51 protein-coding genes, 1 tRNA gene and 1 pseudogene are annotated in these 57,417 nt (G+C 65.3%); 27 read left to right on the top strand and 26 right to left on the bottom strand.

Translation table 11 applies throughout. The annotated features are described in order from the left end of the window. Positions 1-687, top strand: a complete 687-nt coding sequence (locus ABB28_RS00425; protein ID WP_057506727.1) for a hypothetical protein — start codon at positions 1-3, stop codon at positions 685-687. Between the two features lie 22 nt (positions 688-709). Here ABB28_RS00425 and ABB28_RS00420 read toward each other — a convergent pair. Then, positions 710-786, bottom strand: a tRNA-Arg gene (locus ABB28_RS00420). A gap of 125 nt (positions 787-911) precedes the next feature. Between ABB28_RS00420 and ABB28_RS00415 the strand changes: the two genes are divergently transcribed. From ABB28_RS00415 to ABB28_RS00390, 6 genes are all read left to right on the top strand, one after another. Further along, the gene (locus ABB28_RS00415; RefSeq protein WP_083491845.1) at positions 912-1,544 is read left to right on the top strand and encodes a phosphatase PAP2 family protein; all 633 of its coding nucleotides are present in this window, start codon (positions 912-914) and stop codon (positions 1,542-1,544) included. 94 nt (positions 1,545-1,638) lie between these two features. After that, entirely contained in the window at positions 1,639-1,980 is a 342-nt protein-coding gene (locus tag ABB28_RS17855) for a hypothetical protein (RefSeq protein WP_057506725.1), read from the top strand. An 82-nt stretch (positions 1,981-2,062) separates the two neighbouring features. Beyond that, entirely contained in the window at positions 2,063-3,172 is a 1,110-nt protein-coding gene (locus ABB28_RS00405) for a polysaccharide biosynthesis/export family protein (protein ID WP_057506724.1), read from the top strand. Between the two features lies 1 nt (position 3,173). Then, entirely contained in the window at positions 3,174-3,863 is a 690-nt protein-coding gene (locus ABB28_RS00400; protein WP_083491844.1) for a YjbF family lipoprotein, read from the top strand. A gap of 111 nt (positions 3,864-3,974) precedes the next feature. Next, the gene (locus ABB28_RS00395; protein WP_161809837.1) at positions 3,975-4,637 is read left to right on the top strand and encodes a capsule biosynthesis GfcC family protein; all 663 of its coding nucleotides are present in this window, start codon (positions 3,975-3,977) and stop codon (positions 4,635-4,637) included. 56 nt (positions 4,638-4,693) lie between these two features. Continuing rightward, positions 4,694-6,847, top strand: coding sequence for a YjbH domain-containing protein (locus ABB28_RS00390; RefSeq protein WP_245625231.1), 2,154 nt, complete (start codon positions 4,694-4,696; stop codon positions 6,845-6,847). A gap of 45 nt (positions 6,848-6,892) precedes the next feature. Here the strand turns inward: ABB28_RS00390 and ABB28_RS00385 are convergent, their stop codons facing one another. Together ABB28_RS00385 and ABB28_RS00380 are read right to left on the bottom strand one after the other, a co-directional pair. After that, on the bottom strand, positions 6,893-7,327 hold the full coding sequence (locus ABB28_RS00385) for a low molecular weight protein-tyrosine-phosphatase (RefSeq protein WP_057506721.1): 435 nt from the start codon (positions 7,325-7,327) through the stop codon (positions 6,893-6,895). 56 nt (positions 7,328-7,383) lie between these two features. Continuing rightward, positions 7,384-8,916, bottom strand: a complete 1,533-nt coding sequence (locus tag ABB28_RS00380) for an undecaprenyl-phosphate glucose phosphotransferase (protein ID WP_245625229.1) — start codon at positions 8,914-8,916, stop codon at positions 7,384-7,386. A gap of 253 nt (positions 8,917-9,169) precedes the next feature. Here ABB28_RS00380 and galE point away from each other — a divergent pair, with 253 nt between their 5' ends. The 8 genes from galE to ABB28_RS00340 all read left to right on the top strand — a co-directional run bounded on the left by galE (position 9,170) and on the right by ABB28_RS00340 (position 16,862). After that, positions 9,170-10,165 (top strand): UDP-glucose 4-epimerase GalE, encoded by a 996-nt coding sequence (gene galE, locus ABB28_RS00375; RefSeq protein ID WP_057506720.1) that lies wholly within the window; start codon positions 9,170-9,172, stop codon positions 10,163-10,165. A 247-nt stretch (positions 10,166-10,412) separates the two neighbouring features. After that, complete coding sequence (gene amaB, locus ABB28_RS00370) at positions 10,413-11,945, top strand: L-piperidine-6-carboxylate dehydrogenase (RefSeq protein ID WP_057506719.1); 1,533 nt, start codon at positions 10,413-10,415, stop codon at positions 11,943-11,945. After that, positions 11,945-12,727, top strand: coding sequence for an SDR family NAD(P)-dependent oxidoreductase (locus tag ABB28_RS00365; RefSeq protein WP_057506718.1), 783 nt, complete (start codon positions 11,945-11,947; stop codon positions 12,725-12,727). The genes amaB and ABB28_RS00365 overlap by 1 nt, the downstream gene beginning before the upstream one ends. A 46-nt stretch (positions 12,728-12,773) precedes the next feature. Then, complete coding sequence (locus ABB28_RS00360; RefSeq protein ID WP_057506717.1) at positions 12,774-13,058, top strand: DUF4190 domain-containing protein; 285 nt, start codon at positions 12,774-12,776, stop codon at positions 13,056-13,058. A 7-nt stretch (positions 13,059-13,065) separates the two neighbouring features. After that, complete coding sequence (locus ABB28_RS00355) at positions 13,066-13,836, top strand: class I SAM-dependent methyltransferase (RefSeq protein ID WP_057506716.1); 771 nt, start codon at positions 13,066-13,068, stop codon at positions 13,834-13,836. A gap of 7 nt (positions 13,837-13,843) precedes the next feature. Further along, positions 13,844-14,899: a quinone-dependent dihydroorotate dehydrogenase gene (locus ABB28_RS00350; protein WP_057506715.1), complete on the top strand. Its 1,056-nt coding sequence runs from the start codon at positions 13,844-13,846 to the stop codon at positions 14,897-14,899. Next, entirely contained in the window at positions 14,899-15,942 is a 1,044-nt protein-coding gene (gene murB, locus ABB28_RS00345) for a UDP-N-acetylmuramate dehydrogenase (RefSeq protein ID WP_057506714.1), read from the top strand. Before ABB28_RS00350 ends, murB begins: the two co-directional genes overlap by 1 nt. A gap of 50 nt (positions 15,943-15,992) precedes the next feature. Next, entirely contained in the window at positions 15,993-16,862 is an 870-nt protein-coding gene (locus ABB28_RS00340) for a DMT family transporter (RefSeq protein ID WP_057506713.1), read from the top strand. An 18-nt stretch (positions 16,863-16,880) separates the two neighbouring features. Here ABB28_RS00340 and ABB28_RS17850 read toward each other — a convergent pair whose 3' ends face one another. Then, complete coding sequence (locus ABB28_RS17850; protein WP_148049501.1) at positions 16,881-17,630, bottom strand: hypothetical protein; 750 nt, start codon at positions 17,628-17,630, stop codon at positions 16,881-16,883. 492 nt (positions 17,631-18,122) lie between these two features. Here ABB28_RS17850 and ABB28_RS00330 point away from each other — a divergent pair, with 492 nt between their 5' ends. The 4 genes from ABB28_RS00330 (at position 18,123) to ABB28_RS00315 (ending at position 24,127) form a co-directional block, all read left to right on the top strand. Further along, positions 18,123-21,245, top strand: a complete 3,123-nt coding sequence (locus ABB28_RS00330) for a discoidin domain-containing protein (protein WP_057506711.1) — start codon at positions 18,123-18,125, stop codon at positions 21,243-21,245. Between the two features lie 192 nt (positions 21,246-21,437). Beyond that, positions 21,438-22,895, top strand: coding sequence for a tyrosinase family protein (locus ABB28_RS00325; RefSeq protein ID WP_152983333.1), 1,458 nt, complete (start codon positions 21,438-21,440; stop codon positions 22,893-22,895). Between the two features lie 528 nt (positions 22,896-23,423). Then, positions 23,424-23,822 carry a hypothetical protein gene (locus ABB28_RS00320; RefSeq protein ID WP_057506709.1) on the top strand — a complete coding sequence of 133 codons (399 nt, stop codon included), beginning with the start codon at positions 23,424-23,426 and terminating at the stop codon, positions 23,820-23,822. Next, positions 23,819-24,127 carry a helix-turn-helix domain-containing protein gene (locus ABB28_RS00315; RefSeq protein WP_057506708.1) on the top strand — a complete coding sequence of 103 codons (309 nt, stop codon included), beginning with the start codon at positions 23,819-23,821 and terminating at the stop codon, positions 24,125-24,127. The genes ABB28_RS00320 and ABB28_RS00315 overlap by 4 nt, the downstream gene beginning before the upstream one ends. 70 nt (positions 24,128-24,197) lie before the next feature. On the opposite strand, the gene ABB28_RS00310 is transcribed toward ABB28_RS00315, so the two are convergent. After that, positions 24,198-24,980, bottom strand: coding sequence for a 3-hydroxybutyrate dehydrogenase (locus tag ABB28_RS00310; RefSeq protein ID WP_057506707.1), 783 nt, complete (start codon positions 24,978-24,980; stop codon positions 24,198-24,200). A 428-nt stretch (positions 24,981-25,408) separates the two neighbouring features. Here ABB28_RS00310 and ABB28_RS18420 point away from each other — a divergent pair, with 428 nt between their 5' ends. After that, positions 25,409-25,537, top strand: coding sequence for a hypothetical protein (locus ABB28_RS18420; protein WP_275452884.1), 129 nt, complete (start codon positions 25,409-25,411; stop codon positions 25,535-25,537). A gap of 55 nt (positions 25,538-25,592) precedes the next feature. After that, a pseudogene (locus ABB28_RS18505) lies at positions 25,593-26,389 on the top strand (zeta toxin family protein). 68 nt (positions 26,390-26,457) lie between these two features. Here ABB28_RS18505 and ABB28_RS00305 read toward each other — a convergent pair. The 13 genes from ABB28_RS00305 to ndk form a co-directional block, all read right to left on the bottom strand. Further along, a complete protein-coding gene (locus tag ABB28_RS00305) occupies positions 26,458-27,405 on the bottom strand; it encodes a hypothetical protein (RefSeq protein WP_057506706.1) in 948 nt (315 codons plus the stop codon). 278 nt (positions 27,406-27,683) lie between these two features. Further along, entirely contained in the window at positions 27,684-29,249 is a 1,566-nt protein-coding gene (gene guaA, locus ABB28_RS00300) for a glutamine-hydrolyzing GMP synthase (protein WP_057506705.1), read from the bottom strand. Between the two features lie 109 nt (positions 29,250-29,358). Beyond that, positions 29,359-30,813, bottom strand: a complete 1,455-nt coding sequence (guaB, locus tag ABB28_RS00295; RefSeq protein ID WP_057506798.1) for an IMP dehydrogenase — start codon at positions 30,811-30,813, stop codon at positions 29,359-29,361. A 167-nt stretch (positions 30,814-30,980) separates the two neighbouring features. Continuing rightward, entirely contained in the window at positions 30,981-31,862 is an 882-nt protein-coding gene (gene folD, locus ABB28_RS00290; protein WP_057506704.1) for a bifunctional methylenetetrahydrofolate dehydrogenase/methenyltetrahydrofolate cyclohydrolase FolD, read from the bottom strand. Positions 31,863-32,029: 167 nt separating this feature from the next. Continuing rightward, positions 32,030-33,862, bottom strand: coding sequence for a monovalent cation:proton antiporter-2 (CPA2) family protein (locus ABB28_RS00285; RefSeq protein WP_057506703.1), 1,833 nt, complete (start codon positions 33,860-33,862; stop codon positions 32,030-32,032). A gap of 119 nt (positions 33,863-33,981) precedes the next feature. Then, a complete protein-coding gene (gene moeB / locus ABB28_RS00280) occupies positions 33,982-35,142 on the bottom strand; it encodes a molybdopterin-synthase adenylyltransferase MoeB (RefSeq protein ID WP_275452883.1) in 1,161 nt (386 codons plus the stop codon). Between the two features lie 111 nt (positions 35,143-35,253). Continuing rightward, positions 35,254-36,651: a ribosome biogenesis GTPase Der gene (der, locus tag ABB28_RS00275; protein WP_057506702.1), complete on the bottom strand. Its 1,398-nt coding sequence runs from the start codon at positions 36,649-36,651 to the stop codon at positions 35,254-35,256. A gap of 16 nt (positions 36,652-36,667) precedes the next feature. Continuing rightward, positions 36,668-37,873 (bottom strand): outer membrane protein assembly factor BamB, encoded by a 1,206-nt coding sequence (gene bamB / locus ABB28_RS00270; protein WP_057506701.1) that lies wholly within the window; start codon positions 37,871-37,873, stop codon positions 36,668-36,670. Beyond that, positions 37,873-38,511: a YfgM family protein gene (locus ABB28_RS00265; protein WP_057506700.1), complete on the bottom strand. Its 639-nt coding sequence runs from the start codon at positions 38,509-38,511 to the stop codon at positions 37,873-37,875. The genes bamB and ABB28_RS00265 overlap by 1 nt, the downstream gene beginning before the upstream one ends. 80 nt (positions 38,512-38,591) lie before the next feature. Further along, complete coding sequence (locus tag ABB28_RS00260; protein ID WP_057506699.1) at positions 38,592-39,464, bottom strand: RodZ domain-containing protein; 873 nt, start codon at positions 39,462-39,464, stop codon at positions 38,592-38,594. 6 nt (positions 39,465-39,470) lie between these two features. Then, entirely contained in the window at positions 39,471-40,280 is an 810-nt protein-coding gene (locus ABB28_RS00255; protein ID WP_057506698.1) for a tetratricopeptide repeat protein, read from the bottom strand. Continuing rightward, complete coding sequence (gene rlmN, locus ABB28_RS00250) at positions 40,267-41,484, bottom strand: dual-specificity RNA methyltransferase RlmN (protein WP_057506697.1); 1,218 nt, start codon at positions 41,482-41,484, stop codon at positions 40,267-40,269. Before rlmN ends, ABB28_RS00255 begins: the two co-directional genes overlap by 14 nt. A 9-nt stretch (positions 41,485-41,493) precedes the next feature. Beyond that, the gene (gene ndk / locus ABB28_RS00245; RefSeq protein WP_042615376.1) at positions 41,494-41,919 is read right to left on the bottom strand and encodes a nucleoside-diphosphate kinase; all 426 of its coding nucleotides are present in this window, start codon (positions 41,917-41,919) and stop codon (positions 41,494-41,496) included. A 248-nt stretch (positions 41,920-42,167) separates the two neighbouring features. Between ndk and ABB28_RS00240 the strand changes: the two genes are divergently transcribed. From ABB28_RS00240 to ABB28_RS00230, 3 genes are all read left to right on the top strand, one after another. After that, the gene (locus ABB28_RS00240; RefSeq protein WP_057506696.1) at positions 42,168-42,848 is read left to right on the top strand and encodes a TetR/AcrR family transcriptional regulator; all 681 of its coding nucleotides are present in this window, start codon (positions 42,168-42,170) and stop codon (positions 42,846-42,848) included. Positions 42,849-42,877: 29 nt separating this feature from the next. Then, positions 42,878-45,250, top strand: a complete 2,373-nt coding sequence (locus tag ABB28_RS00235; RefSeq protein WP_057506695.1) for a 3-hydroxyacyl-CoA dehydrogenase/enoyl-CoA hydratase family protein — start codon at positions 42,878-42,880, stop codon at positions 45,248-45,250. A gap of 69 nt (positions 45,251-45,319) precedes the next feature. Beyond that, on the top strand, positions 45,320-46,528 hold the full coding sequence (locus tag ABB28_RS00230; RefSeq protein ID WP_057506694.1) for an acetyl-CoA C-acyltransferase: 1,209 nt from the start codon (positions 45,320-45,322) through the stop codon (positions 46,526-46,528). A gap of 566 nt (positions 46,529-47,094) precedes the next feature. Here the strand turns inward: ABB28_RS00230 and galU are convergent. From galU to cmk, 8 genes are all read right to left on the bottom strand, one after another. Continuing rightward, entirely contained in the window at positions 47,095-47,979 is an 885-nt protein-coding gene (gene galU / locus ABB28_RS00225) for a UTP--glucose-1-phosphate uridylyltransferase GalU (protein WP_057506693.1), read from the bottom strand. A gap of 3 nt (positions 47,980-47,982) precedes the next feature. Further along, entirely contained in the window at positions 47,983-49,887 is a 1,905-nt protein-coding gene (locus ABB28_RS00220) for a polysaccharide biosynthesis protein (protein WP_057506692.1), read from the bottom strand. Between the two features lie 15 nt (positions 49,888-49,902). Then, positions 49,903-50,883, bottom strand: a complete 981-nt coding sequence (locus ABB28_RS00215) for an MraY family glycosyltransferase (RefSeq protein WP_057506691.1) — start codon at positions 50,881-50,883, stop codon at positions 49,903-49,905. A gap of 3 nt (positions 50,884-50,886) precedes the next feature. Then, positions 50,887-52,065: a lipopolysaccharide assembly protein LapB gene (gene lapB / locus ABB28_RS00210; protein ID WP_057506690.1), complete on the bottom strand. Its 1,179-nt coding sequence runs from the start codon at positions 52,063-52,065 to the stop codon at positions 50,887-50,889. A gap of 6 nt (positions 52,066-52,071) precedes the next feature. Next, positions 52,072-52,353: a lipopolysaccharide assembly protein LapA domain-containing protein gene (locus ABB28_RS00205; RefSeq protein WP_057506689.1), complete on the bottom strand. Its 282-nt coding sequence runs from the start codon at positions 52,351-52,353 to the stop codon at positions 52,072-52,074. 75 nt (positions 52,354-52,428) lie between these two features. Continuing rightward, entirely contained in the window at positions 52,429-52,734 is a 306-nt protein-coding gene (locus ABB28_RS00200; RefSeq protein WP_042615402.1) for an integration host factor subunit beta, read from the bottom strand. Between the two features lie 88 nt (positions 52,735-52,822). Beyond that, a complete protein-coding gene (gene rpsA, locus ABB28_RS00195) occupies positions 52,823-54,508 on the bottom strand; it encodes a 30S ribosomal protein S1 (protein ID WP_057506688.1) in 1,686 nt (561 codons plus the stop codon). A 212-nt stretch (positions 54,509-54,720) separates the two neighbouring features. Beyond that, a complete protein-coding gene (gene cmk / locus ABB28_RS00190) occupies positions 54,721-55,398 on the bottom strand; it encodes a (d)CMP kinase (RefSeq protein ID WP_057506687.1) in 678 nt (225 codons plus the stop codon). A 208-nt stretch (positions 55,399-55,606) separates the two neighbouring features. Between cmk and ykgO the strand changes: the two genes are divergently transcribed. From ykgO to ABB28_RS00175, 3 genes are all read left to right on the top strand, one after another. Next, the gene (gene ykgO, locus ABB28_RS00185) at positions 55,607-55,732 is read left to right on the top strand and encodes a type B 50S ribosomal protein L36 (RefSeq protein ID WP_005409283.1); all 126 of its coding nucleotides are present in this window, start codon (positions 55,607-55,609) and stop codon (positions 55,730-55,732) included. Positions 55,733-55,861: 129 nt separating this feature from the next. Continuing rightward, complete coding sequence (locus tag ABB28_RS00180) at positions 55,862-56,191, top strand: hypothetical protein (RefSeq protein WP_057506686.1); 330 nt, start codon at positions 55,862-55,864, stop codon at positions 56,189-56,191. A gap of 42 nt (positions 56,192-56,233) precedes the next feature. Further along, positions 56,234-57,274, top strand: a complete 1,041-nt coding sequence (locus tag ABB28_RS00175; RefSeq protein ID WP_057506685.1) for an agmatine deiminase family protein — start codon at positions 56,234-56,236, stop codon at positions 57,272-57,274. The last annotated feature ends 143 nt before the right edge of the window (positions 57,275-57,417 follow it).

Below are 57,417 nucleotides of genomic sequence, written 5' to 3'. Positions count from 1 at the left end.
ATGGATTTCCTGAAGATCCTGAAATCGCTTGAAGAACTGGTGTTCGAAGCCCTGAGCTGGATCGTGCTGTTGCCGCGTTCGCTGCTGCGGATCCTCCACTCCCCGGTGGTGATGGCCGAATACGCTGCAAGCCAGCTGCGTTCGGAAAGCGAGACCCGCTTCAGTGCGGCGATCAGTCCACCGCTGCTGTTGATCCTGTGCGTGCTGATCGCCCATGGCGTTGACATGGCGGTCCGGTCTTCCGCGCCGGATCTGGGCGGCTCGCTGGCGGCCGTGGTGCTGGCCTCGGAGCAGAACCTGCTGCTGTACCGGACCATCGCGTTCGGGATCTGGGCATTGGCCGGATCGCTGTACTACCTGCTGCGTACCCTTCGGCCGGTGGACCGGGAGACCCTGCGGCTGCCCTTCTACGAGCAGTGCTACCTGGTTTCGCCATTCGCGCTGCTGATCTCCATCGGCCTGAGCCTGATGTCGATGGGGCAGGAAGGAGCGGTGCTGGCGGGCGTGGTGCTGTCATTGCTGGCAGCGGGCTGGTTCTGGGTTGCGCAGGTGGCCTGGTTACGGCAACGGACCGCGCTGCGGCTGTGGCGCTGCGCGGTGGCGGCGACGGTGATCTGCATTGCCGGATCGGCCGCCAACAGCGTGGTGGTGTATGTGCTGGTCAGTGTGCATGGGCCGGCCAGCTGACTTCACTGGCGCCCTGGAATTCTGGTGACCCCGGCCCGATTCGAACGGGCGACCTTCCCCTTAGGAGGGGGACGCTCTATCCAGCTGAGCTACGGGGCCAGATCGAGGATGTGAAGGATACAGGGTGGCGGCCTGCAGGACTACCTCGGACGGGTCGCGGTCAGCTGCGCAGGCGATCCACCCCGTATGCTGGCGCACCCTTCCCTGCGTGACGCCGCAACCGCATGCCTTCTACGTGGCACCTGCTTTCGATGCTGGGCGACAGTCGTTTGCTGCTGCCAGCCGCCGTGGTCCTCATCGCCTTCGGTGCGTTCCAGCGAAGTCGCTGGTCTCTGCGATGGGCAGGCTCGCTGTGCGTCATCGGAACGCTGGTGCTCAGCTCGAAACTGGCCTTCCTGGGATGGGGCATCGGATTGGCACGGGTCGATTTCACCGGATTCAGCGGTCACGCCACCCTGTCCGCGCTGATCTGGCCGGTGCTGCTTGCCATCGGACTGACCGCACGCAGACCGCACTGGGGCGCAGCGGCCGGCCTGATGCTGGCAGCGGCCATCGCCTATTCGCGGCTGCCGTTGAACGCGCATTCGTGGTCGGAGGTCGTGAGCGGCTGGCTGCTCGGCGCGAGTGGCGCGGTATGGACACTACGGCGGCTGGACGCGAGCCCCACGGCGCGGCCCGGATGGCTCGCCACGGCGCTCGTCATCGGCGCCTTGATACCACTGGCGTTTCCTCAGGCAACGACACATGAGGCCGTGGTCCGTCTCGCCACGACGCTGTCCGGGGCAAAAGATCCGCATGCGCGAAGCACGCTACATGAGAAGTCCATCACATTGGAAGCTAAAATACTGACGGATTAGGCCTTTATGACGTGATCGCCTTGACACCTATAGCTCATTACCGCGACCATAGGGGCGTTCAAATCCCCCCAGACGGAGTAGGAGACCCCGTTTTATGAAGAAGATCTTTGCGGTACTGGCCCTTGTTGGCCTGTCTTCCCCCGTCCTGGCTCAGGATGCACAGGTTGAGCAGACCTCGACCGATGGCGCCACCAGCGCGGAAATCGCTGGCGCGGAAGCGACCGGCTACTCCACCGTGGCAATTGCCAGCACTGCCGTTGCGGCCGTGGCAACCGCCGCCGTTCTTTACAGCGTAGGCGGCGACAGCTCCAGCGGTGAAAACGATGCAGGCGGCGGTGGCGGCGGTGGTGGCGGCGACGGCGGTGGTGGCACCGGCGGCACCGGCGGTACGGGTGGTACTGGCGGCACCGGCGGTACCGGTGGCACCGGCGGCTGAGATCCAGCCCGCTTGAATCCCAGCCCTCGCCGGGCAATGCTTGGCGAGGGTTTTTTTTGCCTGCTGGAAACTACATCGATCCATGAAGACCAAGCTCTCCTGCCTTGCTGTCGCCGTCCTGGCGTCCGTCACCCTTTCCGGCTGCCTGCTCGCGCCCGGCCAGCATCTGCGGCAGGGCGATGTTTCGCGCTCGCAGCAAAGCGACGATGGTCGCTTGGAGATGGTCACGATCACGCCGAAGTTGATTGCGATGGACCGTGCAACGCAGGCCGAGCAGGTGCTGCCGGCAGAGCTTTTCGACTACCAGCCACAGGAATACCAGGTCGGCATCGGTGATGTCCTGTACGTGACCGTCTGGGACCACCCCGAGTTGACGGTGCCTGCCGGTTCACAGCAGCAGGGCAACCTGGCGGGTCGCCTGGTGCAGAGTGATGGCTCGATGTTCTACCCGTACATCGGCAAAATCACTGCCCAGGGCAGGACGCCGGTGCAGCTGCGGGAAGAAATCACCCAGCGGCTTGCCAAGTACATCGAATCGCCGCAGGTTGACGTATCAGTACTGACCTATGGCAGCCAGCGCGTCTGGATCACCGGTGCAGCCGAGCGGTCGACGCCGCTGTCGCTGGGCACCTCGCCATTGACGCTGTCCGATGCGATCAGCCAAGGCGGCTTGAACGCCAGCCAGGCGGACCTGTCCGGCGTGCGGCTCAGCCGCGCCGGCGTGACCTATACGATCAACCTGGAGACGTTAGCCAACCAGTACGGCGGGCGTCAGCTCTACCTGAAAGACGGCGATTCGATCTTCGTTCCTTACCTGGACCGCAAGGAAATCTTCGTCGTAGGCGAAGTGAACCTGCCGGGCGCCTATAGCTTCCGTACCGGCGATGTGTCGCTCAACCAGGCACTGGGTCGCGCCCGCGGCATCACCCAGGCCACCGCGAGCGGCAACTCCGTGTACGTAATCCGCGGCTCGCACGACCTGCTTGCCGAGCCGTCGATGGTCTACCAGCTCGAAGCGCGTTCGCCGACCGCCTTCGCTGTCGCCAGCCAGTTCATGCTGCAGCCCGGTGACGTCGTCTTCGTCGGTGCCGCGGGCGTGACGCGCTGGAACCGCTTCGTCAACCAGCTGCTGCCGTTCACCAGCATCCTGTACAACGCAGCACGTACCGAAAGCGAGATCGGAAACAACTGACATGGCGCACGCTGAGGTATCCCGCGCTGCCCCTCTGGTCGGCTGGCGCAGCCTGGGACTGCGCGCGATCGCGTCGCTGCTGGTGCTGGGCCTGGCCGCCTGCACGTCCGCCAGTCGCTCCACCAGCGACTCGTTCCGGTTGCTGTTCAATCGGCAGGTAGAAGCCACGCCTGCCCAGGTAGCGGCAAATCGCTATCCGCAGATCCAGCTGCGCGCACCGGACATGAGCGCGGTGATGGTGCTGGGCTACGTCGATGACGGGCAACAGTCGTGGTACGCAGGGAAGGAAGCGGTATTCCAGCTTGACCGCGACGGGCTGGTGACCGGCACCTCCGGTAACGGCCGGCAGTTCAGCATGCGGATCCTCGGCGACTCGCCTTTCGATCACCTCGCCGCAGTCACCACAGCAGTGCAGGTGCAGCGCCAGTACGACGCCACTCCGCCGTATGCGGTGTCGGTGCCGGTCAGCGGCACGCTTACGCGCCGCGGCACCGACAAGGTTGAAATCCTTGGCAGGCCCATGCAGCTTGTGCGCTTCGAGGAACGTCTGGAGGGAGGCGGCATGAGTGCCACCAACCTGTACTGGGCCGATGCAACGACCGGTTTCGTCTGGAAGAGCCGCCAGCACCTGGCACCAGGTTACGCGGTTGAACTCACACAGCTCAAACCCTATCGCCCGGCGCAGGACTGAACGATGATGTTTCGCAGTGCGGCAGCGCTTGTTTTCCTTGTATCCGGCTTGCCCGTCAAGGCGGAGCCACCGCTTCCGGCCGGCATCTCCGAGGTCGCCGTCGTGGGAGCTGTGCAGTCGCCTGGTGTAGTGCAGGTAAAGCAGGGTGGACGCATCTCCGATGTGCTCAACGCCGTGCGTCCGGACGCAGCGGCCTACCTGCTCGGCGGAAGCCTGCAGCGCGAGCACGAACGGCAGGACCAGGTGCGCCAGCGTGCCGGCCTGCTGCACACGCTGGGACAGCTGCCGCAGCATGAAGACCTCGATGTGCGGGCGGCAGGCGACCTGCTGCACGACTGGCTCGATGCCCATCCCGCAACCGGTCGCGTGCGCCTGGTGCTCGATCGCCGCCTGATGCAGGTCCAGCCGCTCAATAATCCCATCGCCAGGCAGGGGGACAGCATCATCATCCCGCTGCGCCCGCAGACCGTGCACGTCATCGGCGCCGTGACCCAGCCCTGCGAGCTGCCGCACCAACCGCTGCAGGACGCGAAGACTTACCTGGCGCACTGCCCCACTTCCGGCGCCGCCGATCCGGACACGCTGTACGTGGTGCAGCCCGATGGGCTCGTTCAGGCCCTCGGTGTCGCCGCGTGGAACCGCGCCGATCCACAGGCCGTGGCTGCCGGCGGCACGATCTACGTGCCGATCCGCGAATCCGCGCTGAAGCGCATTGATGCCTCCTTCAACGAAGATTTCGCTTCGTTCGTCGCCACGCAACCTGTCGATCCTTGATGACCGTTTCCGCAAAACCCCTGGCCGCCCGACGCCGTGTCACGCTCACCGTGAGCATGCTTGCAATGTGCCTGTCCACGGCGCTGCATGCGCAGCAGGCACCGCCGGTGACGGCCAGCGAATGGGGCGGCAGCGGGCTGCTGCAGACCCCGACCGCGCGCATGAACACAGCGGGCGACATCGCGTTTACCGCGTCACACAATTCCCCTTACAGCCGCTACAACGTCACGTTGCAGCCGTTCACCTGGTTCGAAGGCACGTTCCGCTACATCAACGTGTCCAACATCCGCTACGGACCGAACATCGCCGGCGACCAGAACTACAAAGATAAATCAATCGATTTCAAGCTGCGCCTGTGGCAGGAATCGCGCTGGCTGCCAGACGTATCGTTCGGTGTGCGCGACATCGGCGGCACCGGCTTTTTCTCCAGTGAATACCTGGTGGCCAGCAAGAACTTCGGCCCCGTGGATGCGTCGCTGGGCCTGGCCACTGGCTATCTTGGCAACCGCGGTGACTTTTCCAACCCGCTGGGCGTCATCGATGACCGGTTCAAGGATCGTCGGCCGATCGCCACCAGCGCGATCGCTCAGGCCGGCAAGTTCGGCGTGAGCAACATGTTCCGCGGGCCGGTCGGCATTTTCGGTGGCCTGACGTACCAGACGCCGTGGGATGCACTGCTGGTCAAGGTGGAATACGACGGCAATGACTACAAGCGCGAACCGCGCGGCAACAACCTGACCCAGCGCACGCCGGTAAACGTGGGCCTGGTCTATGTGCCCAATGCCAATATAGAACTTACGGCGGCATGGGAGCGTGGCGACGCAGCGATGTTCTCGCTGACCCTGCGCGGCTATCCCGGCGGCGCCTCGACGGCACCTAAACCTTTCGATCCACCGCCCGTCAACCCGGCCGCCGTCGCCGCCCAGGACACCCCGGCCTTGGACCACACGGCCTCCTCGCTCGCGCGTCCTACGACGGTGGATACTGGTTCCATGGATGAAGCGGAGCCCGACTGGGCGACCATCGCCTCCCAGCTCCGCAACAATGCCGGTTTCCGCGTAGACCAGATCTCGCGCCGCGGCGACGAGCTTTTCGTCGATGGTTACCAGGTGCGTTACTTCAGCCCCGCCAAGGGCCTGGAACGCGCGGGCCGCATCCTGTCCAGCACGACTGGAGACGATTACGACTGGTACACCCTGCGCACCACGCGCCTGGGCATGCCGATCGTGGACATGTCGGTCAAGCGCGATGCCCTGCTCGGCAACCTTGACGGCACGGTCAGTGACGATGTCCTTCGTCGCAGCACCGATCTGCAGGCTCCCGCCGAAGTCGCACGCGAGGTGCTTTACCGTGCGCCGAACCAACCATTTGGCGGCGGCTTCAGCTTGGGTTACCGACAGAACCTCGGCGGTCCGGACGGGTTCATCCTGTACCAGGTCGCGGCCAACTACTCCGGCAGCCTCTTCTTCCGGCCCGACCTGTGGTTGACCGGCACGGTCAGCGCCGACCTGCTCAACAACTACGACAAGTTCAAATACAACGCGCCCAGCCGTCTGCCGCGCGTGCGCACCGACCTGCGCCGCTACATGGTCGACAATGATGTCACCCTGCCCAACCTTCAGCTCAACGTTGCCCATCGCTTCGGACGTGATGTCTACGGCATGGCCTACGCCGGCTACCTGGAATGGATGTACGCCGGCGTGGGTGGCGAACTGCTGTACCGACCGATGGACCAGCCATGGGCCGTCAGTGCGAACATCAACCGCGTGCAGCAGCGCGACTACGACCAGCACTGGGGCTTGCGCGACTACCGCATGACCACCGGCCATGCCACGCTGTACTACGCCTTCGATGCACGCGAACGCATCGTCGGCTCGATGTCGGTGGGACGCTATCTGGCCGGCGACTACGGCGCCACGGTCAACATCGCCCGTGTGTTCGACAATGGCGTGACCATGGGGGCCTATGCGACCAAGACCGATGTATCGGCCGCGGACTTCGGCGAAGGCAGCTTCGACAAGGGCTTGTATTTCAGCATCCCGTTCGACAACATCCTGCCGCGCTCCACCCGCGCCCGGGCGGCGATCAACTGGAATCCGCTGATCCGCGATGGCGGCGCGATGCTGCAGCGCAAGTACTCGCTGTACAACGTCACCGGCGAGCGCGATGAGCGCTTCTTCTATGACAACCTGAAGTCGATCACCGACTGAGCGCTGCGGTGCCGACCCGCTCGGCACCGGCACGTCGCACCGGGCTTACAGGTATTTGACCCAGCTCTGCACGCCTTCAGCCATCAGGCCGTATACGTGCTCGAAGGCCGCGCGCTGCTGACGGTAAGGATCCGGAATCTCTCGATCCTGCTGCCACTTGCCCAACAGGAACGTCTTGCCAGACGCTTCCGGTGCGATCTCGGTGATGCGCCGCACGTGCTTGCGTTCCATGGTCAGCACCAGGTCGGCCTGGCCGAGGATGCCGCCACTGATCTGCCGCCCAAGATGGCTGCTGCCATCCAGCCCATGCTCAAGCAGCAGTGCCTGCGCGGTGGGGTCCACACCGTGGTCCACCAGCGCACCCAGCCCCGCCGAAGACACCTGGATGCCTTTACCGGCAACCAGTTCGCGCAGCATGAACTCCGCGGAGGGGCTGCGGCAGATGTTTCCCACGCATACGAAAAGAATATTCTTGAACACAACCCGTTCCTGTCGCCATCAGCGCACAGGGTAGCGCAGCGAGCATCCGTGCTGCATCAGTAAGCCGACTTCTGCCCCAACACCTTGAACGCCGTCAGCGCGATGATCCGTACATCCAGCGTCGGGCTCCAACGCCGGATGTAGTCGATATCGTACTGAACGCGCTTTTTCATCGATCGCAGCTCCGGCGTCTCGCCACGCAATCCATGCACCTGCGCCCATCCGGTAATGCCGGGCTTGACGTAGTGCCGATGCATGTAGCGCTCGATCAGCTTTTCATAGTGGTTGTTGTGCTGGATCGCATGCGGTCGTGGACCCACCACCGACATGCTGCCGCCCAGCACGTTCAGGAACTGCGGCAACTCATCCAGACTGGACCGGCGCAGGAATGCGCCAAACCGGGTGATCCGGGGATCGTTGCGGGTCGCCTGGGTGATCTTGTCCGGCGTCTCGGCATGCACCCGCATGGAACGGAATTTGAGCATCGAGAATTCTTTACCACCCAGGCCGTGGCGGCGCTGCCTGAAGAAGACCGGCCCCGGCGAACTGATCTTGACGCCCGCGGCCAACACGGCCAACAGCGGCGCCAGCAGCACCAAGGCCATGCTTGCAACAATCAAGTCCTCGATGCGCTTCACCAACCTGAAATGCTGGTCCGGCAAGCCTTGCCGCACCCCGATCATCGGCACGTTGCCGACCAGATGCACGCCCGGATTGAGCGTGCCGTAGCCACTGATGTCCGGGATGATGCGGACCGGCACCGGATAGCGCTCGATGCGCTTCAACATCTGCTTGATCTGCGGGCCGCTACCCATCTGCAGCGACACCCACAGCTGGTCGAATTCGCCGCGGTGCAGGTCCATGTACTGCGGAAGGTCATCAATGGTGCCAAGGCAGCGCGGACCGTCCTCGCGGCGTGGTCGCGCGATGTCGCCGGGACTGGAGAAATATCCGATCACTGCCTTGCCCAGTTCCGGCTTGCCGCGCAGCAGGCGATGCAGCTTAAGCGAGGGCGCGCGCAGGCCCACCAGGATCACGCGCTGGCAATCCAGTCCCTTTGAGCGCAGGCGATGCAGCTGCACGCGCAGGCTGACCCGCGTTGCCGTCATGCCCATCAGTCCCAGGGCATACCAGCCGACCAGCCAGAACGTTGGCACGGCATCGGCCATGTCCACCAGCACCGCATAGGTGGAGAACAGGCCGAACGAGGCCGTCCAGGCGAGCAGCACCACCCACAGATCGGCCAGCAGGCCACGTGCGCGCCAGTTGCGATACACCGGGGCGATACCGAAGCAGATCACCGTGCTGAGCAGCAGTGCGCCGAATACGATCCGCTGCGGCTGCGACGGGGCCATGACGCCGTTGCGAACCAGATGACTCACGATTGCGGCAGCGGGTATGACCAGCAGGTCAGCGAGCCGGAGCCCCAACTCCAGCGCGGCGCGCGCTTCAACACGACGACCACGGCCTGCTGCCTGCGTTTCTGGAAGGCCGTCTACAGATCCCTGTAGCACCTCAACTTCTCCTGGATTACGCATCTTCCGGCACCTTCTCGCTCGTGCACTGACCTCCCCTGGCAGCGCAACCATAAAAACTACAATGGAAGAAACGTATTGATTTATGACGCAAATGTACCAGAGATTGACCCCGCCCCAGTACTGCTAAAACGTGAACTGCTTCACAGCCCACCCTATTTCGGGCCAAAAGTGCCAATAATTTGACGTACGCGAATCCACTATCCTTCACTGGGTTCGCATATTGAAGATCGCCTCCAGCGTTCCCCACACAGGGCGCTGGTGCCAGCGGAAAAATCTGAAAACTCCCCACGCCTTACGAGATTCCATGAAGAAGATCCTCATCTGCGGCGGCGCCGGCTACATCGGCAGCCACATGTCGCATTGGCTGCATGATCAGGGCCATCGGGTCACCGTGCTGGACAACCTCTCCACCGGTCATCGCGGCGCAGTGCGCTGGGGCGACTTCATCCACGCCGATCTGCTGGACCCGGCGTCGCTGGACCGGGCCTTGGCAGGTGGACACTTCGACGCCGTAATGCACTTCTGTGCGCGTTCGCTGGTGGGGGAGTCTGTCACCCAGCCCTACGCGTACTACCTGAACAACGTGGCCGGTACGCTCAACCTGCTTGAAGCGATGCGTCGTCATGACGTGGGCCGCATCGTGTTTTCTTCCACGGCAGCGGTGTTCGGCAACCCGGTGGCAGACCTCATCGACGAAGAACACCCCAAGGCCCCGATCAACCCCTACGGCGCCAGCAAGCTGATGGCCGAGCGCATCCTGGCCGACGCCGCCCACGCCTACGGCCTGCGTTCGGTGACGCTGCGCTACTTCAACGCTGCAGGTGCCCTGCCCGATCAGGGTATCGGCGAGGCCCACCTGTGCGAGACCCACCTGATACCGAATGTACTGAAGGCCGCGCTGGGCGACGGTCCGGCGCTGAAAGTGTTCGGCGACGATTACCCGACACCGGATGGCACCTGCGTACGGGACTACGTGCATGTGCAGGACCTTGCCCAGGCACACGCGCTTGCGCTTGATTTCATGGAAGCCAGTGCCGGCGCGCATGCGTTCAACCTGGGTAACGGCCAAGGCTTCTCGGTGCGGGAGGTCATAGCGACCGCGGCCGAGGTGTCCGGCAAGCCGGTGCCGTTCGAGGTGGCACCGCGCCGGGACGGCGACCCGGCAAGCCTGGTGGCATCCAGCGCGAAGGCGCGGGCGCAACTGGGCTGGGTACCGCGCTGGACCGAACTGGGGCCGATCATTGAAAGCGCGTGGCGCTGGCACCGGGATCAGCCGGACTGGTCCAGGCAAGGAGCGTGACGACCTAAGGTCGTCCGCCACCACGAGCAAAAGCAGACGGCCAGCGGCCGTCACTACCGGGGCGGGGGCCGTCACGCCTCTGCTTCCCACCGCCCCCGCCGAGCACGACTCGGCGCTACCGATAACGTCCGCCCCACCGCACCGCACCATGGCCCCGCCGGGCCCTCTGCTACCATCTCCGGCTCAGTGCGCCGCTGCCCCCAGGGCCTGCGGCTGCCCCAATACAACGCGAAAAGAGGGAGTCTGCATGTCTGCCAAGCTGCTCAAGGCCTTGGGCCTGGATGCGATCAACGCCGGTACCTATCTGGGCAATGGCGAGTGGTCCACCGCCACCGGCGGCGAGCTGATCACCCCGGTCAACCCGACCACCGGTGAAGCCATCGCCCAGGTCCGCGCCACCACCGCCGACGAATACGAAACCGTGATCGCGCGGGCGCAGGAAGCCTTCAAGATCTGGCGCACCACCCCGGCCCCGCGCCGTGGCGAAGCGGTGCGCCTGTGTGGCGAAGCCCTGCGCGCCAACAAGGATGCGCTGGGTTCGCTGGTTGCCCTCGAAATGGGCAAGAGCAAGCCGGAAGGCGACGGTGAAGTGCAGGAGATGATCGACATCGCCGACTTCGCGGTGGGCCAGAGCCGCATGCTGTACGGCTACACCATGCATTCCGAGCGCCCCGGCCACCGCATGTACGAGCAGTACCAGCCGCTGGGCCTGGTCGGCATCATCAGCGCGTTCAACTTCCCGGTCGCGGTGTGGGCGTGGAATGCGTTCCTGGCCACCGTCTGCGGCGACATCTGCCTGTGGAAGCCGTCGAACAAGACCCCGCTGACCGCGATCGCCTCCATGCGCATCTGCAATGAAGCGCTGCGCGATGCCGGCTTCCCGGACCTGTTCTTCCTGATCAACGATGCCGGCACTGCGCTGTCGGAAACGATGGTGGCCGACAAGCGCGTGCCGCTGATCAGCTTCACCGGTTCGACCCAGGTCGGCCGCACCGTCGCCGAGAAGGTCGCCCATCGCCTGGGCCGCTGCCTGCTGGAACTGGGCGGCAACAACGCAATCATCCTCGACGAGACCGCGGACCTGAAGCTGGCGATCCCGGGCATCGTATTCGGCGCGGTCGGCACCGCCGGCCAGCGCTGCACCACCACCCGCCGGCTGATCGTGCACGAATCCATCCATGACGACGTGCTGGCCACGCTGGTCAAGGCGTACAAGCAGGTGGAAGGCAAGATCGGCGATCCGACCGACCCGGCCAACCTGATGGGCCCGCTCAACAGCGACGGCGCCGTGCAGCAGTTCCTGGCCTCCATTGAAAAGGCCAAGGCCAGCGGCGGCACCGTGCAGACCGGCGGTACCCGCATCGATCGTGCCGGCAATTTCGTGCTGCCGGCCATCGTCACCGGGCTGAAGAACAGCGATGAAGTGGTGCAGCACGAGACCTTCGCGCCGATCCTGTACGTGATGAAGTACAGCACGCTGGACGAAGCCATCGACATGCAGAACGGCGTGCCGCAGGGCCTGTCTTCGTCGATCTTCACCACCAACCTGAAGACCGCCGAGCGCTTCCTGTCGGCGGCCGGTTCGGACTGCGGCATCGCCAACGTCAACATCGGCACGTCCGGTGCGGAGATCGGCGGCGCCTTCGGTGGTGAGAAGGACACCGGCGGCGGCCGCGAATCCGGCTCCGATGCCTGGAAGGTCTACATGCGCCGGCAGACCAACACCATCAACTATTCGGATTCGCTGCCGCTGGCCCAGGGCATCAAGTTCGACCTGTGATGGACACGGGCCGCACTGCCGCCGGGCATGGCGCGACGCTGGCTGGCCGCCGGGTCGCCATCGCCGGTGGCAGCAAGGGCATCGGGCGCTGCATCGCGCTGGCCTTCGCCGGCGCAGGCGCGTCGGTGTCGGTCTGCGCGCGCGGCCAGCAGGGCCTCGCCGCCCTGGCACGTGATGCCCAGGACCAGGGCACCCCGCTGCATACCCACGCCGCCGATCTCTCCGGTCTGGAGCAGATCGGCGGATGGCTGGAAAACGCTGCCGAAGCGCTGGGCGGCATCGATGTGCTGGTCAACAATGCGACCGGCTACGGCATGGCCGACGACGAAGACGGCTGGGCCGCCAGCCTGCAGGTCGACCTGATGGCAGCGGTGCGCGCTTCGCGGCTGGCCCTGCCCTGGCTGCGTGCATCCACCGATGCCTGCATCCTCAACCTGTCCTCCATCGCCGCCCAGCAACCGCGTCCGGGCGCTGCGCCCTACGCCGCGGCCAAGGCCGCGCTGTCCCACTACACCACCAGCCAGGCGCTGGCCCTGGCGCAGTACCGGATCCGGGTCAACGCGATCGCGCCGGGCTCGATCGAATTCGAAGACGGCCTGTGGGACCGCCGCCGCGTGGACGATCCGGCGCTGTACCACGGCACGCTGGCGAAGATTCCCTTCGGCCGCTTCGGCCGGCCCGAAGAGATCGCCCATGCCGCCCTGTTCCTGTGCTCGCCGCTGGCCGGATGGATTACCGGGCACGTGCTCAATGTGGACGGTGGTCAGGTATTGATGGGCTAATCGAGGCACAACCTCTATCATGGCCGGGTCTTTAGGGAGGACCCGCATGAGCGTGCCTAACCGTCATACCAGTGGACTGGCCGTCGCCAGCCTGGTCCTGGGGATCTGCAGCTGGACCGTGCTGCCCTTCATCGCCAGCATCGGGGCGATCATCACCGGGCACATGGCCCGCGCCGAAATCCGCCGCCGCCCGCACGAGCTCGACGGCGACGGGCTGGCCATCGGGGGCCTGGTCCTCGGCTGGCTGATGGTGCTGGGCGCGGTGCTGGCCATCGGCGCCTTCCTTGCCTTCTTCGGTGGCCTGGCCTGGCTGGCCCACGTTTCATCATGAGGTGGGCATGAGCACTCCTGAATCGGCATCCCGTTTTTCCAACCGCGTCGAAGACTACGTGCGCTTCCGCCCGGGTTATCCGCCGGCCCTGCTGCGCTGGCTGCATGACGAACAAGGCGTGCCGCGCGAGGCGCTGGTTGCCGACATCGGGGCCGGCACCGGCATTTCCAGCCAGATCCTGCTGGCCGCCGGCCATCCGCTTATCGCAGTGGAACCCAATGCAGCCATGCGCGCGGCAGCCGAGCACTGGCTGGGTACGGAGTACCCCCGCTTCCGCGCCGCCGATGGCACCGCCGAGGCGACCGGCCTGGCCGATGCCAGCATCGGATTGGTCAGCGCCGCGCAGGCCTTCCACTGGTTCGACACGCACGCCGTGCGCCGCGAGTGGAAACGCATCCTGGCCCCGGGCGGACGGGTGCTGGTGTTCTGGAACTCGCGCCTGCTGGATGCGTCCCCGTTCCTGCGCGGCTACGAACAGCTGCTGCTGGAGTTCGGCACCGACTACAGCGCGGTGGCCGAGCGTTACCAGACCGACGAGCAGATGCGTGACTGGTTCGCCGGCGGCCTGCAGGCCATCGGCTATTTCCCCAACGTGCAGATGCTGGACTTCGATGCCCTGCAGGGTCGCCTGCTCTCTTCGTCCTACGCCCCCACTGCCGGCCAGCCGAATCACGAATCGATGCTTGCCGCGCTGCGCACCTTGTTCGACCAGCATGCCGTCGACGGCAAGGTCGCTTTTGAATACCAAACCCGTGCCTTCCTCGGCACGCTGGACTGATCTGCCCATGTACTCGCTTGCACGCCCCTTCCTGTTCTCCCTCGATGCCGAGCGCGCCCACGGCCTGGGCCTGGCCGCGCTGGACACCGCCTACCGCTTCGGCACCACGCCGCTGGTGGCGCCGCGCATCGCGCCGTTGCCCACGCCCGCCTTCGGCCTGACCTTCCCCAACCCGGTCGGCCTGGCTGCGGGGCTGGACAAGAACGGGGCGCACATCGACGCCCTGTTCGCGCTGGGGTTCGGGTCGGTGGAGATCGGCACCATCACCCCGCGCCCGCAGGCGGGCAACCCCAGGCCGCGGCTGTTCCGGCTGCCGGACCACGGCGCCATCATCAACCGGATGGGCTTCAACAACGCCGGCGTGGACGCACTGGTGCGCAACGTGGAAGCCGCACGCGACCGCCGCGGGCTGCTGGGCATCAACATCGGCAAGAACAAGGACACCCCCAACGAGCAGGCGCTGGACGATTACATCGCCTGCCTGGACAAGGTGTACCCGCTGGCGGACTACATCACCGTCAACATCTCCTCGCCCAACACCGCCGGCCTGCGCGAACTGCAGGAAGAAAACGCCCTGCGCCAGCTGGTTGCCGGCCTGCGCGAACGCCAGGAACAGCTGGCCGGCGTGCACGGCAAGCGCGTGCCGATGCTGGTCAAGGTGGCACCGGATCTCAATGAGCGCGATATCGATGCCGCAGCGCGCGTGCTGGCCGAACTGCAGGTGGACGGGGTGATCGCCACCAATACCACCATCGATCGCAGCCGCATCGCCGGCGATGCGCGCGCCAACGAGGCCGGCGGCCTGTCCGGTGCGCCGCTGCTGGACCAGTCCACGCTGGTGCTGCGCCGCCTGCGCGCGCGGCTGCCGGAAAGCATGCCGCTGGTCGGCGTGGGCGGAATCAGCTCCGGTGCCGATGCCGTGGCCAAGATGGCCGCCGGTGCCGCGCTGGTGCAACTCTACAGCGGGCTGGTGTTCCGCGGCCCGGCGCTGGTTTCCGAATGCGTCGAAGCGATCCGTCGCCGCCGCGAAGCACCCAGTCGCGGTGCGGTGGGAGGCCTGTGATGGCAACCAGCGGCTGGACCCTCACCGAAAACGCCTCCCTGCTGGCGCTCAACACCTTCCATGTGCAGGCGCAGGCCGCGCAGCTGCTGGAAATCCAGGACTCCGCCACCCTGCCCGATGCCCTGGCCCTGCCAAGCGTGGCCGAAGGCCCCTTGCTGGTGCTGGGCAGTGGCAGCAACGTGCTGCTGGCCGGTGACGTGCAGGGCACCGTGCTGGTGTTCGCCAATCAGGGCATCGACATCCTGGAACACCGCGCCGACTACACCGTGGTGCGCGCCGCGGCCGGGGTGAACTGGCACAAGCTGGTGCTCTGGTCGCTGCAGCACGGGCTGTCCGGACTGGAAAACCTGGCGCTGATTCCCGGCACCGTGGGCGCATCGCCGATCCAGAACATCGGCGCCTACGGCGTCCAGGTCGGTGAGTTCATCCAGACCGTCGAAGCCTGGGACCGCGATGCAGGCCAATGGGTGCGGCTGGACACCGAACAGTGTGCCTTCGGCTACCGCGACAGCGTGTTCAAGCAGCAGCCGGAGCGCTACCTGATCACCGCCGTGGAGCTGCGCTTGCCGCTGCTGCACGCACTGCGCATGGACTACGCCGGCATCGCCGAAGAACTGCAGGCGCAGGGCATCGATACGCCCAGTGCGGTGGACGTGGCCAACGCGGTGATCGCGATCCGCCGCCGCAAGCTGCCGGACCCGGACGTACTGGGCAATGCGGGCAGCTTCTTCAAGAATCCGATCCTTGGCGTGGACCAGGTGGAGGTGCTGCTGCAGTCCTTCCCGGAACTGCCGGTGTATCCGGCAGAACGCGAGGACCAGCGCAAGGTATCGGCCGCCTGGATGATCGAGCACTGCGGCTGGAAGGGATTCCGCGAAGGCGATGCCGGGGTGGCGCCCAGCCATGCGCTGGTGCTGGTCAACCATGGCAACGCCAGCGGCGCCGAGTTGCTGGCCCTGGCCAGGCGCATCTCCGCTTCGGTGCTGGAAACCTTCTCGGTCGCCATTGAACCGGAACCGAGGCTGATCGGCGCGCAGTGGTGACCCCCTCCCTTTCGAGTACCCGCGCGCCGCCGATACGCGCGGCCTGGTTGATGCTGGGCAGTACGTTGTCGTTCGGCTTCATGGCGCTGGCCATCCGCTATGCCACCGCCTACGTGCCGACCCAGGAAGTGGCCTTCTTCCGCAACGCGTTCGGCCTGCTGGCGCTGCTGCCGATGCTGCTTCGCCCCGGCCGCGCCCCGCTGAAAACCCAGCAGCTTCCGCGCTACTTCATGCGCAGTGCGATCGGCCTGGCCTCGATGCTGTGCGCTTTCTGGGCGCTGGGTCATCTGCCGATGGCGCAGGCCGTATCGCTGTCCTACTCCACGCCATTGTTCGTCACCATCGCCGCGGTGCTGTGGCTGGGCGAGACGGTGCGCGTGCGGCGCTGGGCCGCGGTGATCATCGGCTTCATCGGTGTGCTGGTGATCGTGCGGCCGGGCACCGGCAGCTTCAGCGCGGGCAGCCTGGTGGCGGTGGCCGCGGCCGTGCTGAGCTCGGTGGTCGCCATCCAGATCAAGCAGCTCACCCGCGTGGACAGCGCCGATACCGTGGTGTTTTACACCTATGTGTTCTGGGTGCCGCTGTCGTTGATACCGGCGCTGTTCGTCTGGCAATGGCCCAGCGGCATCGCTTGGCTGTGGCTGGCGCTCACGGGGGTGCTGGGCACGCTTGGCCAGCTGCTGTGGACCCGCGCCCTGCGCCTGGGGGAGGTGTCCGCATTGACCCCGATCAGCTTCATGCAGTTGCCCCTGGTCAGCGTCATGGCCTGGCTGTTGTTCGATGAGGTGCTGGATCGCTGGACCGTGATCGGCGCGTTGATCATCCTCGGTTCCAATGCCTACATCGCACACCGCGAAGCGGTGCTGGCACGCCGGGCGAAGAGCGAAGCCGCCAGCGCGGCCGCCAAGCCGGGCGAATAGACGGCGACCGCGGGGGGATCAGCCCGCTCCGGCCCACCATAACGTATCGCCCTGTACGCTCCGGGTCCGCTCGGTTTCCAGCAGGGCGTTCAGGCGCCGCAGCGCGTCGCGACGCACCGCAACCGGATGCCCCGCCGCCTGCGGGCCCAGCAGCAACTGCTGGGTTTCCACCAGATGCCGCAGCACGCGCTGGTGGCGATAGGCTTCGTTGCATACCGGCGATGCAGCACCGCCCGCCGGGGCTTGTTCCAATGCCGAAACATGCCGGGCCAATGCATCGTGAAGCGCTTCGGCACGCGCGTGCATGGTCGCGATGTGCTGGCGGTTGCCGAGCCACATATCGACGAACGCCTGTCCCATGATGTCCGTTGCCGTGGGCAGGCCAGCCGGCTGTGCGAGCCAGCTGCCCACCCGCTCCAGCGCGCGCCCGTCGGCGCACTCCCAGGCATCGGGTATGCAGGGCGGTGCCGGTTCGACCAGAAGCGGTTGCGGCGGCATTGCATCGCCCGGTCCGTCCTGCGCGGCGAGTACTTCCCTCAGCACCCAATGCCGGCCCCAGCGGGTCGCGCCAGGGGGCCGCGCGTGGTGGCCAGCCTGACGGCGCATGGGCGCTGCCTCCAGCCGCCACTGTTGGCCAGCGTCATCGACGACGTCGAACCTCGCCGTCACGCCGTCATTCTCACTGGACTGCCGTCGTACGCTCGCTGCGACAACGCCGAACGCGCGGGCCAACATCTCCGTTGCGTGGACGATCGGCACCTGGTTCATGAGGAATCCGCCATAGGACTGGTCTGAATCCGAACTATCCCAGAACCGGGAAAAGCGGATGTAGAAACAGCCTCACGGCGACATCGCAGGTCGCTCCCGGCCCGATGGACCGGCTCACCGACAAGCCATTTACGCCACACAAGGCTCAGGATCGTCGAGAGGTGCGGGCTATGGCCCGACTTCAACCGCAAGATGGACGACCGAGCCCGGGCAGGATGCGGTGTCAGCGGAATGCGGGCTACCAGGAATCGCTTGCACGCCCGCGTGGGAATCTGGCGCAATCTGGCGCGTTCAGCCAGCGATCTGCGCAATCGCCTTTCCTCGTCCTTGCGACGCCGTTCCCGCGGACCCCCAAGCCATCCCGGCCTCAGGCCCGGTCAGGCCTGGAGCGGCGCCGGCGGCCTACCGCAGCGCGTCGTGTAAGCGCTTCCAGTGCCTGTTAGCGTCTGCTCACCCCAGCGTGGGGTTACCAATGCGTAGAGGAGTGGAGAGATGGTGCTGCAAGCCGGTAACGGGAAACCGATCCGCGGCGCGACGGCGGGCATGGCGCGCCTGCTGTTGCTGCCGACCCTTGCCTGGGCCGGGATCTGCAGCGCGCAGGAACTGGCGCCACGCAGCCAGTGGCAGGCCAGCAGTTCATCGCAGCAGGTAGCGGCGATGGCCATCGGCCACCTGATCGACAACGATCCGGCAACGGTGACCGGTGGCGCCTTCAGCTCCGGCCACTGGTTCCAGGTCGATGTCGGCCAGCCGGCGCTGCTCGGCGGCGTTCGCATCACCTGGGACGTCTCCAATCCGGAGGGCTACACCCTGCAGACCTCGCTGGATGGCAAGCAGTGGGACCTGGCCTACACCATGGGCGATTCGTTGGGCGGCGTCGAAACCCTGTTCTTCGCCCCGCGCCAGGCCCGCTACCTGCGCGTGGCAAGCCCCGAACGTACCTCGGACTGGGGCGTGTCGATCCTTGAAATGGAACCGCTTGATACGCGCAGCAGCGCGCGCCTGGCCCAGCTGGGCGCCGAGCCGGCCGCCGCGCTGTGGCAGGGCGGCCGCGCGGTAGGGGTTCCCGCTGCAGCCGATGGCACGCATGTGCTGGATGTCGCCCTGCCCCGCGCCCTGGCCACGACCGGCCTGGTGGTGGACTGGGCCGAAGGCGCACATGGCGCTGCGCAGCTTGAGGTGCAGGACGCGAACGGCAGATGGACCATGCTGGCGCGTGACCGTCAGGCAGGCAGCCGCCCGCAGAGTTGGCTGGCCGGCACTGCCGCCGTCAGCGCACATGGCCTGCGCCTGCGGGTGGAGGGTAGCGCGCCGTCGATCCGGCGGATCCGCCTGCTGGGACCTGCCGCGGTAATGACCCCGATGAAGCGCTACCAGGTTGCCGCCAGTGGCGCGCAGCGTGCGTTGGCGCCGGCATCGCTGCAGATGCAGCAGACCTACTGGACCGCCGTGGGCGTACATGCCGGCGTGCAGAAATCGATCTTCGACGAATACGGCAACATCGAAGCCTTCAAGGGCGCCCCGCTGGTGCAACCGATCTGGCGCAGTGCCGACGGCCACGCCGCAGGCGCCGCCGGGCACCCGCTGCGGCATGCACTGCGCGATGGCTGGAAGCCGATGCCATCGGCAGCGTGGTCACCGCAGCCAGGGCTGGACCTGCACAGCGAGGCGTTCGCCATTGAACTGGGCGGGCAACCGGTGACGCTGCTGCGTCATCGCCTGCACAACACCGGCACGACCCCGATCAACGGCACGCTGACACTGGCCGTGCGCCCGATGCAGATGAACCCGCCGTGGCAGAACGGCGGCCTGTCGCCGATCCGCGAGGTGGCCATCGAGGGCCGCACGATCAGCGTCAATGGTCGCCGCCTGCTGCAGTCGCTGACCCCGGTGGACGCCGCGGGCGCCGCACCGTTCGGCATGGAGGGCAGCAGTGAAATCAGCGCCGCCATTGCCAGCGGCCAGCTGCCCCACGCGCAGCGTGCGGAGGATGCCGACGGACTGGCCGCGGCCGCCCTCGCCTACCGCATGGCGCTGCAGCCGGGTGAATCCCGCGCCGTCGTGGTCGCCTTCCCGCTGGGCACTGCGCCAGCGGCGGCCGATGGCAGCCTGCCGCAGGCGCCGCCACTGGTGCTGCCCGACGCCCCTGCTGACGCCGACGCGCAATTCGATGCACTGGCCGCACGCGCCTCCGCCGACTGGCAGGCGCGGCTGGGCCAGGTCGGCCTGCGGCTGCCGGACAACTCGCTGGTGGACATGCTGCGCGCGCAGGCCGCCTACATGCTGATCAACCAGACCGGCCCGGCGATGCAGCCCGGCCCGCGCAACTACAACCGTTCCTTCATCCGCGATGGCATGGCCACCTCGGCCGTGCTGCTGCGCATGGGCGAAGCGGCGGTGGCGCGCGACTGCCTGGCCTGGTACAGCGCGCACGGCGTGCATGCCAACGGCCTGGTCTCGCCGATCCTCAACAACGACGGCAGCGTCAACACCGGCTTCGGTTCGGACATCGAGTACGACAGCCAGGGCCAGTACATCAGCCTGGTCGCCGACGTGGCACGGCTGGATGGTGGCCCGGAATCAGTGCGGGCTTACCTGCCCAAGGTGAAGGCCGCGATGCGTTTCCTGCAGGAACTGCGCGAGCGCACGCTGGTGCCAGGCTACATGGCCAGCCACCCCGCACCGGAGCGTTTCGCCGGCATCCTGGCGCCTTCGATCAGCCACGAAGGCTATCCCGCACCCACCCACAGCTACTGGGATGACTACTGGGGCATCAAGGGCTGGCACGACGGCGCATGGCTGGCCGACGCACTGGGCGATCGCGAAACCGCCCTCTGGGCGCGCGAGCAGGGCCGCCTGCTGCATGACGCCGTCGCCGATTCGATCCGCGCCACCATGGCCTGGAAAGGCATCGATTTCATTCCGTCTTCGGCCGACCTGGGCGATGGCGATCCGACCGGCGTTTCGATCGCGCTGGACCCGACCGGCGCGCAGGACGTGCTGCCCGACGCGGCCCTGCGCACCACGTTCGCGCGTTACCTGGACGATGTACGCAAGCGCACACAGCCGGGCGCGCTGTATGCGTACACGCCGTACGAAATCCGCAATGTGCTCAGCTACGTGCACCTTGGCCAACCGGAGGCGGCCAACGAACTGCTGCGCGGCCTGCTGCATGACCGTCGCCCGCTGGAATGGCAGGTGCTGGCCGAAGTGGTGCATTCGCGACTGCGCTTCCCGCGCTACCTCGGCGACATGCCGCACACGTGGATCGGCGCGGAATATGGCCGCACCTTGTTCGGCATGCTGATGCGCGAGGACGATGACGCGCTGTCCCTGCTGCCGGGCACGCCAGCGTCTTGGCTTGTGGGCGACGGCCTGGCAGTGGAACGCCTGCCGACGGCCTACGGCACATTGAAGCTGGACGCACGGCAGCGTGACGGCGTGCTGAGCGTGACGCTGGGCGAAGGCCTGCGCGAAGGAACCGCCGTGCGGGTGTGGTGGCCGAGCCGCACGCGACCGCATTCGGTACGCGTGGACGGACGCCGCGTGGATGCATTCGATGCCGACGGCGTGTTGCTGCCACGCGCGTTCAAGCACCTTGAAGCGCGCTGGTAAAACAGGCGGCCGTCGATGGACATGACGTTAACCGGCCTGCAGAGTGTCGCCTGCAGGCAGCGACTGGAGGCCCGTCCTGTTCCCATGCGCTGCGGTGCAGGGCTCGACGCATATCCCGGCTTGATGCCACCGCCGCCGTCACCTTGAATCGACCTTGCAGGGCCATCACGGCCCTCCAAGGAGACCAATGTGTTGAACCGAAGATCAATGATGGTGGGAAGCGCTTCCGCGCTGATCCTGGCAAGCGGACTGGCAGGCTCGAAACGTGCATCGGCACAACAGACCCTCCGAGTGCGCCGCAATATCGCGAACATGTCGCTGGACGACCCGGACCTCGTTGCGTTCAGGACGTTTGTCGGGGAGATGCGCGCTCGCGACCAGTCCAATGCGCCGAGCTGGATCAAATTCGCGGACATCCATGGCGGCTCCTTCAACTTCAAATACTGCCAGCACGGCAATTGGTATTTCCTGCCTTGGCACCGGGCTTATCTGGACATGTACGAGCAGGCCGTCATCGAGCTGACCGGACATACCCGGTTCGCCCTGCCCTACTGGGACTGGTCGACCCAGCAGGCATACCCGGCTGCATTCACCGATCCGATGTACCAAGGCAAGCCCAATCCCCTGTTTTCGCCTTTTGCTGGCGATGATCTGCGCCAGGAGAGGAAGCCGGTTCCCAGCCTGCCGGCCGCCGAAACAGGACTGGGGAAGATAAGCGGGCTGCTCAACGCAACGATCCTCGAAAACTTCGCTGGGGGCCGCCCGTTCGATGAAACCGTCACGCCACCGCAGGTCCAGAACAACGTATCACCGGTATGGCTGGGGCGCCGCGGCGCGGTTTCAGAGCTGGAATCGGGACCCCACAATTATGTCCACGATGAGGTCAACGGCTACATGGGTTTCCCCGCCGCCGCGCGTGACCCTTTGTTCTTCCTGCACCACGCCAACGTAGACCGGATCTGGGAGAACTGGATCCTGCAGGGGCATGTCAACACCACCGATCCGCTCTGGCTGGACATGGTGTTTCCAAATCATTTCCTGCGCATGAATGGCCAGACCTACAGCGTCCGGGTAGACAAGGTGCGGCGCACTGCAGACCTGGGCTACAAATACGATGACAGCCGCGCCGCTGCCCGCCCGCTGCGCAGCCTGGCGCAGACCGGCACAGACGAAATGCGCTTCAAAGCCCTGTTCAACCCCGCCGCCACCACCGTGGTCCCGCGCGCGCGTACCGAACGCATCGGCAGCGCGACGCCGTCCAGGCCCCTGAGCATTCCGCTCAACGTGCCATCGGCGTCAGCTTCCAGCGGCAAGCGCGTCTTCGCCGTAATGCGCGGCACGCACGTCGGCAGCAACCTGCATTGCGTGCGCGTCTTCGTCAATCTGCCAAGTGCCGGGCCACGCACGCCGACGACCGACCCGCACTACGTCACCGCGATCAACTTCTTCGCCAACAAAGCCCACCAGGGCCACATGGACCCCGGGCATTGTTATTCGGTCGAGTTGACCGATGCGTTGAAGAAACTTGGACAAAATGGTCCGCCGGTGCCGGGATCACTGACATTGCAGCTGGTGCCGATCCAGCGGACCGGGGCACCCGCCACCGACCTCGCCGTCGGCCCCGAGATGATCGACGTGGGCCTGGTGTAACGGCTACATCGCGTCGCCCCCGACGGCATGCTGATCCGCTTCGGCAGTGACGACCGCTGGTCGTCAAGGGAACCACCCACCCCGGTGGGCGGTTCCTTGCCCCGGTAGGTGAACCCTGCCCAGGTGGGTGAACCCTGCCCCGGTGGGTGAGCCCCTTGCCCCGGTGGGTGATCCCCTGCCCCGGTGGGTGACGACCGTTGGTCGTCACGCTCTTGCTCTGACGAACCTCACCAACTTCGCAACAATTCTCATGGACGCCTACCCCACCCCATCGCAAGCTGGCCGTGCTGAAGCCGAAGAGCAACAGCCGGGATTGGCATCCTGTTTGATTGATTCCCTACTTAGCTCTGTTTTGCCCTCTGGGCACGGCGGAGAATGCACAGCATTGCCCGCAGGTTCCATGGCGGGCGATGTGTGGGGATCCTGATCCGCCGGCTTTTTTGGGAATCATCACCGGTATGCCAACCCGCATCGCCCGCCACCTCGCGCCTCCGCGCAGGTGGCCACCCGCCATGCGAAGGACGACCGATGGAAACCAACTACCCCCTCAGTGCCAAGCGCCTGTACGCGTTGATCGGCGACCGGATCAGCGAGTTCCCGCCCTACTTCATAGAACGCCTGGAACATCGGCTCGAAGAGTCGGAGTTGCTGCGCGCACGCAGTGTACGCTGCGGCAGCGTCGTAAGCCTGCGCCGGGCACCCGACGTGGCCAGCGAAGCCGAGCGCACGCGGCAAGGCGAGGTCGGCGTCCCCCTGCACAGCCTCCACGCACTGGGCTCCATCCTGGAGACCCTGCACGCGGTGCACGTGGCCAGACCCGAAGCCCATCCGAACGCTGGAATCACCGCGCAGATGGTAGAAGGCCTGATTGTCTTCGGACGCGAAATCGTAAAAGCATCGATGGCTGAGACGGGAGGCACGCCATGAGCGCAGACGACTTCACCGGGCCGGCCGTCAACGGCCCCGAAGCCCGCGCCGCCCAGCGTGCGGAATTCTTGGATGTGCGCGTGCGGATGGACTGCTGCAATGAGGCCACCTTCGCCCGCGCGTTGCTGCTGGTGGCGGAACTGGATGGAATCGACGATGTCGCCAGGGCGTGCGGCGTGGGTACCGAGTTCATGCGAAGGCAATTGAACGGCACGCGTCCGCTCCACTTCGACTCGGTGCTGCAGGTGACGCGTGCGCTAGGTGTGCAACTGCGGGTAGAGGCACTACCGGACCGCCCCCGGTAGTGCCGGCCGCTGGCCGGCAACCCCGCCGGCTTCGGTAGTGCCGGCCGCCGGCTGGCAACCTCATAACGACCTACCGCGCTGTCCAGCCACCATCCATCGGAAGCGCCGTGCCGGTCATCTGAGCCGCAGCGTCCGATGCCAGGAAAACCACCATTTCCCCGAGCTGCTCGGGCGTCACGAACTGCAGCGATGGCTGCTTCTCGGCCAGCAATGCGCGAGCGGCCGACTCCTGATCCGTTCCCTCCCGTTCCGCCAACGCGGTGATCTGCTGCTCGACCAGCGCCGTTCGCACCCATCCCGGGCAGATGGCGTTGGCGGTGATGCCGGTGCCCGCGGTTTCCAGCGCCGTCGCCTTGGTGAATCCCACCACGCCATGCTTGGCCGTCACGTAAGCCGCCTTGTTCACCGACGCAACCAGTCCATGCACCGATGCAATATTGATGATGCGACCGGCCCCCTGCTGCTTCATGCAGGGCAAGGCCGCCGCCGTGGCATGGAACACTGCGGATAGATTCAGCGCGAGGATCGCATCCCACTTCTCGACGGGAAACTCCTCGATCGATGCGGTGTGCTGGATGCCAGCATTGTTCACCAGAATGTCAATGCGCCCCATCGCCGCAACCGCGTGGGCGATCATTTCCCGCACCGCCTCGCCACGCGACAGGTCGGCGCCATCATGCGCAACCCGCACACCGAAGTCGGCCTGAAGCCCGGCGCGAATCCTTTCGATCTCCTGGGCATCGCCGAACCCATTCAGCACGATGTCGGCGCCCTGCCGCGCGAGCGCGGTAGCAATACCGAGACCGATTCCGCTGGTGGACCCCGTGACCACCGCGACTTTTCCATTGAACATGGGGAGCTTCCATCGGGCGTAGGTGGGCAGTGTAGCGTCAGTCGACACACGCCACGCGTGCGATGCTCTGATTCAACGCTGCGACGCCCCAATGAGCCACTTCCGGAGCCAAGGTGGCTCAAACAACGTGGTTGACCCAATGTCGCGAATCGCATTGGGCCTACCAAGCCATGTGCAGCGACTTTCGAATTCGCTTGGATCTGACGAACGGGTGAAAGTCATGACGCTGCCCGCCCCGCCCGTTCCGGCAAACCTCCGGGAAATTCTCAAAGACTAGCCCGATTACATCGAACAACTGCAGAGACTCTCAATCTGGTAAAGGACAGAAGACTGAAGTCCGCCCTGCTTTTGAGGCCGCAATCTGGGCGTGGGAAGACAAGATTGAAAGGTTCATTCCCGAAGCTCGTATTGAGCTTGACGATGCTGAGGTGTCAGGCGATCCGAAAGCGATTACCCAGGCGCGGGAAAAGGAGAAGCTGATGTTCAGTGCCTCCTTCAAGCGCCATTGGTTGGGAGATGAATCGATTCACGCGTTCTTTGAGGCGCCTGAAAAATGATCGGTCCGGACAGCCACATGGATCATGAAACCCATGCTCGGCTGCTCGAGAGAAGGTGATCCCAGAAAGCAGGAACGAGACCCACTCTCAGGAGCACCCCAAGGCGGTCGTGTTAGCAGGCCAGCCGGGAGCCCGCAAGAGCAAAGTGCGCGGCGCGCTCCTTCGCGAACTCAACGGGAATGTGGTGCAGGTAGATCCCGACCAACTGCGTAGGACGCACCCTGCATTCGTACGCCTAAGTCAGCAGCATCCTTACACTTGGGCTGACCATACCCGAAAGGCGCCAGCCAATGGGCCAAAGAGCTCCGCTCCGCAGCAATCGACGGACGCAGGAATCTTATACTCGACACCACGCTTGGCAATGGTGATAGCACGATCACGCTGATCAATGACCTTCAGGCCAAGGGCTATGAAGTCGAGGTCAGTGCAGTTTTCGCGCATCGCCTGGAAAGTGAAATTGGCGTGGATGGTCGATTTTCGACTCTCTCAATACCAACGGATGCGGCCGCTAGGTCCCCTCTCACTGTCGTACTGGATGGCTGGATCGCTCTAGAAATGAGACCCGTCCCTACAAAGGGCAATGCAGCTCGATCAGCGCCAACAGCCGCCTTCAGGAAACCACCTGATCAATCTCTTGAAGCGCAGCTCGCGGCGCGTCGCCTTGCGTCGGCCCAGGCTTTCTGCATCACCGACTGTCAGCTGCATGGCAGACTGCTCAACGTGCGTCTGATGCCCCTCAAGCCTGGCGGCCAGCGGCCATCACTACCGTCGGATTTGGGGAAAAATTGTCCAGAACGTCCCGAGATGAATGAGTTTGTTATCGAGAAAATGCTTCTTTCTTCCACAGCCTGACAAATCTGCTTTTTTAATAAATCAGGCCCAAACATATACTGAAATTTCGGATCACGAAAAAAACAAATTTATTTTACGGTTATCTCATCCGTCCTGTACGCGCTACCTGAATCACCTTCGACAGTAGCCTTCAGCAGTATCACCTGAAAAGACTCGTCTCCGGGGAGATAGTCAGACAGTCGAACAGACTTGCTCGTTCCAGGAAACGCAATTACGTCATGCTGAATGAAGTCGTACCTTCCAGGGAATTCGGATCTCCGCTCGCTTACTTGCGTCGTCGTAACAAAGGTATACGTAAGTCTACGATCTGTGTCGTTCTCGATCTTGATGTCAATAATAACACCGTCCCCTTCCCGCCACAATTTCTCGACACGGAACGTTTCGAGCATTTTATTCATAGCACCCTTCTGAACTTCAAGGGAGCTTGAAGGAGACCCAGCCTTTAAATCATAAGCAAGCACAACTTTTTCCGAAAAAACTCCGTCAGGAAACATTACAGGTAGGAACTCATTTTCCACGAACCTGCCTGCGACATAACCCAGCAGGGGCATCAAGACGAAAAAGGCAAAAAACACCAAGAAATTTTGGGCGGGCGTCAGCTGTGCCTCTTGGAGCCTTTCCTTGATCTTTCCAACGGTTTCCTTAGAAGATATTTCGACCACGTGCTCCTTCCTAAACTCACCACCCTCCGCAGTCATAATAACGGTCAGCTCTTGCTTCGGCGCGAGTCGATCTATCTTCAAGAATCCATCGTTATCAACTGACATTCCGGGGCGGTCGGATGCGATAACCGTGTAGCCGAAGGCAGGAGAAAGTTGAACGCGAACATCTTCCTCCGCGCGAGATCCTCCATTGAATAGCGTCAGCTCAATTGTCTTAGCGGCATTACGGCTGACGAGATCAGAGTAATCAAATAGTTTGGGCGCAATGAGAAAGAGGCGGCGAGAAAGAAATAACTGCTTAGCCATCCATGCAACGAAGACAACCACCAACCCAGAAATAACACCGGTGATCATAGAGACTCATCTCCTACATCATTAATTATAAATTAAACGACGTCCCGCTTCCCCCCCGGAAATCTGCGAACTATACTTGATCAAAAATATCGCCACGCCCAATATTTTTTGCACCTAATCAGCAGGCCGCCCCATATTTAGCGCTAACTAGCGACGAATACCCCAAATATACGGACGTTCAAACGATCAAGCGCACTGCAGGCGCGGTCAACACCGCCCTTAGAACCCGCAGTCTGTAGACAACCAAGGGCGCCTCTCGGCGCCCTCGTTCTTTCAACTCATTCCCACTCAATAGTAGCCGGTGGCTTCCCCGAGATGTCATAGACCACCCTCGACACCCCGCGCAACTCATTGATGATCCGGTTGCTCACCGTACCCAGGAACTCATACGGCAGGTGCGCCCAATGCGCGGTCATGAAGTCAATCGTCTCAACGGCACGCAGCGCGATCACCCACTCATAAGCCCGCGCATCACCCACCACACCCACCGACTTCACCGGCAGGAACACCGCGAACGCTTGGCTGGTCTTGTCGTACAGGTCGGCCTTGCGCAGCTCTTCGATGAAGATCGCATCGGCCTTGGCCAGCAGTTCGGCGTATTCGCGCTTCACTTCGCCCAGGATACGCACGCCCAGGCCCGGGCCCGGGAACGGATGGCGATAGACCATGCTGCGCGGCAGGCCAAGTTCAACGCCAAGGCGACGCACTTCGTCCTTGAACAGCTCGCGCAGCGGCTCCACCAGGCCCAGCTTCATGTGCTCCGGCAGGCCGCCCACGTTGTGGTGGCTCTTGATCACATGCGCCTTGCCGGTCTTGCTGCCGGCCGATTCGATCACGTCCGGGTAGATGGTGCCCTGCGCCAGCCACTTGGCGTTGCTCAGCTTGTTGGATTCTTCGTCGAAGATGTCCACGAACAGGTTGCCGATGATCTTGCGCTTGGCTTCCGGATCGCTCACGCCTTCCAGCTTGGCGAAGTAGCGGTCGGCCGCGTTGACGCGGATCACCTTGACGCCCATGTGCTCGGCGAACATCGCCATCACCTGGTCGCCTTCCTGCCAGCGCAGCAGGCCGGTATCGACGAACACGCAGGTCAGCTTGTCACCGATCGCCTTGTGCAGCAGTGCGGCCACGACCGACGAATCGACGCCGCCGGACAGGCCCAGGATCACATCGTCATCGCCGACCTGTTCGCGCACGCGGGCGATCTGGTCTTCGATGATGTTGGCGGCGGTCCACAGGGTTTCGCAGCCGCACACATCCACCACGAAGCGGCGCAGCAGCGCCTGGCCCTGCAGGGTGTGGGTCACTTCCGGGTGGAACTGCACGCCGTACCAGCGCTTGTCTTCGTTGGCCATGGCGGCCACCGGGATGCGGTCGGTCGTGGCGGTGATGGTGAAGCCCGGCGGCGCCTTGGAAACGTGGTCGCCGTGGCTCATCCACACATTGAGCTTGGCCTCGCCCGGGTGGTCGCTGAGCCCGGAGAACAGCGCATCCGGGGCCACGATGTTGACTTCGGCATGGCCGAATTCGCGCTGGTCGGCCGCTTCGGTTTCACCGCCCAGCTGCGCGGCCAGGGTCTGCATGCCGTAGCAGATGCCGAACACCGGCAGGCCACTGTCGAACACTTCCTGCGGCGCGGCGGGCGCGCCCGGCAGGGTGGTCGATTCCGGGCCACCGGACAGGATGATGCCCTTGGCACCGAAGCCGGCGATGTCGGCCGGGTTGTGGTCCCACGCCCAGATTTCGCAGTAGACACCCAGTTCGCGGATGCGACGGGCGATCAGCTGGGTGTACTGCGCGCCGAAATCGAGGATGAGGATCTTGTCGGTATGGATGTTGGTCATGATGCCCGGGCGATGCAGGAGGAATAACGGAGTACGAAAGCGCAACCAGCGGCGTATGTAGAAAGAGGAACGGGAATCAGCTTCCTCGTTCCTCTTCCTGCGTCCGGCCTCAGGCGCGGTAGTTCGGCGGTTCCTTGGTGATCTGCACGTCGTGGACGTGGCTCTCACGTTGGCCGGCGCCGCTGATCTTGACGAACTTCGGCTTGCTGCGCATGTCTTCGACCGTGCCGCAGCCCACGTAGCCCATGGTGGCACGCAGGCCGCCCATCAGCTGGTGGATGATGCCACCGACCGGGCCGCGATACGGCACGCGGCCTTCGATGCCTTCCGGCACCAGCTTGTCGGCGCTGGAGGCGTCCTGGAAGTAGCGGTCCTTGGACCCCTTTTCCATCGCCGCCAGCGAGCCCATGCCGCGGTAGCTCTTGTACGAACGGCCCTGGAACAGCTCGGTCTCGCCGGGCGATTCCTCGGTACCGGCCAGCAGGCCACCGATCATGATGGTGGAGGCACCGGCGGCCAGCGCCTTGCCGATGTCACCGGAGTAGCGGATGCCACCATCGGCGATCAGCGGGATGCGATCCTGCAGCGCCTCGGCGACCAGGTCGATGGCGGTGATCTGCGGCACGCCGACACCGGCGACCACGCGGGTGGTGCAGATCGAGCCCGGACCGATGCCGACCTTGACCGCGTCCGCGCCGCAATCCAGCAGCGCCAGTGCGGCTTCGCCGGTGCAGATGTTGCCACCGACCACCTGCACCTGCGGGAAGTGCTTCTTGACCCAGCTGACGCGGTCCAGCACGCCCTGCGAATGGCCGTGCGCGGTGTCCACCACCAGCACGTCCACGCCGGCGGCGACCAGCGCTTCGACGCGGCGATCGGTATCGCCGCCCACGCCGACCGCGGCACCGACCAGCAGGCGCGTGGCCGAATCCTTGGCGGCGTTCGGGTAATCGGTGTTCTTCTGGATGTCCTTGACGGTGATCAGGCCACGCAGGGCGAAATCATCGTTGACCACCAGGATCTTTTCGATGCGGTTGCGATGCAGCAGCTGCTGCACTTCTTCGGACGCGGCGCCTTCCTTGACCGTGATCAGGCGATCCTTCTTGGTCATGATGTGGCGGACCGGATCGTCCAGCTCGGTTTCAAAGCGCATGTCGCGGTGGGTCACGATGCCGACCAGCTGGCCGCCATCGACCACCGGCACGCCGGAGATGTTGCGGGCCTGGGTCAGCGCCAGTACGTCGCGGATGGTGGTTTCCGGCCCGACGGTGATCGGGTCGCGGATGACGCCGGCCTCGAACTTCTTGACCTTGGCCACTTCGGCGGCCTGCTGTTCCACGCTCAGGTTCTTGTGGATGATGCCCATGCCGCCGAGCTGGGCCATGGCGATGGCCAGGCGCGCTTCGGTGACGGTATCCATCGCAGCGGACAGGATCGGGAGCTTCAGCCGCAGGTCGCGGGTCAGCCGGGTTTCCAGGCTGACATCCTTGGGCAGGATGATCGAGTGGGCGGGGACGAGCGAGACGTCGTCGTAGGTGAGAGCTTCAGCCTGGATGCGCAGCATCGGCATACCCGAGATGTGGGGAAGCGCGTCATTTTACCCTGTTTCTCCGTCGAGCGGCAGGGGGTAGATGCGACGCAGTGTCGCGCCGGTGGGGTGTGGGGCGAACGGCGCCGCTGCGCTCGCCGACCATGGGTCGGCGCTACCCCTCCGTCAGCGAGCGGTCGCCCTCAGACGAACGCTTCGGCCGCTTCCAGGGTGTTCTGCATCAGGGTGGCCACGGTCATCGGGCCGACACCGCCGGGCACCGGGGTGATCCAGCTGGCGCGCTCTGCGGCCGCTTCGAAGCCGACATCGCCGACCAGCCGGCCATCGTCCAGGCGGTTGATGCCCACGTCGATCACCACCGCACCCGGCTTGACCCATTCACCCGGCACGATGCCGGGGCGGCCGACCGCCACCACCAGGATGTCGGCGTTGCGCACGGCCTGTTCCAGCACGTCCTTGGGGGTGAACTTGTGGCAGCTGGTCACCGTGCAGCCAGCGATCAGCAGTTCCAGTCCCATCGGCCGGCCGACGTGGTTGCTGACGCCGACGATGGTGGCATTGCGACCCCGCACCGGCTGGTCGGTGTGGCCCAGCAGCGTGGTGATACCGCGCGGGGTGCACGGGCGCAGCCCGAACTCGCGCAGGGCCAGGTGGCCGACGTTCTCCGGGTGGAAACCGTCCACGTCCTTGCGCGGATCGATGCGCTGGATCAGCCGGCGCGCGTCGGGAATGCCGGGCAGCGGCAGCTGGATCAGGATGCCGTGGATCTTCGGGTCGGCGTTCAACCGGTCGATCAGGGCCAGCAGCTCGGCTTCGCTGGTGCCGGCCGGGAGATCGAAATCATGTGCCTCGATACCGACCTTTTCCGCCGCACGGCGCTTGTTGCGCACGTAGACGGTGGACGCCGGGTCGCCACCCACCAGCACCACGGCCAGGCCCGGACGGCTGCCACCGGCGGCGACACGGGCGTCTACGCGCACCTTCAGGCTGTCCAGCAGGTCTTCGGAGATGCGGCGGCCGTCGAGGATGCGGGCGGGGTGGGAGGCGGTGGCTGGCAGGGTCATCGAAAGCGGGCGTGGAGCGGCGGGGAGGGCTATTGTCCCTGATTCAGGCCCGGTAGTGACGGCCGTTGGCCGTCGGCCAGGAAATGACGGACAGCGGCCCTCACTACCGGGCGTCACCCCCGCGATGACGGCCAGCGGCCGTCACTACCGGCCGGCCCCTCCCCTGCTCAGGCCTCGGGCGGCACCTGATCGGCGTTCAGCGTGCGCGACTGGCGCTTGGGCACGGTGAACGGGGTCGGCGTGGGCACGCCCGGCAGTGAACTGCCGAAGGTCATGTGCGCGCCGGCCCTGAGGTCGCCGCCGGCCATTTCCAGCTGCAGGCGCTCGGCGTCGCGCTCGCGGATCTGCTCGGCGATATCGCGCGCATCGTCTTCGTCCGCACCCAGTTCCATCAGCGCGGCCTGGCCGAACATCACCGCCGATTCGAAGGTTTCGCGTATCTGGAAATCGACGCCGGCATGGATCAGCCGCAGCGAATGTTCGCGGTCGAACGAGCGCACCAGCAGCTTGGCCTGCGGGAACTCGTGGGAGACCAGTTCGACGATGCGGTCGGCTTCGGCCGCATCGTTGACGCACACCGCGATCGCCCGGGCGCTGCCCGCACCGGAGGCATGCAGCACGTCCAGCCGGGTGCCGTCACCGTAATAGATCTTGAAGCCGAAGCGCTCGGCGCTGTGGATCATCTCCACGTCGTTGTCGATGATGGTCACGTCCACGTCGCGCGCCAGCAGCGACTGGCTGGCGACCTGGCCGAAGCGGCCGAAGCCGATCAGCAGCACGCTGCCGGACAGCCCTTCGGCCGTTTCCACGCCCTCCATGCTGACCACCGCAGGCGCGGCGAAATGCTTGTGCGCCAGCACTACCAGGGGGGTCAGCGCCATCGAAAGCACCACCACGGCGGTGAAGTTCGCATTGATGTCGACATCGATGACGCCGGCACTGGCGGCCGCGGCGAACAGCACGAAGGCGAACTCGCCGCCCTGCGCCATCACCACGCCGCGGTCCAGCGCCTGCGCATGGCTGCTGCCCATCACCCGGGCCACGACATAGATGCACAGTGCCTTGGCCGCCATCAGCGCCAGCACCAGCCCGACGATCAGCGGCCAGTTGCGCGCCACCACGCCCAGGTCCAGCGCCATGCCCACGCTGAGGAAGAACAGCCCCAGCAGGATGCCGCGGAACGGCTCGATATCCGCTTCGATCTGGTGCCGGAAGGTGGATTCGCTGAGCAGCACGCCGGCCAGGAAGGCGCCCATCGCCATCGACAGACCGGACAGCTGCATCAGCAGCGCCGCGCCGAGCACCACCAGCAGCGCGGCGGCGGTCATCACCTCGCGTGCCTTGGCGGCGGCCAGGATGCGGAACAGCGGATTGAGCAGGAAGCGCCCGACCAGCACCAGGCCGACCACCGCGCCGGCGCCGATGGCCACCGAAAGCCAGCGCGACCCTTCGCCGTCGGCACTGCCGGCGGAGGGGCCCATGAACGCGACCAGCGCCAGCAGCGGCACGATCAGCAGGTCTTCGAACAGCAGGATGGAGACGATCTTCTGGCCCGGCGGCAGCGCGATGTCGCCGCGTTCGGCGAGCAGCTGCATCACCACCGCGGTAGAGGTCAGCACGAAACCGGTGGCGCCGATGAAGGCCACCTGCCACGGCAGCCCGAATAGTTTGGCGACCAGGGTCAGCACAATCGCACAGGTGGCGATCTGCGCCGTGCCCAGCCCGAAGATCTCCTTGCGCAGGCTCCACAGGTGCGAGGGCCGCATCTCCAGGCCGATCACGAAAAGAAACATCACCACGCCGAGTTCGGCGGTGTGCAGGATCGCCTGGGGATCGGAGAACCAGCCCAGCCCGAACGGCCCGATCGCCAGGCCAGCAGTGAAGTACCCCAGCACCGACCCAAGGCCGAAACGCCGGAACAACGGCACCATCACCACTGCCGCGCCCAACAGGGCGACGACCTTGACCAGTTCACTGCTTGCAGCTGCTTCCACCGCCATGCGGCCATCCCTGTGATGCGTTGAAGTGCGTCAACGATAGGGCATGCACGTCGCAATCAATAGCACGTGGGTTGCGGTTCATCGTTCCGGATATGAAACAAGCATCCGAATGCCGCCGATCATCGTTGCGGATTTGAGCAGAACGCGGCGTAGTCGATGTAGCCGGGGAAGTCCTGACCGGGCGCGCAGACGGCGCAGTGGGGATCCGGCGACAGCCGGGTTTCGCGGAAGCGCATGGACAGCGCATCGAAGCGAAGCAGCCGCCCGGTCAGCGGTTCGCCGATGCCCAGCAGCAGCTTCAGCACCTCGGTGGCCTGCAGCACGCCGGCCAGCCCGGGCAGCGCGCCCAGCACCCCGGCTTCGGCGCAGTTGGGCGCGAATTCCGGCGGCGGGGGCTGCGGGAACAGGCAGCGGTAGCACGGCGCCACGCCACGCTGGCGTCCGGCATCGAACACACTCACCTGGCCGTCGAAACGCTCGATGGCCGCATATACCAGCGGCGTGGCGTGCTTGATGCACGCATCATTGAGCAGGTAGCGCAGCGGGAAATTGTCCGAACCGTCCAGCACCACGTCCACGCCGTCCATCAAGGCGTCGATGTTGGCCGACGTCGCGCGTTCGGCGATGGCTTCGATGGCGATGGAAGGGTTCAACGCCAGCAGGCGCTCGCGCGCCGAATCGACCTTGTACTGGCCAACGCTGGCGTCAGTGTGCACGATCTGCCGGTGCAGGTTGCTGCGCTCCACGCGGTCATCGTCGACGAAGCGCAGCTGCCCTACCCCGGCGGCGGCCAGGTAGAAACCGGCTGGCGAGCCCAGGCCGCCCGCGCCCAGCACCAGCACGCGCGAACGCTGCAACAGGCGCTGGCCATCCACGCCGACCTGCGGCAGCAGCAGGTGGCGGGAATAGCGGTCATGGAAATCGCGGTCTTCGGCGCTGCCGGCTGGCTGCACCAGCGGCAGCTGCTGCAGGCGCCAGGCGACGGTGCCACCGGCCACCGAGGCGACCTGCGTGTAGCCTGCGGCGTGCAGGAACCGCGCGGCATCGGCAGAGCGCTTGCCGGTCTGGCAGATCAGCAGGATGTCCTGTTCCAGGCGCGGCAGGTGGGTTGCCGGGGCCGCCTGCAGATCGGCCAGGGCGATGCCGCGCGCGCCTTCGGCCATGCCGCCGGCGCGCTCGTGCGGCTCGCGCACGTCGATCAGTACGGCGCCTTCGGAAAGGCGCTGCAGGGCGAGTTCTGGCGTGATTTCAGGAATGCGCATGGCCACATTATCGGCCATGGATGCCGGATGAGGTCGTAGCGCCGGGCCATGCTCGGCGGAATCCTGCCGCGCACGGCCCGCTGCGCTCGCCGACCATGGGTCGGCGCTACCCATCGTCGGGAACGGGCCTCAGCGGCCCTTGACGTGCTTCATCAGGCGGCGCTTGGCCTTGACCTGGCGTTCGGTCAGCGGGTTCTTCTTGCCTTCGTACGGGTTGGACCCTTCGCGGAAGATGAACTGCACCGGGGTGCCGACCAGCTTGAAGCGCTTGCGGAAGAAGTTTTCCAGATAGCGCTTGTAGGTCTCCGACAGTTCCTTCAGGCGCGTGCCGTGCACGATGAAGGTCGGCGGATTGGCGCCGCCCGGATGCACGTAACGCAGCTTGGACACATGGCCCCGGATGGTCGGCGGCGGATTGGCGGTGTAGGCCATTTCCAGTGCCTGGTTCACTTCGCTGGTGCTGAACTGGTGGTTGGCCGAGTCATGCGCGCGGTGGATCGCGCTGAACAGCTCACGCAGGCCGGAGCCGTGCATCGCCGAGATACGCACCGATTCCGCCCACGGCACGAAGCCCAGGCGCAACGACAGCTGGGTCTCTGCCTGCTCGCGCTGGTAATCGGTCAGCCCGTCCCACTTGTTGATCGCGATGACCAGCGCGCGGCCGGCATCCAGCACCGCGCCGAGAACGGTCGCGTCCTGGTCGGTCACGCCTTCATGCGCGTCCAGCATCAGCACCGCGACCTGGCACTGTTCGATGGCCTGCATGGTCTTGACGACCGAGAACTTTTCCACCGCTTCGTCGACCCGACCACGGCGGCGCAGGCCGGCGGTGTCGATCAGGCGGTAATCGCGACCCTCGCGTTCCAGGTCCACCGAGATCGAATCACGCGTGGTGCCCGGCACTTCCGAGGCGATCATCCGCTCCTCGCCGAGGATGCGGTTGACCAGCGTGGACTTGCCCACGTTGGGGCGACCGACGAAGGCGATGCGCACCCGGTTCGGATCGTTGTCCATCTCTTCGGCGCTGCCCTCTTCGGGCAGCCGCTCGACGATTTCCTCGAGCAGGTCGTCCAGACCCTGGCGATGGGCAGCCGAGACGGTCAGCATTTCGCTGAAGCCGTAGCGCGAGAACTCCGCGCGCACGGTGTGCTCGTCGGTGCCGTCGATCTTGTTGATCAGCAGCACCTTCGGCTGCTGCTGCTTGCGCAGCCAGGCCAGGATGTCATCGTCCAGCGCAGAGGTGCCATCGCGTGCATCGACCACGAAGACGATCAGATCGGCTTCTTCGGCGGCGGCACGGGCCTGCCGCGCGGTGGCGCCGGCCAGGCCTTCTTCTTGTTCGGCGATGCCGCCGGTGTCCACGATCAGGAAGTGATTGTCCTCGTCCAGGCGACAGACACCGTAGTTGCGGTCACGGGTCACGCCGGGCTGGTCATGGACCAGCGCGTCGCGGGTGCGCGTGAGCGCATTGAAGATTGTGGACTTGCCGACATTCGGCCGTCCGACCAGGGCGACCAGGGGCAGCATCGCGTTTACTCCGTAATTAATTGGCCAACCGGAAAGCGGTCAGCTTGCCTTCGATGTTCTGCACCAGCAGGACCCCGTCGGCGACTATCGGTTGGGCCTTGACGGTCCCGCCGGTCTTTGCCCGGGCGGCCATCGCGCCATCGGACTGTTGCAGCCAGTGAACGTAGCCGTCGAAATCCCCGACGACCACGTAATCGCCCTGCAGCGCCGGGCCGGTCAGCTGGCGCCGGGCCAGGCCGGTCTGCGACCAGCTGGCCGCACCGCTCTGCTTGTCCAGGCCGAACACGCCGCCCTGGTTGTCGGTGACGATCACATAGGACGAAGACAGCGTGACGCCGCCTGCTCCACCGTGGTCGCGCGTCCACAACGGACGCCCGGTCGGACCTTCGATGGCGATGGTCTGGTTCTTGAAGCTGCTGGCATACAGCGTGCTGCCTTCCAGCACCGGAGCGCCGTCGACATCGGCCATGCGATCCAGTTCGGTGCGCCCTTCCGGGTTGCCGACCACCTGGTCCCACAGCGTGCGTCCATCGGCAGCGCCCAGCGCGGCCAGGGTGCCGTCATCGTTGCCGACGAACACCACGCCCGGGCCCTGCACCACCGGCGCGTTGCCGCGCACGGTCAGCATCGGCAGTTCGCGCGGGTTGAACCAGCGCTGGGTGCCGTTGGTCGCGTCGAAGGAGGTGATGCGGCCATCGTTGCTGCGCACGAACACCATGCCCTGGCCGACGGCCGGGGCCGAAATCACTTCGCCGGGCACCTTGGCGCGCCACTTTTCAGTGCCGTCAGCGGCATCCAGCGCGATCACCTGGCCATCCAGCGTGCCGATGACCACCAGGCCGTCGCCCACGCCCGGACCGCCGGAAAGGCGCAGCTTGGGCTTCTTCTTTTCCTTGGCCGGCTCATACGTCCAGACCTTCTTGCCGGTCTGCAGGTCGATGGCATGCACGCCGCCGGTGATGGCAGCGGCAAACACGCGGCCGTCGGCGACTGCCGGGCCCTGGCGGACGCCGATGCGCTCTTCGCCCTTGCCCAGGTTGACCGTCCACAGCTTGTCGACCTTGACGGTGGCGTCGAACTTCACCAGTTCCACCGGCTCCTGCAACTTCTTGGCTTCAGCGTCCTTGCCGGCGAACCAGCCCTTGACCGTGCTGCAACCGGACAGCGCCATGCCGAGCATGGCAACCGTGGCAACCCGCTTGAGGATGACCATCTGACTCATTAAACCGACTCCTCAGTCGCCGCGACGGTGCCGCCGGCGTCCATCAACTTGGTTTCCAGCAGGCGCCGCTGCGGCGCTGCCACGTCCAGCGTCTTCAGCGCTTTCTCATACTGCCCACGCGCTTCATCGCGCTTGCCGGCGGCGATGAGGGCATCGCCGTGGATTTCCAGCGACGCCGGGTCGGTGGCGCTGCCCAGCAGGGTGATCGCTTCGCTTCCCTTGCCGGTGGCCACCAGCAGGCGCGCGATGCGCTGGTCGACGACATGCTTGAGGTCGCCTTCCACGGTCACCGCGCGCAGGGTAGCCAGCGCGTCATCGTTCTTGCCCGCTTCGACCTGCGCCTTGGCCAACTGCAGCGCAGCCAGTTCGGAATAGATGTTGGACGGACCGGCGTCGAGCGCCTTGACCGCCTTGCCGGCGTCGTCGAGCTTGTTTTCCTGGATGCCCTGGAGCACTTTCTGGTATTCGACGTTGGCCGAAGCCAGCTTGTTGCCGTGCTCCTGCTGCCAATAGCCCCAGCCCCAGATCGCACCGACGGCAATCGCTACGCCGCCGATGATGCTCAGGCCATTCTTCCGCAGCCAGGTGCGGACGCGTTCACTTTGTTCGTGCTCGTCGAGCAGGTCGTCGATCGCCATGCGTACTCTCGCCCTACCCGAGCCGGAGGCAAGCTCGCCGGGGAGGACTGTTCAATGGGTTGTGGATTCCAGCCCGGGCCTCAGTTTGAAACCGGGACCACGGAGCCTTCAGAGGATACCGTAAAGCGTGCGACGTTGGCTCGCCGATACGGGCCAAGATCGATGATGGCGCCGTTCTGCTGAACCTGCACCTGCGCAGCGTTGCCCAGCACCACCCGGCCCACCTGGCCCGGCGTGAAGCTGCGCGACTGGCCGGCCTGGACCAGCGCCTTCTCCACCGTGGAGCCGTCCGGCGCGGTGATTTCGATCCAGCTGTCACCGCTGAACTGGAGGCCAAGCGCGCCCTTGCCCACGGCCGGTTCACTGGCCACCGCAGGACGCGGCACCGGCGTCAGCGAAGCCATGTAGGGCTGGGTTGCCGGCCTGGCCGGCGCGGCGGCCGGGGCGGCAACGCGGGGGGCATCATCGTCGTTGCGCGGCGGAGCCACTGCCACGGTCGCCGGAATCACATCCAGCGACGCGGTGCTTGGCCCCTGCCCGTCCGCATCCAGATGGCTGCGGGTGGCGAACCACACCGGCACCGCCAACGCGGCGGTGATGCCCACGTACAGCAGGCGGCGACCGATGCTTTCGGCGATGCGGCGTGCACGCGGGGTATGGGTGTGGCTGACCAGGGTCGGCGGCACGATCGGGCCGACCTGCGCCTGTTCAAGCACCTCGCCGACATCCACCCCCAGCAGCCGCGCATAGCTGCGCAGCTGGCCACGGACGAACACCGGCGCGCCGAGGCGCTGCCATTGCTCTTCTTCCAGCGAACGCACCACCTGCGCCGGCATGTGCAGGCGCTGGGCCACATCGTCAAGCGTCAGTCCTGCCGCTTCACGGGCCTGGCGGAGGCGTTGGCCACAGCCGGCTGCCGTCTCGAAAGCGTTCACGGTCTGGTTGTCAGTCACAGTGCTTCAACCCTTGGAATTGAGGTCCGCATCCTGCGGAAATTCCTGTCGAATCCGCTGCTGGTAGCGCTCAGCTGCTCGCTGATCACCCAGTCGCGTCTCTATTTGCGACGCCAGTTGTAACACGGAACGCGTTGGCGGTGCAGCCGCGAGCCGGCGCTCGGAGAACGCGCGGGCTTCCATGTAACGGCCATCGTCGAAGGAAAGCTGGGCCATGGCATCCAATGCCTGGGCATCACGCGGGTCCTGCGCGAGCGCCGCACGCAGGTAGCGTTCGGCCACTACCGGCTGCCGGGCGCGCAGCGCGCAGGCGCCGGCGTTGGACAATGCGACGCCGGGGCTGGCGTAACCCGGCGCTGCGATGGCGCGCTCGAACATGCCCAGCGATGCCTGGGCATCACCGTGCTGGCACATCCACGCCGCGTAGTTGTTCAGCACGTCGCCGCGCTCCGGGGCCTGTGCAACGGCGCGCTGCAGCAGTTCACCGGCACGCGGACCCTCACCGCGACGGTCGGCGATGGCGGCCAGCAGCAGCAGCGCGTCGGGACGCTCGGGAATGAGTTTCTGCGCGGCACGCGCACGTTTTTCCGCCGACGCCAGGTTGCCGCTGCCGAAGTCCGACCCGGCCAGCGTCAGCTGGCTCTGGTACTGGTGCAGCTTGCGGATGCGGCCGTCATCCTGGGCCACGTAGGTGGGCGCCACCGCCAGCTGCGCCTTGGGCAGCTTGACGCCCTTGGAACCGCTGTTGCAGGCGCTCAGCGCGATCACGCAGAGCGCAACGAGGGCAAGGGACAGCGAGCGGTCAGGCCGCCGCATCACGTCCGGCTCCATCCTTGAGCGACTCGTTGAGGATCTTGTTGAACTCGGCCTGGCGGCGGGTGCGGTCCATCACCTGCCCCTTCAACTGGCCACACGCCGCATCGATGTCATCACCGCGCGTGCGACGCACCATGGTCAGCACGTTGCTGTCCAGCAGGATGGTCTGGAAGGCGCGGATCTGGACCTCGTCCGAACGCTCGTAGCGGGTGCCCGGGAACGGGTTGAACGGGATCAGGTTGATCTTGCCCGAGCCCTTGGCCTGCACGGCGTTGTCGAACTGGCGCATCAGCCGGGCCAGCGCACGGGCGTGCTCGGGCTGGTCGTTGATGCCCTTCATCAGGGTGTATTCGAAGGTCACCGATTCGCGGCGCTTGTTGGCGCGCAGGTAGCGCGCGCAGGACGCCATCAGATCGGCGATCGGGTATTTCTTGTTGAGCGGCACCAGGGTCTCGCGCAGCTCATCGGTCGGGGCATGCAGCGAAACGGCCAGCGACACATCGCTTTCGGTGGACAGCCGGTCGATCTGCGGCACCAGGCCGGAGGTGGACAGGGTCACGCGCTTGTTGGCCAGGCCGTAACCCAGGTCATCACGCATCACGCTCATGGCGCGCACGACGTTGTCGAAGTTCATCAGCGGCTCGCCCATGCCCATCATCACCACGTTGGTGAGGCGACGCTGCTTGTGCGGGATGTTGCCCAGGTGGCGCGCGGCCACCCACACCTGGCCGATGATCTCGGCAGTGGACAGGTTGCGGTTGAAGCCCTGCGTGGCGGTCGAACAGAAGGTGCAGTTCAGCGCGCAGCCGACCTGCGAGGACACGCACAGCGTGCCGCGGTTCTTGTCCGGGATGTACACCGCCTCGATGGCGTTCTTGCCATCGGTGCCCATCGCCAGCAGCCACTTGTGGGTGCCGTCGGCGGACGGTTTTTCGAACACGATGTTCGGGACGAGGACCTCGGCATGTTCCTGCAGCTTGGCGCGCAGGTTCTTGCCGAGGTCGGTCATCTCATCGAAGTCGGTGACGTAGTGATGGTGGATCCACTTCATCACCTGGTGGGCCCGGAACTTCTGTTCGCCCAGTTTTTCGACGAAAAAGCGCTCCAGGCCCGCGCGATCGAGGTCGAGCAGGTTCTGCTTGCCAGCCGTGGGTGCCGACTTCGGCAGCGGCTGGATGGCGGGTGTCTGTACGACCTCGTTCACGTCGACCTCTTAGCGGGAGACCACTTCGGTAGCGGCAAAGAAATAGGCGATTTCGTTGGTGGCGTTCTCGACCGAGTCCGAGCCGTGGGCGGCGTTGGCATCGATGGATTCAGCGAAATCGGCGCGGATGGTGCCCGGCGCAGCTTCCTTCGGGTTGGTGGCACCGAGCAGGTCACGGTGGGCCAGCACGGCGTTCTCGCCTTCCAGGGCCTGGATCATCACCGGACCGGAAATCATGAACTCGACCAGTGCGTTGAAGAACGGACGCTCGCGGTGCACGGCGTAGAAGCCTTCGGCTTCGCGGCGCGACAGCTGCTTGTACTTGGCGGCAACGACCTTCAGGCCAGCCTTCTCGAAGCGGGCGTAGATTTCACCGATGACGTTCTTGGCAACGGCGTCCGGCTTGATGATCGAAAGGGTGCGCTCCAGCGCCATGGTGGTATCTCCGAAAGTCCGGGCCACTCAAGGCCCGAGGGTAACATGAAAAAAACCCGCGTCAAAACGCGGGCTTAGCCTGATAAACGTGCGCGGATTGTAACGCCTCGCTCCCTTCCACGGTAGCCCCGGCCATTCATGTAACGGGCGTGGATGAACGGTGGCCTTGGCATGCTGCGGCGCACAATGCACTGGCCCATGGCCGGGTCTACTATCAAACAATCGTTTGATTGAACCTGCCCTGCCCCATGGCCAAACCCGCCCACTTCTCCACCAAGGACCGCATTCTCGGCGCTGCCGAGGAGCTGTTCGCGCTGCATGGCTTTGCCGGGACCTCGTTGCGCCAGGTGACCACCCAGGCGGACGTGAACATCGCGGCGGTCAACTACCACTTCGGTTCCAAGGAAAACCTGGTCAACGAGGTGTTCCGCCGGCGCATGGACGAAATGACCGCCGCGCGCATGGGCCAGCTGGAAAAAGCCCTCGGCAACCACCCCGGTGAGCTGCGGCCGGTGCTGGCCGCCTTCGTCGAACCGGCGCTGGCGATGGCCCAGGACCGGCAGAGCGGCGGCGCCTTCGTGCGGGTGATCGCCCGCGCCTACGCCGAGAAGAACGACAACCTGCGCCGCTTCCTCTCCGACCACTACGGCCACGTGCTGCGCGATTTCGGCCGCGCCATCGCCGGTTGCGTGCCGGGCCTGAGCAAGGAAGAGCTGTACTGGCGGCTGGACTTCCTGGCCGGCTCGCTGACCTACGCCATGGCCGACTTCGGCCTGATCAAGCGTCCCGCCGGTGTCACCGAAGAAGCCCATCGTGCACAGGCCGCCCAGGAACTCATCCACTTCGCCGAGGCCGGTTTCCGCGCCGCGGCACGCAGCGAAGGCAGCCCCACGCCTTCGACCCCTGCTCCCTCCCTTTCCACCCAGTAGTAACTGCTGACCAACCAAGGCTTATCGACATGTCCAATTCCCTGCCAGTCCGCCGCGCCGCCGTGCTGGGTGCCGGCGTCATGGGTGCCCAGATCGCCGCCCACCTGACCAATGCCGGTGTCGACACCGTGCTGTTCGACCTGCCCGCCAAGGATGGTCCCGCCGACGGCGTGGTGATCAAGGCGATCGCCAACCTGACCAAGCTGAGCCCGGCCCCGCTGGCCAGCAAGTCCTACGCCGAATCGATCACCCCGGCCAACTACGAGACCGGCCTTGAACAGCTGCGCGACTGCGACCTGATCATCGAAGCCATCGCCGAGCGCATGGACTGGAAGCAGGACCTGTACAAGAAGATCGCCCCGTTCGTGGCCGACCACGCCGTGCTGGCCTCCAACACCTCCGGGCTGGGCATCAACAAGCTGGCCGACGTGCTGCCCGAGCAGCTGCGCCACCGCTTCTGCGGCGTGCATTTCTTCAACCCGCCGCGCTACATGCACCTGGCCGAACTGATCCCGGCCACCACCACCGATGCGTCCGTGCTGGAAGCGCTGGAAGCGTTCCTGGTCACCACCCTGGGCAAGGGCGTGGTCTATGCCAAGGACACCCCGAACTTCATCGGCAACCGCATCGGCGTGTTCTCGATCCTGTCCACGATCCACCACACGCAGGAATTCGGCCTGGGCTTCGACGAAGTCGATGGCCTGACCGGTCCGCTGGTCGGCCGCCCGAAGTCGGCGACCTACCGCACCTCCGACGTGGTCGGCCTGGACACCATGGCGCACGTGATCAAGACCATGGGCGATACCCTGCCCAACGATCCGTGGCATGAGTTCTTCAAGTCGCCGAAGTGGCTGGACGCGCTGATTTCCAAGGGCGCGTTGGGCCAGAAGACCGGCGCGGGCATCTTCCGCAAGGCCGGCAAGGACATCGTGGTGCTGGACCTTGAAAAGCAGGACTACCGTCCGGCTGACCGCGCCGCTGCCCCGGAAGTGGTCGAGATCCTGAAGATCAAAAACCCGGCGGAGAAGTTCGCCAAGCTGCGCGAAAGCCAGCACCCGCAGGCGCAGTTCCTGTGGGCGACCTTCCGCGACCTGTTCCATTACAGTGCCTACCACCTGGCGGACATCGCCGAGACCGCGCGCGATGTCGACCTGGCCATCCGCTGGGGCTACGGCTGGTCGCTGGGTCCGTTTGAAACCTGGCAGGCGGCCGGCTGGAAGCAGGTCGCACAGTGGATCGCCGATGACATCGTGGCCGGCAAGAGCATGAGCAGCGCGCCGCTGCCGGACTGGGTGTTCGATGGCCGCGACGGCGTGCACGCCGCCGAGGGCAGCTACAGCCCGTCGCGCAATGCCAAGCTGCCGCGCTCCGCGCTGCCGGTGTACCAGCGCCAGCGCTTCCCGGATCCGCTGCTGGGCGAGACGTTCGCCCCGGGCGAAACCGTGTTCGAGAACGACGGCGTGCGCATGTGGCACGACGGCGACGGCATCGCGGTGGTCAGCTTCAAGACCAAGATGAACACCGTCTCCGACCACGTGCTTGATGGCCTGCAGGAAGCGATCAAGCGCGCCGAACAGGACTTCAAGGGCCTGGTGATCTGGCAGCAGAAGGAGCCCTTCTCCGCCGGTGCCGACTTGGCCGGTGCGCTGGGCCTGCTGCAGGCCGGCAAGGTCGAGCAGTTCGAAGAAATGGTGCACAACTTCCAGCGCACCAGCCAGGCGATCAAGTATTCGCTGGTGCCGGTGGTGACCGCGGTGCGCGGGCTGGCGCTGGGCGGTGGCTGCGAGTTCCAGATGCACAGCGCCAAGAGCGTGGCATCGCTGGAAAGCTATATCGGCCTGGTCGAAGCCGGCGTCGGCCTGCTGCCGGCCGGTGGTGGGCTGAAGGAACTGGCGGTGCGTGCCTCGCAGGCCGCTGGCCCGGGCGGGGATGTCTTCGCCGAACTGAAGAAGACCTTCGAAACCGTGGCCATGGCCAAGGTCTCCAATTCGGCCGTCAACGCACAGGAGCTGGGGCTGATGCGCGCCACCGACAAGGTGGTGTTCAACAGCTACGAGGCCCTGTACATCGCCAAGGCCGAAGTGCGCGCACTGGCCGAAGGCGGCTACCGTCCGCCGATGCCGGCGCGCCGCATCCAGGTCGCCGGTGACGTGGGTATCGCCACCTTCAAGATGATGCTGGTCAACATGCTGGAAGGCCGCTTCATCAGCCCGTACGACTACGAAATCGCCGTGCGCATCGCCACCGTGCTGTGCGGCGGCGAAGTTGACCGCGGCACGCTGGTGGACGAAGAGTGGCTGCTGACCCTGGAGCGCAAGCACTTCGTCGAACTGGCCCAGCAGGAAAAGACCCAGGCCCGCATCGCGCACATGCTGAAGACCGGCAAGCCGCTGCGGAACTGACGGAAGACATCGGTAGTGCCGGCCGCTGGCCGGCAACCTCTTCCAACCCCTATTCGAGAGATCACTGCAATGACCAAGCAAATCCAGGACGCCTACATCGTCGCCGCCACCCGTACCCCGGTCGGCAAGGCGCCCAAGGGCGTGTTCCGCAATACCCGCCCCGATGACATGCTGGCCCACGTGCTGCGCAGCGTCGTCGCGCAGGCCCCCGGCATCGACGTCAACCGCATCGATGACGCGATCATCGGCTGCGCGATGCCGGAAGCCGAGCAGGGCATGAACGTGGCGCGCATCGGCGTGCTGCTGGCCGGCCTGCCGGACACCATCGCTGCGCAGACGGTCAACCGTTTCTGCTCGTCCGGCCTGCAGGCGGTGGCGATGGCCGCCGACCAGATCCGCCTCGGCAACGCCGACCTGATGCTGGCCGGTGGCACCGAGTCGATGTCGATGGTGCCGATGATGGGCAACAAGATCGCGATGGCACCGAGCGTGTTCGACAACGACCACGTCGCCATCGCCTACGGCATGGGCATCACCGCCGAGAAGGTTGCCGAAGAGTGGAAGGTTTCGCGCGAGGAGCAGGATGCGTTTGCCCTGGCTTCGCACCAGAAGGCGATCGCCGCGATCCAGAATGGCGAGTTCAAGGACGAGATCAGCCCCTACGACGTGCGTACGCGCCAGCCTGACCTGGCCGACGGCCGTCGTATCATCACCCGCGACAAGATCGTCGACACCGACGAAGGCCCGCGCCTGGATTCCTCCGCTGAAGGCCTGGCCAAGCTGCGCCCGGTCTTCCGCAACGGCCAGTTCGGTGGCACGGTCACGGCCGGCAACTCCTCGCAGATGAGTGATGGCGCCGGCGCGGTGCTGCTGGCTTCCGAGCAGGCGGTGAAGGACTACGGCCTGAAGCCGCTGGCGCGTTTCGTGAGCTTCTCCGTGGCCGGTGTGCGCCCGGAAGTGATGGGCATCGGCCCGATCGCCGCGATTCCGAAGGCGCTCAAGCAGGCGGGCCTGACCCAGGACCAGCTGGACTGGATCGAGCTCAACGAAGCCTTCGCCGCGCAGTCGCTGGCAGTGATCCGCGATTGCGGGCTGGATCCGTCCAAGGTCAACCCGCTGGGCGGGGCGATCGCGCTGGGCCACCCGCTGGGCGCGACCGGTGCGATCCGCACCGCGACCCTGCTGCACGGCCTGCGTCGTCGCCAGCAGAAGTACGGCATGGTGACGATGTGCATCGGCACCGGCATGGGTGCGGCGGGCATCTTCGAATCGCTGTAAGTCGAGGTTGTTGCCGGGGCTGCGCCCCGGCAGCCTGCTGGAGCCAAGGCAACAGCCGCAGCCGCAGGGCTGTGTGTTGGGCGGGGCAGGGTGGATTCGCGGGAATCGCCGTGAATCCATCCCTGGAGGCTCGCCATCCGCATCCATGCGGATGAGCGTTCCCGCGACCCCACCCCGCCCCACCTTCGACAGGTCCTGGGTGCTCTGGTAGCGCCGAAGGCAGCGGCAGGAGCCGCTGCCAACGTTGCTTGCGACGGCCCGCAGGGTGCCGGTCGGGACGACCGGCATACCCATGGTCGGCGGATGGGGATGAAACATAAAAAGGGGGTCAGAGTCCTTTCGCTGCGCGAAAGGACCCTGACCCCCTCTTTTATTTCTTGCGTGGCTGGCGGCCACCAGAACCTGTCATGGGTCGGGCGGGGAGGCTATGCGGGGCCTTGAGCGGCAGGAGCCGCGAAGAGCTACATGGACGTACTTGCGCGTGCCCCGCATAGCCTCCCCGCCCGGCCACCCCGCAGCGACAGCAACAAAGCCGCCAGCCACGAGGGGCCCAGCCGCTCGCCGGATCAATCTTCTTCGGCGAGCATTTCCTGCAGCTTCTGCCGCGCCGGCTTGGCCAGCTTCTTGCTGTTCAGCGCGAAACGGATGGTGGCTTCCACCAGGCCCAGATGCGTGCCGCAATCGAAGCGACGGCCCTGGAAACGGTAGGCGTCCACCGGCTCGGTCTTCAGCAGTTCGGCAATCGCATCGGTCAGCTGGATCTCGCCGCCGGCACCAGTGCCGGTCGCTTCCAGCAGTTCGAAGATCTTCGGACTGAGCACGTAACGGCCGACCACGGCCAGGTCACTGGGCGCATCGTCCGGCTTCGGCTTTTCCACGATCGCCGAAATGCGGCCGTGACTGCCATCGAACGCCTCGGTGGCGACGATGCCATAGCTGGCCGTCTGCTCGTGCGGCACATCTTCCACCGCGATGACGCTGGCGCCCGTGGCCTCATTCAGGTCGGCCATCTGCTTGAGTGCGCTGTCGCCGCGGTTGTAGATCAGGTCGTCCGGCAACAGCACCGCGAACGGCTCGTCGCCGATGATCTCTTTGGCGCACAGCACCGCATGGCCAAGGCCCAGCGCTTCTGCCTGGGTGACGAACACCGCGCGCACGCCGTTGGGCAGCACGTGGCGGACCAGCTCCAGCTGTTCGAGCTTGCCAGCGCGCTCGAGCTTCTGTTCCAGCTCGTAAGCCTTGTCGAAGTAATCGGCGACGGCGTGCTTGTAACGGTTGGTGATGAAGATCAGGGTGTCACAGCCGGCCTCGATGGCCTCGTCGACGGCGTACTGGATAAGCGGACGATCAATGATCGGCAGCATTTCCTTCGGAACCGTCTTGGTTGCCGGCAAAAAGCGCGTCCCGAGCCCTGCCACTGGAAAAACTGCTTTTCTGATTCGCTTGCTCATCGATTACCTGTTGGCCTCACGTGCCGGGAAGGGCACTACGTTAGCGGATGGAATGTATGCATCCTGTTGAAGCGGATCGAACTCCGGCATGGTCGCGAACAGAATCTGCTGGATCGCTTCGATATCGTAAGTGGTGATGGCGTCGCGCAGCTTCGGCACGTTGCCCAGCACCAGGTCGCGTGAGAACGTGCGCACCCCGGCTTCCAGCACCTTGGGGTGCGATGTGGGACGGTAGTCCTCATCGGAATAGAACAGCGTCTCATGCAGCTTCTCGCCGGGACGCAGTCCGGTGTAGATGATCGCGATGTCCTTGTACGGCTGCTTGCCGGCAAGCCGGATCATCTGTTCAGCCAGCACACGGATCGGCACCGGTTCGCCCATGTCCAGCGTGTAGATGGCGCCATGCGAGGCGGAGGCGGCCGCCTGCAGGATCAGCTGGCATGCCTCGGGAATGGTCATGAAGTAACGCGTGACCTCCGGGTCGGTCACGGTGACCGGCCCGCCCTTCATGATCTGGTCGCGGAACAACGGCACCACGCTGCCGGCCGATGCCAGCACATTGCCGAAGCGCACGGTCACGAAACGGGTGTGCGTGGATTTCTGGTCCAGGCTCTGGCAGATCATCTCGGCATAGCGCTTGCTGGCGCCCAGCGAGTTGACCGGGTCGACGGCCTTGTCGGTGGAGATGAACACGAAGTGCTCCACCTTGGCCTCCATGCAGGCCCGGGCCACGTTTTCGGTGGCCAGGATGTTGTTGCGCACGGCCTCGCGCAGCTGGCGCTCCAGCACCGGAACCTGTTTGTAGGCTGCGGCATGGAAGGCCGCTTCGATACGGTGCAGCGACAGCGCGTGGCGGATCACCGCCGGGTCGCCGCAGTCGCCCAGCACCGCCTCCACTTCGATATCCGGGAAGCTGCGGCACAACTCGGCTTCGATGGTCAGCAGCAGCAGCTCGCTCATTTCCAGCAGGACGATGCGCCCTGCCCCGTGCCGGGCGCACTGCCGGCACAGCTCCGAACCGATCGAACCGCCGGCGCCGGTGACCAGCACCGTGCGCCCGCCCAGCCAGTTGCGGATCAGCGACCAGTCCGGCTGGATCGGCTTGCGGCCGAGCAGGTCCTCGATCGCCACCTCCTTCAGCTGGCCCGGCAACGACTGGCCCTGCAGGATGTCCGTCAGCTTGGGCACGGTGCGGAACGGCACGCCGGTGCTCTCGCACAGGCCGACCACGCGCTGCATGCCAACTGCATCCAGCGACGGAATGGCGATGACGATCAGTTTGGCGGAGGTTTCGCGGGCGACGGCAGCGGCATCGTCCAGCGTGCCGAGGATCGGCAGGCCCTGCAGCTTGGCGCCCTGCAGGTGGGGGGCGTCGTCGAGCAGGCCGACCGGGTCGAATTCGCCTGAACGGCGCAGGTCACGGACCAGCGCCTCGGCCGCCTGGCCTGCACCGAGGATCAGCACGCGCCGGCCGCTGGTGTCGGACTGGACCGACTGGTAATCCTTCCACGCCCGGTACAGCAGCCGCGGGGCACCCAGCAGCGCAGACAGCGCAAAGGGATAGATGACCAGCACCGACATCGGGACGCCATCGAAGCGCTTCCACATCAGGGTCAGGACAATGGCCACCAGACCGATGAAACTGGCCTTGAAGATGTTGATCAGGTCGGCAACGCTGGCGAACCGCCACAGGCCGCGATACAGGCCGACGCGCCAGAACACCAGCGCCTGGATGCCCAGCACCAGCGAGGTGTCGACATTCCAGAGAGGCAATGCGGGGGCGTCGGGCAGGATGGAGTAACGACCCGCGTGCAGCAGCTGCCAGCAGGCCCACACCATGAACAGGTCATGGACGACGATGGCCGCGCGGGGCACCAACGCGATTATTCGATTCCACCGAGCTGACATGACCAGGTTAAACCCTCAATAGTTGCGCAGGCGAACACGCATGACTGCCCACAGGCAGGCCAACAACGCCCCCCAGGCAACCGCCACGCCGGCCTGCTGCAGCGGCGGCAGGGGAACCAGAGCCGCCAGTACTGCCGCGCCGACAAGGCCGAGCAGAATATACACGCCTGTTACACGTGTGTGGCTGGAGCCGGCCTTCACCGCGCGCTGGTAGACATGCTGCGTATGGGGTTCCATCCAGCGCTGCCCTGTGAGCATGCGGGATGACAGCGTGAAGCCTGCGTCCACGATGAAGGCTGACAACGGTACCAGCAAGGCCAGCCAGTGGATGTCAGTTACCACGCTTCCCAGCCCGGCCAGCGCGGCCATCAGGTAACCCAATGCCCCACTGCCCACGTCGCCCATGAAGATGCGCGCGCGAGGGAAGTTGAATGGCAGGAAACCGAGGCAGCCCGCGGCGACCACCACGGCGATCAACGCGAACGGCATCGGCATCACCACGGCCAGGCTCAACGCGCCAACAAGCGCATAGCCACTGGCGATGCCGTTGATGCCGTCCATGAAGTTCCACAGGTTCACCAGCGCGGTCGCCACCAGGAACAGCAGCAGGGCCTGTAGCGCATTGCCGGTCGCCTGCCAGGCCAGCCCGGCCAGCAGCGCCGACGCCAGCATGTGCACCAGCAGCCGGCGCACGGCCGGCAGCGGGCGATGGTCGTCCCACCAGCCGATGCCGGCCACCATCACCAGGCCGGCGGCGAACACCGCCAGCTGGGGCGCTGCGGCCGGATACAGGAACGCGCCGGCGGCGGTGCCGGCCAGCACGGTGACCACGATCGCAATGCCCCCGCCACGCGGCGTCGCAACGCGGTGGCTGCGACGTTCGCCAGGGTGGTCCAGCAGCTGCCGCTGCAGCGCGTAGCGACGTGCCAGCCAGGTCAGCCCGGCCGACAGCAGCGCCAGCACCAGCAGCACCATCCACGGATCAACATCCCGCATCGGTTACAGCACCGCGTAGTTCAGCAGCGGCTTGACCGTTCCCCATTCCTTGCAGCTGGGGCATTGCCAGTGATGGGTGCGCGCGCCGAAGCCACAGCGCGTGCAGCGATAGGCCGGGTTGCGCACCAGCAACTGGTCGGTGATGTGCTTGAGGTCATGCAGGGTCGCGGTGGGGTCAGCGCCTTCGGCCAGGGTGAGGTCGATCAGCGCCGACTCGCCACGGACCGACGGGCGGTCCTTCAGCTGCCGGCCCAGGTAGGCACGGGCCGGCGAAACGCCTTCCTGCTCTTCCATCAGGCGAGTCAGCGCCAGCACGGGGGCGATGCCGCGGTAATGCTCGGTCATTTCCGACAGGAAACTGCGCGCGCCGCCCATGTCGCCGACCTTGCGGTAGTTCTGCATCAGCGGCTGCAGCACTTCGGGCAGGTATTCCGGATCGTTGCGTGCAGCACGTTCGAACGCGCGCACGGCCGCTTCCGCGTTGCCCGCATCGGTTTCAAGACGGCCTTCGATGATGCCGGCACGGACCGACATCGCATCGGCCTGGTAGGCGCGCGCGATGGCCGCCCTCGCCTCTTCGACGTTGCCGGCGCCACGGTGGCGTTCGGCCAGCTCACATTCGAACTGGCCCACCAGCTTGCCCATCGGCTCGCCGGTCACTTCTTCGAAGCGCAGGGCGTTGTCGATCGCCTTTTCCCAGTCGCGCTCGGCCTGGTAGATGCCGATCAGGTGCTTGAGCGCCTGCGGCGCGCGCTGGTCGATCTGCGCCAGTTCGCTGAACACCGTTTCGGCCCGGTCCAGCAGGCCGGACTTCATGTAGTCCTCGCCGAGCGCCAGCAGCGCCTGCACGCGCTGGGCATCACTCAGGTCGGTGCGGTTGACCAGCCCCTGGTGCAGGCGGATGGCGCGGTCGACCTCGCCGCGACGGCGGAACAGATGGCCCAGCGCAACCTGGGTCTCGAAGGTTTCCTTGTCCAGTTCGGCGATGTGCAGGAACAGCTCGATCGCCTTGTCCGGCTGTTCGTTGAGCAGGTAGTTCAGGCCGCGGAAATAGGTACTGGACAGGCGGCTGACCTGGTTGTCACCGTGCCGCTGCCCACCGCGACGCCCGATCACCCAGCCGGCGACGGCGGCCAGCGGCACGCACAGGAAGAACCAGAAATACTGGGAAACGAATTCCATGCGTGATCAGCGTCCTGCAAAAGGAGGTTGGGGGGGCGTCACCGGGGTCACCGGTACGGCCTTGTTGGCGCGGCGCAGCTGGGCATAGAGCGGGACGACCACGCTCACCAGCACCAGACCGGCACCGACCACAACACCGACCAGCAATGCGGCGATCATCGCCACGCCGACCGAGGTATGCAATTGGGTAAATACGAGATTGATCGACATCTCGGTCATGTTGACCGCGCCGATGATGAGTCCAAGGACCAGAACGGCCAGCAGGACCAGCAAACGGAAAACCTTCATGCGACAGCTCCAGTCATGCCCGGTCTGTAGCTTATCCGACCCGGCGGGGGAATCGCACGCTCTACATCACTGCGCTCAGGCAGGATCAGCATCCTGCGGGACGACGTCACTGACGCGTTCGCGCAGCTCCTTGCCCGGCTTGAAATGCGGCACATGCTTGCCCGGCAGGGCCACCGACTCACCCGTCTTGGGGTTGCGGCCCAGCCGCGGCGGACGGTAGTGCAGGGAAAAACTGCCGAAACCGCGGATCTCGATACGGTCACCGGCCGACAACGAACCACCCATCATTTCCAGCAACGACTTGACCGCCAGATCGACATCATCGGCCTTCAGGTGCGCCTGCCGGCGCGCGAGGATTTCGATCAGTTCGGATTTGGTCATTGCAGGCTCTGCTCGGGGGGCTCAAACCCTGAAACGGCCCGGACATGATGTCCGGGCCGTCCAGGAAACTACGACAGCGTAAGGCCGATTACTCGGACTTGTTGCCGCCCAGCTGTGCACGCAGCAGCGCGCCGAGCTGGGTCATGCCACCGGAAGCAGCAGCCGACTGGTAGTCGTCCATCACTTCGCGCATTTCGGCATCGTCCTTCGCCTTGATCGACAGCTGCAGGGTGCGGCCCTTGCGGTCCATGCCCACGAACTTGGCTTCGATCTTGTCGCCAACCTTCAGGTGCTGGGTCGCATCGTCGACGCGGTCGGCGGAGATGTCGCGGGCAGCCACATAGCCCTCGATGCCGTCGGCCAGTTCGATGATGGCGCCCTTGGCGTCAACTTCCTTGACCACACCTTCGATCTTCGAACCCTTCGGGTTCACGGCCATGAACTGGCCGAACGGGTCCTGCTCCAGCTGCTTGACGCCCAGGCTGATGCGCTCGCGTTCCGGATCAACGGCCAGGACGACTGCGTCCAGGTTGTCGCCCTTCTTGAAGTTGCGGACGATGTCTTCGCCAGTGGTCGCCCAGCTGATGTCGGACAGGTGGACCAGGCCGTCGATGCCGCCGTCCAGGCCGATGAAGATGCCGAAGTCGGTGATCGACTTGATCTGGCCCGACACCTTGTCACCCTTCTTGTGGGTGGCAGCGAAGGTTTCCCACGGATTGGCGGCAACCTGCTTCATGCCCAGCGAGATGCGGCGACGCTCTTCGTCACAATCCAGCACCATCACTTCGACTTCGTCACCCACCTGCACAACCTTGGACGGGTTGACGTTCTTGTTGGTCCAATCCATCTCGGACACGTGCACCAGGCCTTCCACGCCCGGCTCGATCTCGACGAACGCGCCGTAATCGGTCACGTTGGAGACCTTGCCGAAGACGCGGCTGTTGGCCGGGTAACGACGCGAGATGTTATCCCACGGATCTTCGCCCAGCTGCTTCAGGCCCAGCGAAACGCGGTTGCGCTCGCGGTCGAACTTCAGCACGCGCACGTCCAGCTCGTCGCCGACGTTCACGACTTCGGACGGATGGCGCACGCGCTTCCATGCCATGTCGGTGATGTGCAGCAGGCCGTCGATACCGCCCAGGTCCACGAATGCGCCGTAATCGGTCAGGTTCTTGACGACACCCTTCAGGATCGCGCCTTCCTGCAGCTTGTCCATCAGCTGCTCGCGCTCTTCCGAGTGCTCGCTTTCGACGACAGCGCGGCGCGAAACCACGACGTTGTTACGCTTGCGGTCCAGCTTGATGAGCTTGAATTCCAGCTCCTTGCCTTCCAGGTAGGCCGGATCGCGCACGGGGCGCACATCGACCAGGGAACCCGGCAGGAACGCGCGGACATCCTTGATGTCCACGGTGAAACCACCCTTGACCTTGCCGCTAATGCGGCCGGTGATGGTTTCGTTCTTTTCCAACGCTTCTTCCAGCTCGTCCCACACCATCGCGCGCTTGGCTTTCTCGCGCGACAGCACGGTTTCACCGAAGCCGTTCTCGATGGAATCGAGGGCGACCTTGACGATGTCACCTTCGGCGACGTCGATCTCGCCAGCGTCGTTACGGAACTGTTCGATCGGCACGATGCCTTCGGACTTCAGCCCGGCGTTGATCACCACGACATCGCCGCGGACTTCCACGACGGTACCGCTGACGATCGAGCCCGGCTTCAGCTTGGCCAGATTGGCCTGGCTGGCTTCAAACAGTTCGGCAAAAGATTCGGTCATTAGATTTACTCTGTTGATCACATGGGTCAGCGGCTTCCATCAAGGAGTCCGTCTGCCCGCCTGTTGGTCGACCCCGGAAAAGCAGGCCGTGTGTGAAGTGGTTAAACCGCCACGCATCATTGCGCGACGGAGCATTTACTACCTTGCAGTACGTATCGCCTTGCGGCGGCGACAACCGCCACGAATGCTGGCGGTACTCCTGTACGAACGGATCAGGCAGCCGAAACCGGAAGCAGATCCATCACTCTTGCAACGACATCATCGATGCCGATACCAGTGGTATCGATGAGGACGGCATCGTCTGCCGGCTTCAGGGGCGCCACAGTGCGCTGTGCATCACGGGCGTCGCGGGCCATGATCTCGCGCAGGAGGTCATCAAAGTTAACAGAAACCCCTTTGTCATTCAACTGCTTATGCCGGCGCTCGGCGCGCTCCTCGGCGCTGGCGGTCAGGAAAACCTTGAATGGGGCGTCGGCGAAGATGACGGTGCCCATGTCACGGCCATCGGCAACCAGGCCTGGCGCCAACCTGAATGCGCGCTGGCGTTCCTTCAATGCGCTGCGCACCTCCGGAATGGCGGCAATTGCCGAGGCCAGCGCGCCGGTGGTCTCCAGGCGCAGCTCGTCGGTGGCGTCGGTACCGTTGACCAGCACCCGCATGGTCTCGCCCTGCTCCACGAACTGGACCTTGGTATCGAAGGTGCAGCGCACCAGCGCCGAGGCGTCCGAGGTATCGATGTCGGCCCAGCTGGCGGCCACGCCCACCGCCCGGTACAGCGCGCCCGAATCCAGGTAATGCCAGCCCAGCCGGCGGGCCACGATGCGGCTGATGGTACCCTTGCCAGCCCCGGAAGGGCCGTCGATGGTGAGGACGGGAGCGAGTGCGGACATGGGGTTTCCAGCGGGTGTGAAGACCCCATTCTAGCCCCAGCCTGAGCGGCTGCTGCGATCCGTCTGTGCAACCACTTGAAACGATGGAGAAAAGCCCGGTAGAATGGCGGGCTTGAACGAGCGTCAACGCAGTATTGTCTCCGGCATATCGCGGCGCGCTCCACCTGAACACTTACTTTTACACTCAACGTGTACGCCGAGGTATGCCATGAAAGTTCTGTCCTCCCTGAAGTCGGCGAAGGCCCGTCACCGTGACTGCAAGGTCGTGCGTCGTCGTGGCAAGATCTTCGTCATCTGCAAGTCGAACCCGCGTTTCAAGGCGCGCCAGCGCTGAGTCGGCCGGCCTGACGGCCGTCCACGGTTCCTTCGCGGGGCCGGTTTGATGCTGAAAGCCGCCTCCGGGCGGCTTTCTGCTTTGTTTATGCTGTAATCGCCGTTCTTGACCACTGGGGAGTAGCTCGAGATGAAGCGTTACCTGATGTCCCTGGCCGTGCTGGCCACCCTGGCCGCCGCCACGCCGGCGCTGGCCGACACCCTGCTGATCGACCGTGCCGCCGACAAGCCGTCCGCTGCCCTGCCCGTGCGTGGACAGAGCATGCAGCAGGTGCAGAGCCAGTTCGGTTCACCCGCTGAACAGCTCGATGCCCGCGGCGGCCAGAAGCGCCAGTGGCCCACCATCAACCGCTGGGTCTACCCGCAGTTCACCGTCTACTTCGAAAAGCAGAAGGTGATCGACGTGGTGGCCAACAAGGCGGCCCCCAACGAGATCGGTCCCAAGCCGCCGATCCGCTGACGAACCCGGCCCGCGCCTGCGCGGGCGCATCCAAGCGAGACCATGAACCAGACCCTTCGTTTTCCTGCCGAATGGGAAGCCCAGAGCGGCGTCCTGATTGCCTGGCCGACGGCCGACACCGACTGGGCCGACCGCCTGGGCCAAGTGGAAGAGACCTACATCGCCCTGGTAGCCGCGATCACCCGCTTCCAGCCGGTGCTGATCTGCGTGGCCGACGATGACGTGGAGACCTACGCCGAGATGCGGCTGCGCTCCAACCGCATCGACATGCAACGCGTGCGCTTCGTCACTGCGGCCTACGACGACACCTGGCTGCGCGATTCCGGCCCGATCACCCTGCAGCGCAAGGACGGCGGCTTCCAGTTGCTGGATTTCCGCTTCACCGGCTGGGGCGGCAAGTTCGACGCCACGCTGGACGACCAGCTGGTCGGCGTGCTGGATGCCGCGCGCGTGTTCAACGACGCACCGGTGCGCAGCATTGCCTTCGCGCTGGAGGGCGGCGGCATTGAAACCGATGGCCAGGGCACCCTGCTGACCACCTGGAAGTGCCTGCACGAGCGCCACCCGGACCGTGACCGCGCCAGCCTGTCCGCCGACCTGGCTGACTGGCTGCAGCAGGACCGCGTGCTGTGGCTGGACCACGGCTACCTGGAAGGTGACGACACCGACGCCCACATCGATACGCTGGCGCGCTTCGCTTCGGCCGACAGCATCGTGTACCAGGCCTGCGACGATGCGTCTGATTCACACCACGCGGAACTGCAGGCGATGGGTGCCGAACTGGCCGCGCTGCGTACCGCCGATGGCCAGCCGTACCGCCTGTTCCCGCTGCCGTGGCCGCAGCCGGTCCTGGACGAAGGGCGTCGCCTGGCGGCGTCCTACGCGAACTTCCTGATCGTCAATGGTGCGGTGCTGATGCCGGCTTATGGCGATGCGGCGGACGAGGCGGCGCGTGACGTGCTGGCGGCGGCGTTCCCGGACCGGGAGATCGTGCAGGTGCCGTGCCGTTCGCTGATCTGGCAGAACGGGAGTTTGCATTGCATCACGATGCAGCTGCCGGCGGGGTTGCTGGCGAACGGCTGAGCCCCTCGTGGGTGGCTGGTTGGTGCCTTGAGCGGGGCCGGGCGGCGGGGCTGGTCGGGGGACGGCAAGAGCCGCTCCTGCGGGCCTCGTTTCGCGCCATCCATGGCGCTCAACGCCCCCGCCCAGCCCCACCGCCCGGCCCT

The sequence above is a fragment of the Stenotrophomonas chelatiphaga genome (assembly GCF_001431535.1).
GTDB lineage: Bacteria > Pseudomonadota > Gammaproteobacteria > Xanthomonadales > Xanthomonadaceae > Stenotrophomonas > Stenotrophomonas chelatiphaga.
This window is presented reverse-complemented; position numbering and strand designations above follow the sequence as displayed.

Bases quoted from the DNA above. Each gene is read 5' to 3' on its own strand.
- ABB28_RS00425 (WP_057506727.1), top strand. From the start codon at position 1: ATGGATTTCCTGAAGATCCTGAAATCGCTTGAAGAACTGGTGTTCGAA.
- ABB28_RS00415 (WP_083491845.1), top strand. From the start codon at position 912: ATGCCTTCTACGTGGCACCTGCTTTCGATGCTGGGCGACAGTCGTTTG.
- ABB28_RS17855 (WP_057506725.1), top strand. From the start codon at position 1,639: ATGAAGAAGATCTTTGCGGTACTGGCCCTTGTTGGCCTGTCTTCCCCC.
- ABB28_RS00405 (WP_057506724.1), top strand. From the start codon at position 2,063: ATGAAGACCAAGCTCTCCTGCCTTGCTGTCGCCGTCCTGGCGTCCGTC.
- ABB28_RS00400 (WP_083491844.1), top strand. From the start codon at position 3,174: ATGGCGCACGCTGAGGTATCCCGCGCTGCCCCTCTGGTCGGCTGGCGC.
- ABB28_RS00390 (WP_245625231.1), top strand. From the start codon at position 4,694: ATGCTTGCAATGTGCCTGTCCACGGCGCTGCATGCGCAGCAGGCACCG.
- ABB28_RS00380 (WP_245625229.1), bottom strand. From the start codon at position 8,916: ATGGTTGCGCTGCCAGGGGAGGTCAGTGCACGAGCGAGAAGGTGCCGG.
- galE (WP_057506720.1), top strand. From the start codon at position 9,170: ATGAAGAAGATCCTCATCTGCGGCGGCGCCGGCTACATCGGCAGCCAC.
- amaB (WP_057506719.1), top strand. From the start codon at position 10,413: ATGTCTGCCAAGCTGCTCAAGGCCTTGGGCCTGGATGCGATCAACGCC.
- ABB28_RS00365 (WP_057506718.1), top strand. From the start codon at position 11,945: ATGGACACGGGCCGCACTGCCGCCGGGCATGGCGCGACGCTGGCTGGC.
- ABB28_RS00360 (WP_057506717.1), top strand. From the start codon at position 12,774: ATGAGCGTGCCTAACCGTCATACCAGTGGACTGGCCGTCGCCAGCCTG.
- ABB28_RS00355 (WP_057506716.1), top strand. From the start codon at position 13,066: ATGAGCACTCCTGAATCGGCATCCCGTTTTTCCAACCGCGTCGAAGAC.
- ABB28_RS00350 (WP_057506715.1), top strand. From the start codon at position 13,844: ATGTACTCGCTTGCACGCCCCTTCCTGTTCTCCCTCGATGCCGAGCGC.
- murB (WP_057506714.1), top strand. From the start codon at position 14,899: ATGGCAACCAGCGGCTGGACCCTCACCGAAAACGCCTCCCTGCTGGCG.
- ABB28_RS00340 (WP_057506713.1), top strand. From the start codon at position 15,993: ATGCTGGGCAGTACGTTGTCGTTCGGCTTCATGGCGCTGGCCATCCGC.
- ABB28_RS17850 (WP_148049501.1), bottom strand. From the start codon at position 17,630: ATGAACCAGGTGCCGATCGTCCACGCAACGGAGATGTTGGCCCGCGCG.
- ABB28_RS00330 (WP_057506711.1), top strand. From the start codon at position 18,123: ATGGTGCTGCAAGCCGGTAACGGGAAACCGATCCGCGGCGCGACGGCG.
- ABB28_RS00320 (WP_057506709.1), top strand. From the start codon at position 23,424: ATGGAAACCAACTACCCCCTCAGTGCCAAGCGCCTGTACGCGTTGATC.
- ABB28_RS00315 (WP_057506708.1), top strand. From the start codon at position 23,819: ATGAGCGCAGACGACTTCACCGGGCCGGCCGTCAACGGCCCCGAAGCC.
- ABB28_RS00310 (WP_057506707.1), bottom strand. From the start codon at position 24,980: ATGTTCAATGGAAAAGTCGCGGTGGTCACGGGGTCCACCAGCGGAATC.
- ABB28_RS00305 (WP_057506706.1), bottom strand. From the start codon at position 27,405: ATGATCACCGGTGTTATTTCTGGGTTGGTGGTTGTCTTCGTTGCATGG.
- guaA (WP_057506705.1), bottom strand. From the start codon at position 29,249: ATGACCAACATCCATACCGACAAGATCCTCATCCTCGATTTCGGCGCG.
- guaB (WP_057506798.1), bottom strand. From the start codon at position 30,813: ATGCTGCGCATCCAGGCTGAAGCTCTCACCTACGACGACGTCTCGCTC.
- folD (WP_057506704.1), bottom strand. From the start codon at position 31,862: ATGACCCTGCCAGCCACCGCCTCCCACCCCGCCCGCATCCTCGACGGC.
- ABB28_RS00285 (WP_057506703.1), bottom strand. From the start codon at position 33,862: ATGGCGGTGGAAGCAGCTGCAAGCAGTGAACTGGTCAAGGTCGTCGCC.
- moeB (WP_275452883.1), bottom strand. From the start codon at position 35,142: ATGGCCGATAATGTGGCCATGCGCATTCCTGAAATCACGCCAGAACTC.
- der (WP_057506702.1), bottom strand. From the start codon at position 36,651: ATGCTGCCCCTGGTCGCCCTGGTCGGACGGCCGAATGTCGGCAAGTCC.
- bamB (WP_057506701.1), bottom strand. From the start codon at position 37,873: ATGAGTCAGATGGTCATCCTCAAGCGGGTTGCCACGGTTGCCATGCTC.
- ABB28_RS00265 (WP_057506700.1), bottom strand. From the start codon at position 38,511: ATGGCGATCGACGACCTGCTCGACGAGCACGAACAAAGTGAACGCGTC.
- ABB28_RS00255 (WP_057506698.1), bottom strand. From the start codon at position 40,280: ATGCGGCGGCCTGACCGCTCGCTGTCCCTTGCCCTCGTTGCGCTCTGC.
- ndk (WP_042615376.1), bottom strand. From the start codon at position 41,919: ATGGCGCTGGAGCGCACCCTTTCGATCATCAAGCCGGACGCCGTTGCC.
- ABB28_RS00240 (WP_057506696.1), top strand. From the start codon at position 42,168: ATGGCCAAACCCGCCCACTTCTCCACCAAGGACCGCATTCTCGGCGCT.
- ABB28_RS00235 (WP_057506695.1), top strand. From the start codon at position 42,878: ATGTCCAATTCCCTGCCAGTCCGCCGCGCCGCCGTGCTGGGTGCCGGC.
- ABB28_RS00230 (WP_057506694.1), top strand. From the start codon at position 45,320: ATGACCAAGCAAATCCAGGACGCCTACATCGTCGCCGCCACCCGTACC.
- galU (WP_057506693.1), bottom strand. From the start codon at position 47,979: ATGAGCAAGCGAATCAGAAAAGCAGTTTTTCCAGTGGCAGGGCTCGGG.
- ABB28_RS00220 (WP_057506692.1), bottom strand. From the start codon at position 49,887: ATGTCAGCTCGGTGGAATCGAATAATCGCGTTGGTGCCCCGCGCGGCC.
- ABB28_RS00215 (WP_057506691.1), bottom strand. From the start codon at position 50,883: ATGCGGGATGTTGATCCGTGGATGGTGCTGCTGGTGCTGGCGCTGCTG.
- lapB (WP_057506690.1), bottom strand. From the start codon at position 52,065: ATGGAATTCGTTTCCCAGTATTTCTGGTTCTTCCTGTGCGTGCCGCTG.
- ABB28_RS00205 (WP_057506689.1), bottom strand. From the start codon at position 52,353: ATGAAGGTTTTCCGTTTGCTGGTCCTGCTGGCCGTTCTGGTCCTTGGA.
- ABB28_RS00200 (WP_042615402.1), bottom strand. From the start codon at position 52,734: ATGACCAAATCCGAACTGATCGAAATCCTCGCGCGCCGGCAGGCGCAC.
- rpsA (WP_057506688.1), bottom strand. From the start codon at position 54,508: ATGACCGAATCTTTTGCCGAACTGTTTGAAGCCAGCCAGGCCAATCTG.
- cmk (WP_057506687.1), bottom strand. From the start codon at position 55,398: ATGTCCGCACTCGCTCCCGTCCTCACCATCGACGGCCCTTCCGGGGCT.
- ykgO (WP_005409283.1), top strand. From the start codon at position 55,607: ATGAAAGTTCTGTCCTCCCTGAAGTCGGCGAAGGCCCGTCACCGTGAC.
- ABB28_RS00180 (WP_057506686.1), top strand. From the start codon at position 55,862: ATGAAGCGTTACCTGATGTCCCTGGCCGTGCTGGCCACCCTGGCCGCC.
- ABB28_RS00175 (WP_057506685.1), top strand. From the start codon at position 56,234: ATGAACCAGACCCTTCGTTTTCCTGCCGAATGGGAAGCCCAGAGCGGC.